The following is a 56498-nucleotide window of genomic DNA, read 5'->3' on the forward strand; positions in this document are numbered from 1 at the left end:
AAGGATTGGGAAAAATCCATCGCCAGCGCGGCAGCTTGGGTCACAATCGCACACATCCGCCGCGTCACGCGGATGCTCGCAAGACAATGAATTCACTCGAAAAGTTTTGAATCAGACTCTGAGGCTCAGATCCGCTTCAAGGTCGATCTCGCCCGGATCGAGGCGATGCCCTCCATCGTTGCCGAAATGGTCAAACCTGCCGAAAAGATCGACTCGATCAAGATCCATCAGGTCGGGGGCATGGGCGTTGGCGCAGGCGGTGCAGGCTCCGTGGCCGCACAGGCGGGTGGCGGCGACAAGCCCGTCGTCAATCAGGCGCTCGATTCCATTATGGGCATGGCGGTTCAGATGCCTGCCCTGAAGAAGCTGGGCGAAGAACTGGGCCTGTCCATGGAGGATGGGGTGGCCGGGATCACCAGCGGCGCTTTGGGGGTGTCATCCGAACCTGCCAAAGAGACGGTGGAGGCCAAGGCATCGGCGGCAGAAGAAGCGGCTAATGAGGTGGAGACGCCGCTGGCCTAGATCGCCTGGTTGCACACATTGTATGAAAGGGCCGGATTTTTCCGGCCCTTTTTCGTGGGATCTAGCGTTTCTCGCGCGAGCCTTTCATCAACCGTCCGATGGTAAAGGAGGTGCGCGGGGCGTAGACGTAGTTGGTGCGTTCGTCCGGGGTCGGGCGCGAGCGCATGCGCGACAGGCCGAACAGGATCAGCCCGAAATGGCCAACCGCGATAAAGGCAAACAGCGCCTTGGGGCCGTAGCCGCTGATCAGTGCGGAGGATACATAAGGCGCAGCGATGGCGCCGAGCGCGTAAAAGAACATCAGCGCGGCAGAGAGTTCGACCCGCTCGTCTGATGTGGCAAAGTCGTTGGCATGGGCCGATGAGACCGAGAAGACCGGGAAGGCGGTGAAGCCAAACAGCCCTGCCATCATCATGGTTGCCTCGGTGCTTTGACCCGATATGAGGATCGTCAGGCCGCAAGACATAATGGCGGCTGCCGACAGCCAGATCAGCACCCAGCGGCGGTCATATTTGTCCGCAAGCCAGCCCACCGGGTATTGCGCGAGCGCGCCGCCCAGCACGAAGGCCGCAAGGAAAAAGGCGACCTGGTTCAGTTCCAACCCAACTTCGGTGCCGTAGATCGGCCCCACCATCCGGAACGAGGCAGCGCCGATCGCGGCGACGATGACGCCGACGACGGCCAAGGGCGAACAGCGCCAGGCCAGCCCGGGCCGCAGGCGCGGCGCGGCTGGGGTTGCGGGCTGGCTGTTGCGGGTCAGGGTCAGCGGCAAGAGCGCGGCGCAGCAGAGCAGGGCCAGAAGGTTGTAGGAGACGTAAGAGGCCGGCGGCAGTACCGCGATCATCATCTGCGCCGCAAGGGAGGCGATCAGGTCGGCCAGCCGGTAGGTGCCCATGGCCCGGCCACGGCTTTCGTTGGTGACCTTGGCGTTCATCCAGGCTTCGATCACCGTGTAACAACCAGCCACCGACAGCCCGGATGCGATGCGCATCGCGGCCCAGGCCAGCGGCGCTTCGGTGAGGGTGTGTCCGATCAGGCCCATCGCCCCGAGGGCGGTGCAGACGGCAAATGCGCGGGAATGGCCCACCGTGCCCATCAGCCGTGGGGCCCACCAGCAGCCGATGAAAAAGCCCAGAAAATGCGCAGACCCCAGTAGACCGATTTCTTGCTTGTCAAAGCCGAGCGTCAGGCCCGAGATCGCATCCAGCGGTCCGACGCCGCCAGCAGAGAGCTGCAACAGAATGACAGAAAGGAACAGGGCGGCAAAGGAAAGGATCAGGCGCATGGTGTTGCCGACTGTGCCAATGCGCGTGGGGATTGCTAGCCCTTTTCGTCAGATCATGTCGTATTCAGCTAACTTTTTTGATTTGCTTCCCGGCTTTTTCCATTGGGGGCGTGCCTCGGCTCTGGCCTTGGTCCTGCCCGGGGGAGGGAGTGGACGTGTCAGGGGCAACAGTTTCCGTCAAAGGGCCGCCCGGAGCCCGTTGTGTCAGCTGCCAACTGCGCGGGGGCAGGGCGCGGGCGCGCAGCCGGTCCAACTGCCAGATACGATTGCGGTACTGATGCGCGGGGCGCATGGTCCAGCGGCTTTCGATGCCCTGGGCGCCACCCGCGCCGGGCGTCAGCAATAGCGCCAGCGGCGCGTTTCCGTCCATCGCCAGAGGCCCGCCCGCCGCAGCTGCCATATGCAGGCGCCGGACCGGGGTGATGGCCGGGGGGGCGGGCAGGTCCGCGATGACAAGCGGGGTGGCGCCGCTACGCAGGGCTTCCTCCATGGTCCAGAGAACATCTTCGGATCGGGGGGCTGTCACCCAGAGAAACCGGGACGGATCCGCAAAATCCACCATGCCGTCGGGGTTCAGTTCTGCGGCGTCCCGGGGCGGAGAGATCCACAGCACTGGCCCGGCCATCGCCCCGGCCAGCCAAAGCGCGAAACTGTACCGGGCGCTGCCACAGGCTTCATGCGCTCGCCCGCGCTGCAGGGCGATATCCCCGAGCAGGGTGACGCTGGCCTTTCGCTGTCTTTGGCCAGGGGTGGAAGCAGAGGCTAGTCCGGTAGGCAGCTGTGGAGGGATGGGATGAATCGACATGGTTGTCAGATTACAGTGTTCTTTTTTTGTTCTCAATATTGTTTGGCGGGAGTGCAGCAGAAAGGGCAAGGCATGAAGGAGGGGGAATGGGGCAAAAGGCAAGCGACACGGGAGGGCCGTGTCGCTTGCCTTTTGCCGCTCAGGGCGGGTGATATCCGGCGGTGGGTCAGCTCTCGCGGGGGGCGACGGCGCCGCCCTCTTCGGCCCATTTGGTAAATCCGCCTTCCAGATGCATGACCGGGGACAGGCCCATCTCCATTGCCGCGCGTGCGCTCAGCGCCGAACGCCAGGCACTGGCGCAGTAAAACACATAGGTTTTGTCCTGGTTGAAGATGGGCTTGTGATAGGGGCTGTCAGGGTCGATCCAGAATTCAAGCATGCCGCGCGGGCAGGAGAACGCGCCGGGGATCATGCCCGAGCGCTGCAGCTCGCGAATATCGCGCAGATCGACAAAGACGTAAGACTCGTCCTGGGCTTTCTCTTTGGCGTCCTCCACGGACATGGTGTCAACCATGGCGTTGGCTTCGGCAAGCAAGGCCTTGATGCCTTTGGTGATGTTCTGTGGCATGGAGACTCTCCCTGATTAGATCCGCCGCAGGCTGTTCTATTTTCACACCCTCGGCAAGACCCTCGGATGCGGCAGGCAGCAGGAAAGCGCAGGGAGACATGACGACGCCCCGGCATTCGGAGGTGCCGGGGCGTCCAGAGAAGGGCGCAGGCCCTCTCTTCACTCAGTGCGGGTAGGCTAGCGTTACCATTTAACCGGACACAAGGCGCCGCCGCTTTCCATCCAAGCGTCCAGGCCGCCCTCCAGATGCCGGACCTCGGGAAGGCCCATTTCCAACGCAGCCTTGGCAGCCAAAGCCGATCGCCAGCCATTGTCGCAGTAAAAGACAAACAGCTTTTCTTCGTTAAAGACCTCCTTGTGGTAGGGGCTTTCCTTGTCGATCCAGAATTCCAGCATGCCACGCGGGCAGGAAAACGCGCCGGGGATCACGCCGGTGCGGTAAAGTTCGCGAATGTCGCGCAGATCCACGAATTGGGAGCGTGCCTGGCTTAGGAGCGCCTGGGCTTCATCGAGCGTCACGTGTTTCACCACGCTGTCCGCTTCGGCGATGAGTTCCTTGTAACTTTTCTTCAGTGGAAATGTCATGGGGTGCTCCTTCAATTCGGGTTATGTTTCAGGGTCTTGTTCCGGGTCCTTACGTGATTTTCGTTCGGGTCGGGCGGTACCTGTTCGCGTTAAGAGTGTGCCTTTTTTGGAGGCAGCAGGTAAAGCGATCAACGGCATAGGGTTGCACTCCTTTGGGTCAGGGGTAGTGTCTTTTGAAACGTTTGAGACAGGGATCGCGCGATATGAAAATGAACCCTCTGGGCCGCACCGGAATGACGGTATCCGAGCTGTGCCTTGGCACCATGACCTTTGGCACCCAAACCAGTGAGGCCGACGCACATACTCAGATCGAAATGGCGCTGGCGGCGGGCGTGAACTTTGTCGACACTGCCGAAATGTACCCGGTGAACCCGGTCAGCAAGGAAACCGTCGGCCACAGTGAAGCGATCATCGGCAACTGGAATGAAAAGACCGGACGCCGCAGTGATTACATCCTGGCCACCAAACACTCGGGCGAGGGGCTTGCCGTGGTGCGCGACGGAGAGGCGATCTCGTCAAAGACCATCGCGCCGACCATCGAAGGCTCGCTGAAGCGGCTGAAGACCGATTACATTGATCTCTACCAATTCCACTGGCCCAACCGGGGCAGCTACATGTTCCGCAAGAACTGGAGTTATGATCCCTCGGGCCAGAACCGGGAGGAAACCCTCGCCAATATGCTGGATTGCCTGGAGGCGCTGCAGGCTCAGGTGGACAAGGGCAATATCCGTGCCTTTGGTCTTTCCAACGAAAGCGCCTGGGGCACAGCCCAATGGCTGCGCTTGTCCGAGGAACAGGGCTATCCGCGGGTGGCTTCGATCCAGAACGAATATTCGCTCCTGTGCCGGATGTATGATACGGATCTGGCCGAACTCAGCGTCAACGAAGACGTGGGGCTGATGGCGTTTTCTCCGCTGGGAACCGGACTTCTGACCGGGAAATACCAGGGCGGTGCGGTGCCAGACGGATCTCGCAAGACTCTGAACCCAGAGCTGGGCGGGCGCCACTCGCCGCGGGTCTACGCCGCCGTTGATGCCTATCTGGAGATCGCAAAGCGCCACGGGCTGGATCCGGCGCATATGGCGCTGGCCTGGTGCCGCACGCGGCCCTTCATGGCCTCGGCCATTTTCGGGGCGACCACCGTTGCGCAGCTGGAGCATGCCCTGCAATCAGTCGATGTGACGCTGGATACGCTGGTGCTGGAGGAGATCGACGCGGCCCACCGCGCCCACCCGATGCCTTACTGATCGTTCACTACACGAAACAGAGTGCTCCCGCGCCCGCAGGTGCATCGGCTGATGCCGATACCCCTTGGCGGCCTTGGGCCAGGCTCGGCGCTTCCGCGCCGAGCCTGGCCCAAGGGGAACGGTACATGTTTCATGTGCCGGTGACGCGCGGGAGCGCCCCGCGATCCTTCAGCCCGGTTGTGTGACTAGGTCGGCCCGTTTTCCGCACCCTCAGTGGGTGGTGGGGCGGTGATCCTGCGCGGCGTGGTCCGCGGTGGAATAGGCCGTGGATTGCGTTTCGTTCCGCTCCTGGCGCAGATCCCGGGCCGAGCTGCCATGCGCCAGCCGGAAGGCGCGGGCAAAGCTCGATTGCGAGGTGAACCCCGTGGCCATGGCCACATCCATTAGCGGCAGATCGGTATCGGTCACCAGCCGCCGCGCCTCGGCCAGGCGCAATTGCAGGTAATGGTCCTGCGGCGTGGTATTAAGGCGCAAGCGGAATTGCTGCTGCAGGCTGCGCGGGCTGGTGCCGAGGCTTTCTGCAATGCGCGCAAGTGGCATTGGATCATCCAACGCCGCCTCCATCAGCGCATTCGCCTTGGCCGTCAGCGCGTTGTGCTTGTGTCCGCCAAGGCGGCTTTGCGGGCGGGCCATGCTGGCAGCCCCGTCATAAAGGAACAGACCAGCGACGCGGGCGGCAAATCCGGCGCCATGACGGGCGCTGATGATATGCAACATCATCTCGATTGCGGGGGTTGCGCCGCCCGAGGTCATCCGTCCGTCGGACACGGTAAAACGGTCGCTGCGGCAATCCACATCCGGGAAACGGGCCGAGAAATTCTCCAGATCCTCCCAATGGGTGGTTGCGGGGTGATCGTTCAGAAGGCCCGCTTCGGCCATCAGCCAGGGACCGCCGTCGATGCCTGCAATGGTGGCGCCGGTGCCCGCGATGCGGCGCAGCCCGGCCAGCAGGCTGGGGGTGGCGTGGCGCGCCAGCTGAAACCCGGCCACCACGATCATCAGCTCGCAGCCTTCAAGCCGGGACAGAGGCGTTGTCGGCACCGTCAGCCCGCTGGTCAGCATCGGTGGCTCATCCGTGGCGCTGATATAGTCCCAGTCAAAGGCACAGTGACCGGCCAGCCGGTTGGCCGCGCGCATCGGGTCGACCGCCGCCGCAAAGGACAGTGTGTTGCATTCGTCCAGCACCAGAACCGCGCATTTCAGCGGGCGATGCTCGGGTTGCAGGATGTTTTTCGCGGATTTCATCAAGTTGGATTCGCTTTGCGTAAACTGTTCCCCGGAAGGCTGAGGCACAGTAGAGGTCAACGCAAACAGGAATCTGGGGAGGAGCCTGGGGATAACCCACGGCAAAACCCTGTACATTGAGGGGAAAACGAAAACATGCCTCTGACCATGAACCGCGACGTCTTTATCACCTGCGCCGTGACCGGCTCTGGCGGCAGCCAGGACCGCAGCCCGCACGTGCCGCGCTCGCCCAAACAGATCGCCGACAGCGCCATCGCAGCGGCCAAGGCCGGCGCGGCAGTGGTCCACTGCCACGTGCGCGATCCCGAAACCGGCACTCCGAGCCGCGACTTGGGTCTTTACCGCGAAGTCACCGACCGCATCCGCGACAGCGACACCGATGTGGTGCTGAACCTGACCGCCGGCATGGGCGGCGACATCACCTTTGGCGACGTGGAAAACCCGCTGCCGGTCAAGGACGCGGGCACCGATATGATCGGCGCCAGTGAACGCATGGCGCATGTGGCCGAATGCCTGCCTGAGATCTGCACGCTCGATTGCGGCACCATGAACTTTGCCGAGGCCGATTACGTGATGACCAACACCCCCGGCATGCTGCGTGCCATGGGGCAGATGATGACCGATCTGGGCGTGAAGCCCGAGATCGAAGCCTTTGACACCGGCCACCTGTGGTTCGCCAAGGAACTGGTGAAAGAGGGCGTGCTGGACAGCCCGGCGCTGGTGCAGCTGTGCATGGGGGTGCCCTGGGGCGCGCCGAACGACCTCAACACCTTCATGGCGATGGTCAACAACGTGCCGGACGATTGGGACTGGTCTGCGTTTTCGCTGGGGCGTGATCAGATGGCCTATGTGGCGGCCTCGGTTCTGGCAGGCGGCAATGTGCGCGTCGGGCTTGAGGATAACCTCTGGCTGGAAAAGGGCGTTCTGGCCGAGAACTGGCAGCTGGTGGAACGCGCAGGCACCATCATCGAGAACATGGGCGCCCGGGTGATCGGCCCCGAGGAGGTGCGCAAGCAACTGGGTTTGACCAAACGGGCTCCGGTGGCGAAGTGATCTGCCGGGTTCTGACATCCATGGTCTTTTGCGGCGCGGCACTGTCTGCTGCCGCCGCAGAGGATGCCCCGCTCTGGGAGGGCTACTGGTCCCCCAATACGGCCTGGTGCGCCAGGGCCGGGGATGTCGGAGAGCAGACGCCTGACTGGTATGGGCGTGAAGGGTTATTCGGCCTGGAATGGAGCTGTGACATCGCGGAGATCCGCGAGACCGGCGTGGGCAACAGCTGGGCCCTGAAGCTGCAATGCCTTGATGCGGGATACGCGTACAGCGATGCGCAGATCTTTCTGGTGACACCGGATGATCGGCTGCAGATCATTGATGAAAACGGGTTCGCGGCCGATCTGGTGCGCTGCGCAGCTCCACAAGACTAAACTGATGGGATGGCGTGCACGGCGCGCCCTGTGAAAGCGTAGGCGTGGCCCGCGCAGAGGCACAGCCAAATGCAAATGGAAATGAGAACATGAAAACAGCAGCAATCATTGGCGGCGGCGTGATCGGCGGCGGCTGGGCCGCGCGGTTCCTTCTGAACGGCTGGAACGTACGGGTCTTTGATCCCGACCCCGAGGCGGAGCGCAAGATCACGGATGTGCTGGATAACGCCCGCCGGTCCTTGCCGGGGCTTGGCAATGTGGCCCTGCCTGCCGAAGGCGCGCTGTCTTTCCACCCCACCATTGCCGAGGCGGTTGCTGGCGCCAGCTGGGTGCAGGAAAGCGTGCCCGAACGGCTGGACCTGAAGCAGAAGGTCTATGGCGAACTTCAGCAGCATGTGGCGCGGGGCGCGGTGATCGGCTCCTCCACCTCTGGCTACAAGCCGTCGCAATTGCAGGAGGGGTTTGACAATGCGGCGCAGATCGTGGTCGCGCATCCCTTTAACCCGGTCTACCTGATGCCGCTGGTCGAAGTGGTCACCACCGAGGCCAATACGCCCGAGGTCATCGACAAGGCCAAGGCGATCATTACCGAAATCGGCATGTATCCCCTGCACCTGAAAAAGGAAATCGACGCCCATGTGGCGGACCGCTTCCTGGAGGCGGTCTGGCGCGAGGCGCTGTGGCTGGTCAAGGATGGCATCGCCACCACCGAAGAGATCGATAATGCGATCCGCTACGGCTTTGGGATCCGCTGGGCACAGATGGGCCTGTTCGAGACCTATCGCGTTGCGGGCGGCGAAGCGGGCATGAAGCACTTCCTGGCGCAGTTCGGCCCCTGCCTGACCTGGCCCTGGACCAAGCTGATGGATGTGCCGGAATACAACGACGAACTGGTCGATCTGATCGCGGGCCAGTCCGATGCGCAATCGGGCAAATACTCGATCCGTGAGTTGGAGCGGATCCGCGATGACAACCTTGTCGGCATGATGCGGGCGCTGGGTAATACAAACTGGGGCGCGGGTGCGCTTCAGAACGCCCATGACAAGGCGCGCGAAGGCGCCATGGGGCTGGCCAGCACCATGCAGGACGTCGCGGACCTGTCGCAGCCGGTTCTGACCCTGAACCGCACCGTTCCGTTGGATTGGACAGACTACAATGGTCACATGACCGAAAGCCGCTATCTGGACGCCTTTGCCCAGTCCACCGACCGGATGATGGAGATCATCGGCTGCGATGCCGACTATATCGCCTCGGGCGGCAGTTTCTTTACCGCTGAAACGCATATCCGTCACATCGACGAGGTGCATGCGGGCCATCCCATTCAGGTCAGGACGCGGGTGATCATGGCCGAGGGCAAGAAGATGCACCTGTGGCACGAAATGTACGAAGGCGACCGTCTGCTGGCGACTGGGGAGCACATGCTGCTGCATGTGGATCTGAAAACCCGCCGCTCGGCGCCGCCCGCGCCGCATCTGGCAGAGAACCTTGCGAAGTTCGCCGAGGCGCATGCCGCGCTGCCAACCCCCGACGGGCTGGGCCGCGCCATCGGCGCGCCGCGCTAGGGCGGCGGCGATGCGGGTTCTGATCACCGCCGGGGCCTCGGGTATTGGCCGCGCCATGGGCGAGGCCTTTGATGCCGCGGGGGCCGAGGTCTGGGTTACAGATCTCGACCCCGCAGCGCTGGAGGCGCTGCCGGATCACTGGCACTGCCACGCGGCGAATGCCGCGTCCGAGCCGGAGATGCGGGCGGTCTTCGACAAGATCGCCGACGCTGGTGGGCTCGATGTGCTCTGCGCCAATGCAGGCATCGCGGGGCCGACCGCGCTGGTCGAGGATATCGACCTTGAGGACTGGCGCTCTTGTGTCAGCGTCAATCTCGAAGGCGCTTTCCTTGCGGCCAAACATGCCACGCCGCTGATGAAATCGGCGGGGCGGGGGGCGATCGTGCTGACCTCCTCGACGGCGGGGATCTATGGCTATCCGAACCGGGCGCCCTATTCGGCGGCGAAATGGGCGGTGATCGGCCTGATGAAAACCCTCGCGATGGAATTGGGACCTTTTGGTATCCGCGCCAATGCGATCTGCCCCGGCGCTGTTGAAGGACCGCGCATGGAGGGCGTGCTGGAACGCGAAGCGGCGCTGAAGGGCATGAGCCGGGACGCTGTGTATGAGGGATATGCTTCGGGCACCTCGATGCGGTCCTGGGTGACAGCCGCGGATGTGGCCAATATGGCGGTGTTCCTAGGCTCGGATGCCGCGCGGCTGGTGTCGGGTCAGGTGATCGCAGTGGATGGTCATACCGAGAACCCGGACCCGAAAGTCTGAAGGTGGCTCTGCCTGCTGCCGCAGGCCGAGCCTGAAGCTGCGCCGGGGCGCAGCTGTGCCTAATCGCGGATACCGGTTTTCCAGGCCCGCAGCCGTTCGGGCAGCTGACGGGCGGTCAGATCCGCCTCGCGGATCAGTTGGTCGAAATGGTTGGTGAAGGTCTCGATCCGTTCGCGGTCGCGGAATGCCATGTAGTGGCTTCCGGCATAAAACACGCAGAGCAGCGGCCCGAAAATGGTCACAGGCGATGCGAACAGGCGTTTTGCATCAAAGAGATAGATCCGTAGCCGCGGGTAGAGTTGAGTGCAAAGCCGTTCGAAATGATCCAGCTGCTCAAGCCGGATATCCAGCGGCAGACCTTCGTAATAGCCGCAGGCATTGGCAAAGCTTTCCAACTCGTACAGCGGCATCGCGATTTCATAGTCGGATTGGGCTTGCCGCATCAGGGACAGGCGGTCTTCGGAGGCGCCGATGGCCTGATCGGCAGTGCGGCCTAGGTGCGGCGCATATTCCCATTCCAGCAGGGCGCGGGTTTTCAGCAGATCGGGCAGGGCGGCCGGCACATGGCGGATCTTGTAACCCGCTGCCTCCCGATGCCATTCGAAAATCCTTTCATCCACCAGGGCGCGTGGGGCCTCGGTGACGGACATGCTGGAGGCCAGCAGCTCTGCCGCGCTTTCGGGGCGGTCCGACAGGCTCAGCAGCCAATCCGCCGATACGCCAAGCGCCGAGGCGCAGGACCCCACCACATGCGCATTCGGCAGCCGGGCGCCGTCATCGGTGAGCAGCTGCGAAATGGTGGACCGGTCCACGCCGGTCTGGCGGGCCAGGGCGCTTTGGCTCATCCCGCGTTCACCAAGTGCCCGGTTCAGGCGTTCGCGGAATTGCTGCGCCCGAACCCGTTTGTCAATTTTAGTATCCATTGGTGATAAATATCACATGTGATGAAGTTTGTTAATTACATTCAGAATGTCGAACATCCGGTGCCGGGCCTAGTCTGAGCGTAGAAGCAGAGCAGGACGCGACCGACGGCAGCGCCTGCCAACTCCAGTCAGCACAGTGTAGGAGGTACTATGGAAACGCGCAGACGTTCTGTCGTGAAAGCGGTAATCTGGAATGTGATTGGCCTGACCGTGATGACGGTTGTGGGCATGCTTGCAACCGGATCGGCGACAGTCGGCGGGGCGATGGCCCTGGTGAACACGGGGCTCGGTTTCGTCACCTACCTGATCTATGAGCGGATCTGGGCCGGGATCGCCTGGGGGCGGGCGCATGTCTGAGGTGCGCGCACAAATGTCCGAGGCAATCGGCCAGGGGACGGAGGCGCCAATACTGCCCTCTGACCTGATGCCGCGCGGAGTTGAATGGGGCACGCTGGTGCTGATCCTGATCTGCTATTCCGCCTGGTTTGCGGTGATTTTCTGGCTTGCGGCCCTCAGCATGGCGCTGGCCGTGGTACTGGCGGGCGTGTTGATCGCCTTTCACTCTTCGCTGTGTCACGAGGCCTTGCACGGGCATCCGTTCCGCAACCGTCTGCTGAATGAGGTGCTGATGGCGCTGCCGCTCAACCTGGTGATCCCCTACGGCCGCTTTCGCGACACCCATCTGGCGCATCATCAGGATGAGCGGCTGACCGACCCGTTCGACGATCCCGAAAGCAACTTCATGTGCCCCGAGGTCTGGCGCGGGCTGGCGCCGTGGAAACGTTCGGTTCTGCGTATGAACAACACCCTGCTGGGGCGGATGCTGCTGGGGCCGCTGATCGGGCAGGTCTGTTTCATGGCGGGGGACTGGCAGCTCGTACGGCAGGGCGACAGGCGGGTGATTGCGGATTGGCTCCTGCACATTGCGGGTAGCGCGCTGGTGGTCTGGCTGGTGCTGCGTGCGCCGATGCCGGTCTGGGCCTATGCCATTGCCGCCTATCTGGGATTGGCACTGCTGAAGATCCGAACCTTTCTGGAACACCGAGCCCATGAAGAGGTCCGTGGCCGCACAGTGGTGATCGAGGATCGCGGGCCGCTGGCGCTGCTGTTCCTAAACAACAACCTGCATATCGTGCACCACATGCACCCGGGCGTGCCCTGGCACGCGCTGCCGCGGCTCTATCATCGGCACCGCGCGCTCTATCAGGCGGCCAACCGTGCCTATGTGTTCCCCTCCTACCGGCAGATTTTTCGCGACTATTTCCTGCGGGCCAAGGATCCGGTGCCGCATCCGCTCTGGCAAAAGGGGAAATAAGCGCTCATAAGCTGATCATGCTGACCTGGATTCCCGTTTCAATCGCCGCCGCGAGCTTTCAGACCGTACGCTTCATGCTGCAAAAGGTTCTGAGCAGTGTCACCCTGTCCCCGGGCGGGGCGACCTTTGCCCGCTTTGCCTATTCGGCGCCGATCATTCTGGCGGCACTGGCGGCTTATCTGATGGCAACAGGGCAGAGCCCGCCGCATCTAGGCCTCATGTTCTGGGTCTTTGCCACCATCGGCGGCACGGCGCAGATCCTCGCCACGGTCTGTGTGGTGGCCCTGTTCAAGCAGCGCAATTTCGCGGTTGGTATCACCTTCAAGAAGACCGAGGTTATCCAGACAGCGATTGTCGGCCTTGTGGTGCTGGGGGACGGGATCAGCCCCTGGGGCTGGGCAGCGATCCTGATCGGGCTCTCGGCTGTTCTCGTCTTGTCGAAAACTCCGGAAGTGAAGGGCGCCTGGTGGCAGCATCTGACCAACAAGGCCTCACTGCTGGGGCTTGGCTCTGGTGTGCTTTTCGCCTTTTCCGCCGTCAGCTATCGCGGGGCATCACTGCAACTCGGTGATCTGGACCCGGTCTTTCGTGCCGGTGTGACGCTGGCATCGGTTGTCTCCTTGCAGACGGCGCTGATGCTGATCTGGCTGGCGCTCAAGGAAAAGGGTGAGATTACCCGCGTCTGGCAGGCGCGCCGGGTTGCGGTCTGGGTTGGTCTGACCAGTATGGGCGGTTCGTTCTGCTGGTTCTGGGCCTTCACCTTGCAAAACGCTGCCTACGTTAAGGCGCTGGGACAGATCGAACTGGTGCTGTCGCTGCTGGCCTCGGTCCTGTTCTTCCGGGAGAAAATCACCGTCCGCGAAATCACCGGCATGGGACTGCTGATCCTGTCGATCCTCGCGTTGGTGCTGGCGATCTGACCTTCCGCCGTCACGGAGGGGTGAGCAGGTTCAGAAGCTTTCCGGCATCGGATAGCCCTTCAGCCGCAGGAACAGGCTGGTTTCATCGTCGTTGCGGAAATAGGGTACGCTGTCCGGCGGATTGGTGTCGCGGATGCGGCCAGTCACCTCGGCTAGAACCACTTCGGTGATAAAGGGCAAATCGAAGGTACGAACCTCGCTGAGCGGGATCCACTGCAGATGCGACAGCTCGTCCGAGGCCTGTGAGAAATCATCGAGATCGCCGACAATGGCATCGGCATCGATCAGAAAGAACCGCGCATCAAACCGGCGGGGGCGGCCCGGCGGCGTCAGTGCCCGGAACACGAATTGCAATGCCCGCGCCGAAGGCAGATGGCCGCTTTGCGCAAAGGCCTGCCAATCTTCGGGAACCGGATCGCTCCAGTCCCCCGGCGTACCCAGCAAGAGCCCGGTTTCCTCCCACAGCTCGCGGATCGCGGCAATGGCCAGTGCGTGGTGCAGATCGTGCGGCGCCTGTTCGGACAGGCGGTCGCGGCAGACTGCGGGCAGAGGATCGGCCAGCGGCACGGAACTGTCTGCCAGATCCACCGCGCCGCCGGGAAAGACGAACTTGTTCGGCATGAAGGCAGCCTTGGCGCCACGCTGGCCCATCAGGACCTGCGGGTCATCGGCCATCCGATCACGTACGGCGATCACCGTCGCCGCGTTGCGGATTGCCGTTTTGTCCTGACTTGTTACGCCCTGAACCTCTGCGCTGCTCATCTGCCTCTCCCCTTTGTTTCCAAAGGGTTCAGGTTCTGTCTTCGAACCCGTGCATCCGCCGCGCCCATTGATAGGCGACGACAACCCCCTTCAGTCTGGGGAGAAGATACAGCGACGAAGCCAGACAGCCAATCGAGAAAACTGTAAACGTTACGAGAGGTGCCGGCCGCCAGGCGAAATAAACCACATGCAACAGCGGCGCCATCAGATGGCCTACCACCAGAATGGTCAGATACGCGGGGCCGTCATCGGCGCGGTGGCCGGACAGATCGAGGCCGCAGTTGCTGCAGCTGTCGTTCACCTTGAGGTAGGAATGCAGCAGTTTGCCTTTGCCGCATTCGGGGCATTTCTGACGCCAGCCTTTCAGCAGGGCAGGCATCGTCTCGCGTTCGGTATCGGTGTCGGGGGCCATCACGGCTTGGGACTCAGTCATGAAATATCCTGTGTTGCAAACGCATGTTTGCGCGCTTCTTGCCCGAGGAAAAGGGGGGCGCACAAGGTCTGCGGCTGGATGCCGCAAAAATAGCAGGCAAAAGTAAATCACATTTTGCGACGGAAAGATCGGGCTGCGGCGTTTCTTCTATGCATCGGGCAGCACAGGGCTGCTACCAATCAAAGGGAAGATGACATGAAACATACGCAGTTCATCGCCGCTATCGTTGCAGTTGCCGGCCTGGCCGGAGCTACGGCTGCTCTTGCTCAATCGGGTCCCGGCCATCACGGCCCCAAAGTGTCGTTCGAGGAACTGGATGCCGATGGCAATGGCGCGGTATCGCCCGAGGAAATGACCGCCCACCGTGCGGCCCGTTTCGCGCAGGTTGATGCGAATGGTGACGGCAAACTGTCGATCGAGGAAATGCAGGCCGAAGGCGCGCGGCGCGCAGCCCAGCGTGCGGCGCGGATGATGGAACGGTTCGACAGCGATGGCGATGGCGCGCTCAGCCAGGATGAGTTGCCTGATCACTCCAAGCGTGGTGATATGTTCTCTCGGATGGACAAGGACGGCAATGGTGCTGTGTCAAAGGAGGAGTTTGACCAGGCCCGGATGAACCGTGGTGGTATGCATCATGGCGGCAAGGGCGGCAAGAATTGCGGTCAGAAACAGGGTATGGGGCAGAACTGATCCTTCAGGCGTGCTGCAAAGAATGGATACATCAGCGGGCAGGGCTTCCTTGGAAGGCCTGCCCAAGGTGAGCGCGTCGCCGGATGACGAGGTGCTGCTGGAGCTCTTTGCCCAGGGCGATCAGCGCGCGGCAGCCCTGCTGACCGAGCGGCTTGGCCCCCGTGCATTCGGGGTGGCCATGCGGGTTCTGGGCAACCGGGCCGAAGCAGAGGATGTGACACAGGAGGCGATGATGCGCCTGTGGCGGATCGCTCCGGAGTGGCGGCGCGGAGAGGCGAAGATCTCAACCTGGCTCTACCGGGTGGTGATGAACCTCTGTATCGATCTGAAACGCCGTCAGCGCGGCGGTCATCTGGATCTGGACGCGGTGCCCGACCCGCCGGATCCGGCGCAAAGCGCGCCCGAGGCGATGCAGGACGGTGCCCGCCATGATGCGCTGCAGGAGGCGCTGATGCAATTGCCCGAGCGGCAGCGTCAGGCAGTGATCCTGCGCCATCTGGAAGAGCTGGCAAATCCGGAGATCGCTGGAATTATGGATATTAGCGTTGAGGCGGTCGAAAGTTTGACTGCCCGGGGCAAGAGGGCGCTGGCGGCACTGCTTGCCGGGCGCCGGGAAGAGTTGGGGTATCACGATGGCTGACACCGAAAAAGATATCGACCTGCTGGAGGCGCTGTTCGAAGAGGCGCGGCGGGACCAGCCGACATTGCCGGATGACCTGAGTGCGCGCATTCTTGCGGATGCAGCGGATGTTCAGGCCCGGCAGGCGGCGGCTTTGGCCGTGCCCCCCGCGCAAAACCCGGCCGCGACATTTGCCGAATCCGCAATCGGGATGTGGCGCCAGTTTCGCGCTGCGGTTGGCGGATGGCCGGCCATGGGTGGCATGGCGGCCGCCTGCGCTGTCGGGCTGTGGATCGGACTGGCGCCGCCGTCTTTCCTACCGGACCCGGCCGAGTTCACGCAGCTGTCCGTGGATACGACAGCACTGCCATACGATAGTTACGACCTGGCTGTGATGCTGGGTGAGGAGACAGAATGAGCACTGACGGACATACCCCGAACTCTACCGGAGGCGGCGCGGGTGAACCCCGGACCGGAATGCGGCTCTGGCTGAAGGTGCTTCTGGCCGTGTCTCTGGCGGCCAACCTTGCGGTGGCAGGGCTGGCAATCGGGGCGTTCATGCGCTGGCATGACGGATCGCATCCGGGCAAGCGTCCGCCCTCGGTCGGGTCGATGATCTTCCGCGACCTGGACCGGGAGACCCGGACAGAACTGCACCGTCGCGCCGAAGGGGATCATGGCAGCTATGGGGCCCGCCGCCGCGCCGAGGGCGAGGCGGTCATCGCGATCTTGCGGGGGGATCCCTTTGATGCCGGGCAGTTGGCCAGGGTCCTGGAGCAGCAGGCCGACAACCGGCGGGCCTTTCAGATCTCGGTGCAGCGGGCCTGGATCGCCCAGGTGGAGGCCATGACTGCAGATGAACGCGCCCGCTATGCCGAGCGGATGCGGGAGATGCTGCGCCGACATGCGGAATGGCACAAGGCACATAGGTCCGGAAAACCCTGATATTGCTGCGCAACGTAGGCAGTTCCGGAAACTAATAGCAGCGATGAGGAGCGCTCAGGCGACTGCTGTGTCGGGCCGTGACAGGGTGACCTGGTTGCGGCCTGAGTTCTTGGCGCCATAGAGCGCCTGATCTGCCTTGGCGATCAGAGAGGTGACATTTGTCATCTCCTTCTCAGCACCATCGCCAATGACCGCGCCGATGCTGATCGTCACCGCGATCGGTTCATCAATTTCTGGCACATCAAAGGGAGTGCTGTTGATCGCGTTGCACAGGGCAACGGCTGCCTCGCTCGCTTCCTGTTCATTGGCGCCGGGCAGGACGATCATGAATTCCTCGCCGCCAACCCGCGCCAGCAGGTCCACCGGGCGCAGGTGGCTTTGCAGCCGACGGGAGGCTTCGATCAGAACCGCGTCGCCGGCTGGGTGGCCATAGCGGTCGTTGATCTGCTTGAAGTGGTCAAGGTCGGCCAGCATCAGGGCGAATTTATCGCCGCTTTCGGCGGCGCTGCGGGCGGTGCGGTCCAGAAATGGTTTGGCATAGCGGCGGTTGAAAAGCCCGGTCATCGGATCTTCGACAGCGGCGCGCAGCCCGTTGCGGACGCTGTCGCGCAGCAGGTCGTGGCGGTGCTTGTATTGCAGCTGCGTGCCAAGACGCAGCGCCAGTTCCTCGACGTTGAACCCGTTTTGCAGCACATCATGGGCGCCGCGGTCCAGCGCTTCGGCGGCGATATGCGCATCGGCCGGATTGGGCACTGCGATGACCACCGACTGACGGGTGGTGGCACGGGCCCTCAGATCGGCCAGAAGCCGCAGGCCGACGCCCGACGACATTTCGTTCAGCTCGATAATGAAAACATCGGCGACGGGATCGCTCATCAACGGCTGGATGTCACCGATCTGATGGGTGCGGATGTCATGCGGCACGTAGTGGGACAGACGGTCCTGCCAGTTCCGCGCGGTCTGGATATCCTCGGCCACCAGCGCCACCGTTGCCTTGATGTTGTGGGGGGAGCGGCTACGGTCGGTCAGGGGCAGGACAAAGCCATGCGAGGCATCGCGCTGGAGGTTCAGTTCTTCATTGGCGCTGCGGGTGCGCAGCAGGCTGCGGATCCGGGCCTGCAGGATCACATCGTCCAGCGGTTGCGGCAGCACGTCGTCGATCCCTGCCGAAAGCGCCTCAAGCCGCCGCATGGGGTTATCCGTGCGGCTGACGGCGATCACCGGCACATCCGCCAGGCTGTCGTCGCGGGTCAGTTCCCGTTTCACATCTGCGGCGCTGCCATCGGGCAGGGAGTTGGCGGTCAGAACCAGATCGGGGCGGCAGCCACGGGCAATTTCCAGCACACCGGAGACCTGTGTCGCCAGCACGACATCATAATAAGCGGCAGCAAGCTGCACCTTCATCATGATGCGGTTGGTTGATACACCGTCTATGACCAGAATGGTTCCCTGCACGCGCAATCCTTTCGAGGCATGCGTTTCGATGACTAGAAGTTTTCACCTCTGCTGGTTAATAAACCCTTTCATATTTTCATTAAAATGGCCGCAAAGTGTCAGGAAGGTGCCGACATGCAGTTTTCCGCCGATCAAGCTGAAACCATTGCCTTGCAGGCCCTTGCCTGGCTGTCCGGAAATGACGAATTATTTCCGGTGTTTATGGGCGCAACCGGGGCCAGCGAGGATGATCTGCGCAGTCGCGCCACCGATCCGGAATTTTTGGGCTCGGTGCTCGATTTCTTAACGATGGACGATTCCTGGGTGATGGAATTCTGTGACAGTCTGGGCCTCAGCTATGAGACGCCAATGCACGCGCGGATGGCGCTTCCGGGTGGTGCGCAGGTTCACTGGACCTGATATGCAGTGCTCTGACCCTATTCTGATCAGGACCTTGTGATGCCGGTAGATGCTTTTCTGTTCGACAAGGACGGAACCCTTTTTGATTTTGCTGCCACCTGGAACAGCTGGGCGGCCGGGGTGCTGAAAAGCCTCGCGCGCGGGGATGTGGCCCTCGCAGGCGTCATGGCCGATACGCTGCGGTTCGATCTGGAGCGGGAGTGTTTCCATCCGGACAGTTTCGTGATCGCGGGCACCAACGGTGAGGTGGCGGCGGCCCTGGCGCCCCATGTGCCGCACATGAGCGAGGCCGAGCTGGAGCGGTTTCTGGCCGAAGGCGCAGCCAATGCGGCGCTAGCCGAGGCCGTGCCGCTTGCCGATTTCCTGGACGGGCTGCTGGCGCGGGGCAAGGTGCTGGGGGTGATGACCAATGATGCCGAAGTGTCGGCGCTGAGCCAGCTTGAGCGGGCAGGGGTTCTGGACCGCTTCACCTTTGTCGCCGGGTTCGACAGCGGCCATGGTGCCAAACCGGATGCCGCGCCGCTCTTGGCATTCTGCAAAGCCTGCGGCGTCGCCCCAGAACGGACCGCGATGGTTGGCGACAGCCTGCATGACCTGCAGGCGGGGGCGGCGGCGGGCATGCGCCGTCTTGGGGTGCTCACCGGAATGGCCAGCCATCAGGATCTGGCGCCTCACGCCGATGCGGTCTTGCCGGACATTGGCCATATTCCCGAATGGCTCGACCGCGCGGGCCAGCCAGCGGCGCAATAACCTGCGATCCTGACGTGATGTTGCTGTGCGGATCTGTCCGCGCAGCCAAAAATTTGGGCTGAACTGTTCACTTGTGTCCAGAAAATGCCTCCATGCACCCCGGGGAGTGAAAAAACGACAGCGGATGTCGTGAACGGAAAGGTTGCAGGCCTCGTTCTCGGGCCAGTTGAACGGCGCAAGAAAACACAGACGCTTCAACAGGACGGAGGTCATCATGGCACGAGCAACAGCGGGACGCAGGCGCGGCGGCGGCAGAGCAGGCGCGGCGGCCCGGCGCGGAGACGCGGCACTGGCGCAGATGCCTTGGTCGATCCCGGTGAACATTGACCGTCCCATTGAACCGCTTAGCCCGGAAGGTGTTGAAGCCATCCACGATGGCGCCATGCGCATCCTCGAAGAGATCGGTATCGTCTTCCTCAACCCCGAGGCGTTGGAGATTTTCAAAGAAGCAGGCTGCCGTGTAGAAGGCGATCTGGTGCGGATGGACCGCGAGTTCGTGATGGAGATGGTGGGCAAGGCGCCGGACAGCTTTGACATCACCCCGCGCAATCCAGAGCGCAGGATCCCGATTGGCGGCAATCATATCCTGTTCGGTAATGTTTCCTCCCCGCCCAACTACTGGGACATGGAGCTGAACAAGAAAGTCGCGGGCACGCAGGAGCAGTGCCGGAACCTTCTGAAGCTGACGCAGTATTTCAACTGCATCCATTTCGCCGGTGGATATCCGGTGGAGCCCGTGGATATCCATGCCTCTGTGCGCCACCTTGATGTGCTTTATGACAAGCTGACGCTGACCGACAAGGTGATGCACGCTTACTCGCTGGGCAAGGAGCGGGTTGAGGACGTGATGGAAATGGTGCGGATCGCCGGGGGGCTCAGCCATGAAGAGTTCGAGTCCCGCCCGCATATGTACACCAACATCAACTCGACCTCGCCGCTGAAGCATGACTTCCCGATGATCGACGGCTGTCTGCGGTTGGTCCGCAAGGGGCAGGCGGTGGTTGTGACGCCCTTTACCCTGGCCGGGGCGATGGCGCCTGTCACCATGTCGGGTGCAGTGGCGCAATCGCTGGCGGAATCGCTTTGTGCCATTGCGCTGTTCCAATATGTGCGGCCCGGCACCCCCTGTGCGATTGGCACCTTCACGTCAAATGTGGACATGAAATCCGGTGCTCCCGCCTTTGGCACGCCGGAATACATGCGCGCCACCCAGATGACCGGCCAGATGGCGCGCTACTATGGCTTGCCGATGCGCTCTTCCGGGGTCTGCGCGGCCAATGTGCCGGATGGGCAGGCCATGTGGGAGACGTCGAATTCCCTCTGGGCGGCGGTGCAGTCGGGCACCAATATGGTCTACCACGCCGCTGGCTGGCTGGAGGGCGGTCTGATCGCCAGCCCGGAAAAGTTCATCATGGATTGCGAGGTGCTGCAGCAGATCCAGCGCTACTTGCAGCCGCAGATCTGCGCCACCGGCCCCGAGGAGATTGCTCTGGATGCCATCCGGGAGGTCGGCAACGACGGGCACTTCTTTGGCCTGAAACACACGCAGGACCGCTATACGGATGCATTCTATCAGCCGTTCCTCAGCGACTGGCGCAACTATGAAGCCTGGGAGGCGGCAGGTGCAGTCTGGACGCCGGAGCGGGCGCATAAGATCTATAAGGACATTTTGGCCGAGTTCGAGGCGCCGCCGATGGACGAAGCGATCCGCGAGGAGCTGGGCGATTTCGTGGCCCGTCGCAAGGCCGAAGGCGGCGCACCCACAGATTTCTAACCAAAATCGGCGACAGGGAGTCATAAGGGAAACGCCAAGCGTGGGGTCAAAATGACCCGTGGCCCTCTGATTCCCTGTCATTTTGTCCAAATGGCCAGAAAGTTTGCATGCGCAGATTTTCTGATTGCTGCTGTCTGCCCGGATTGTGAGCCGCGGGTCTGACGCAGAGCAGGGCGGTCTCAGTTTTGATGACCGCGATAGCTTGTGTTTTCCTTGCAGTGTTCGTGGCTTACGCAGACTCTCTTGGCAGAGTCCCGTGTCGGAATAGTGAAAACCTGGGATGGTTTTCCGGCTGGTTTCCTGAGGTATTTGGCCGAATTTCGTGCGCTTTCAGGGCCGCGTTGGCTAAAACCACCGACGTTAATCTAAGAGAAAATTAGGGAAGTATCTCTAACCTTGCATGTAAATGAGCGTCACTAAAGGACCAGTCTACTATGCCTACGTCTCTCTACCGATTGCCGGCCCGTATCTATGCGCTGGCAGGATTGGGGGTCGCCCTTGCCGCCGCTTTGACCTTTGTGCTCCTGACCCGCGCTGTCGACAATGCCTACGAGATGCGGGAAAAAGAACTCGACAGCCTGACCGATGCCATGGTCAGCGTGCTGGCCGATCTGGAGGCGCAGGTACAAGCAGGTTCCCTGACCCCGGAAGAGGCCCAGGAACGCGGGATCGCCGCGGTTGAGACGCCGCGCTTTGGCACGGCGGGATATTTCTTTGCGCTGAACCGGCAGAATTACATGGTCGCCCATCCGGTCGCCAAGCAGCTGATCGGCAAGGATCAGACCATGTTCGAAGACGTCAATGGCGTCCTTGTGTTTCAGGAATTCCAGAAGATCGCGGATTCGACGGGCCACGGTCCGCTCATTTTCCACTTCAACAAGCCTGACTCGGACATCCCTGAGGCAAAGATGGGCTATGTGAAGCTGTTCGAGCCCTGGGGCTGGATCGTCGGTACTGGCGCCTATGTAGCCGATATCGAGGCGGATGTTGCCGCCATGCGCAATTCTGCCCTGATCGCGTTGGTGATCGGACTGGCAGCCATGGGGGTTGCAGCTTTCTTCCTGGCGCGCAGCGTGATCAAGCCGGTTGAACGGATCAAAGACCGTATGCAGTCCATGGCCGAGGGGGACACCAGTGCCGAGATTCCGGGATTGGCGAGCCACAGCGAGATAGGCGATATGGCGCGCACGCTGGACGTGTTCCGTACCTCTCTGATCCGCCAGAAAGAACTGGAAGCAGAACAGAAAGAGCGCGACCAGGCTCAGGCTCAGGTGGTACAGACTTTGACCAGCCGCCTGTCGGTTCTCGCGAATGGCGATCTGACCGTGCGTATCGACAGCGCCTTCCCCGAGGACTACGAACAGCTGCGTATCGACTTCAACCGGACGGTCGAAAACCTCAGCGATACGGTGTCGAAAGTGGTGGAATCCGCTTCCAGCATTCGCAACGGCGCGGCTGAGATCAGCCAGTCCTCGGACGATCTATCGCACCGCACCGAAAGCCAGGCCGCAACGCTCGAAGAAACCGCTGCTGCGCTGGATGAGTTGACAGCATCCGTCAAATCCGCTGCCGAAGGCGCACGTAGCGTCGAAAACATCATGGATGAGGCCAAGCAGGAAGCCGAAAACAGCGGCGTCGTGGTGCAAAGCGCGGTCTCGGCGATGACCGAGATCGAGCAATCCTCGACCCATATCGCCCAGATCATCAGTGTCATCGACGACATCGCCTTCCAGACCAATCTCCTGGCGCTCAACGCCGGCGTCGAAGCCGCCCGTGCAGGCGAAGCAGGCCGTGGTTTTGCCGTGGTTGCCTCCGAAGTGCGCGCCCTGGCGCAGCGGTCCTCGGATGCGGCGATGGAGATCAAGACCCTGATCGGCGACAGCTCGAAACAGGTGGAACGTGGCGTGGATCTTGTCGGCAAGGCCGGGGAGGCGCTGCAGAATATTGTGCAACGGGTCAACCACATCTCGAAACTGGTGACCGATATCGCCGAGGGCGCGGCCGAGCAATCGACCGGTCTGGGTGAAATCAACACCGGTGTGGTGCAGCTGGATCAGGTGACCCAGCAAAACGCCGCCATGGTGGAAGAGGCCACCGCTGCGGGTCACATGCTGAACAGCGACGCCACTAAGCTGGCCGAACTGGTCGCACACTTCAAGATCACGGGCGGCAGCAATATCACCGCAATGCCGCAGCCTTCGGCACCCATCGCACCGACGGCTCATGGCGAAGATGATTGGGATCTGGACGAGATCACTCCGACCCCTGTCGCCGCAACGGACGGAAACGCCGCCATCGACAAGTGGCAGGACTTCTAAGGGATCGCGATCCCTGTCTCTGAGCGGGAGATCCGTGCCTTTATAAACTGGTTTTCCCGCTCACGTGGCGCGCAAGGCTCAGAACAATGACTAAAGAAAACGCCCGGCAGGATCTGCCGGGCGTTCTTGTATTGCTGTGCCTTTGAGCGGGGACGGACGCCCCCGCTGTTCCGGACCTTAGCCGATGATCGCGTTCAGCGTTGCGCTGGGGCGCATCACGGCTGCTTTTTTCGCCGCCTCGGGGTGGTAGTAGCCGCCGATGTCCGCCGGGGTGCCCTGGGCAGCAGCGAATTCAGCCAGGATCTGCTCTTCCTTGGAGGCCAGAGCTTCGGCGATCGGCTTGAATTCGGCTGCCAGATCCGCATCCTCGGTCTGCGCGGCCAGGGCTTCGGCCCAGTAGCGTGCGAACCAGTAGTGGCTGTCGCGGTTGTCCGGTTCACCCACTTTGCGCGAAGGCGACTTGTTGTTGTCCAGAATGCCCTGGGTCGCTACTTCGGCTGCGCTGCCCAGGACGCCGGCTTTGGCGTTGCCTTTGGCATCGGCAAGGAAGTTCAGCGACTCGCCCAATGCGCAGAATTCACCCATCGAATCCCAGCGCAGGTGGCTTTCTTCGACCAGCTGCTGCACGTGTTTCGGAGCCGAACCACCGGCGCCGGTTTCGAACAACCCGCCGCCGTTCATCAGCTTCACGATCGACAGCATCTTGGCCGAGGTGCCCAGTTCCAGGATCGGGAACAGGTCGGTCAGGTAGTCGCGCAGCACGTTGCCGGTGATGGCGATGCTGTCCTTGCCTGCGGTGATGGTGTCCAGCGACTGGCGGGTCGCTTCGCGCGGGGCCATGATCATGAACTTGTCGGCCACGCCAGCAGCGTCCAGCGCCGGTTTGACGTATTTGATCAGCTCGGCGTCATGGGCGCGGTTTGCGTCCAGCCAGAAGATCGCTTCCGAGCCGGTCAGGCGCTGACGGTCCATCGCCAGTTGGATCCAGTTCTCGATCGGTGCCTTGTTGACGGTGCATGCGCGCCAGATGTCACCGGCCTCCACGTCGTGGCTGTGCAGGGTTTCGCCATTGGCCAGCACGATGCGGATGGTGCCGTCTGCCGGGGCTTCAAAGGTAGTGGGGTGGCTGCCGTATTCTTCGGCTTTCTGCGCCATCAGGCCGACGTTGGCGACAGAACCCGCCTTGGTCACGTCGAGCGCGCCGTTTTCTTTGAAGTAGTTGATCGTCTCATCATAGACGGTCGCATAGCAGTTGTCGGGGATCACGCAGTTGGTGTCGCCCTTGTTGCCTGCTTCGTCCCAGCCTTTGCCGCCAGCACGGATGACCGCAGGCATGGAGGCGTCGATGATCACATCCGACGGCACGTGCAGGTTGGTGATGCCCTTGTCGCTGTCGACCATGTACATGGAAGGACGGTCGAGCGCTGCGATCTCGGATTTGATCTCAGCCGCGTTGGGCAGCGTGTCGATGGCGGCCAGAACAGCGCCCAGACCCGAGTTCGGCGAACCACCGGCAGCTGCGATCGCCGCGCCGTGCTTGTCCCAGACCGGACCCAGCCAGGCTTTGACAGCGTGGCCAAAGATGATCGGGTCCGAGACCTTCATCATGGTCGCCTTCATGTGCAGCGAGAACATGGTGCCGTCGGCCTTGGTGTCCTCAATGGCATCGGCCAGGAAGGAGGACAGTGCCTTGGCGGACATGAAGGTCGCGTCGGTCACGGTGCCTTCGCCCAGCGCCCAGCCGTCTTTCAGCACGGTGACAGAGCCGTCCTTGGCGACGAATTCGATTTTCGCGTCACCGGCCTGTGCGGCGGTGATGGTCGCGGATTTTTCGTTCGCGTAGAAATCGTTGCCCGGCATCGAGGAGACTTTGGTCTTGCTGTCTGCCGACCATGTGCCCATCGAATGCGGGTTGTTCTGGGCGTAGTTCTTCACCGCCTTGGCCGAACGACGGTCCGAGTTGCCTTCACGCAGGACCGGGTTCACGGCAGAGCCTTTGAGGGTATCGTAACGCGAACGGATCGCCTTTTCGGCGTCACTCTGCGGGTCTTCGGGGTAGTTCGGGATGTCATAGCCCTGCGCCTGCAGTTCGGCGATGGCAGCGGTCAGCTGCGGCACCGAAGCAGAGATGTTCGGCAGCTTGATGACATTGGCGTCGGGGGTTTTGACCAGCTCACCGAGGGCCGCCAGATCGTCGCTCTGGCGCTGCTCTTCGCTCAGACCTTCGGGGAAGGTCGCGATGATGCGGCCGGCCAGCGAGATATCCTTGGTTCCGACAGAGACACCAGCAGCCGAGGCGAACTTGCGGATGATCGGCAGGAAGGACGCCGAGGCCAGCTCGGGCGCTTCGTCTACGATGGTATACAAAATGTCGGGGTTTGAATTTTCTGTCATATTCCACAACCTTTCAGCGATATCGGAAGCTTTGTTGACTTTGGGCGGCGGCGCTTCACCTCCCGGGTTTTGGTGATGTCCCGGGCGCGTTGCCGTACATATCGCCCCCCGTGTAAAACACGCGGCGCCGGGGCGCAATTGCCAGCTTGGATTTTCAAGGGCGCAGTTTGACGCGGGGTCGCGAATTCCCGCGGATATTGGGCTGAAACGCCCGAATGCGAGGCATTTTTCCAGTGTTCGGACGCCGGTCTGCACCAATCGTAGTGCGGAGGTTGTCGTTGGCCTGCCTTAGAATCGCGGACTTGGCCGTGCAGGCGGCAGGGCTGCAAAGCCGCGTTGACCCTGTCGGTCGGCTCTGCCACCTATGACAGTGAACACTGCCCCGGTCCGGAGACCTCAATGCCGTCCATTCGTTTCCTGCACACCTCTGATTTGCACTTAGGCAAACGGTTTGGGCGGTTCGCAGAGGAAACGCGGATGGCATTGCTGCAGGCGCGGCAGGAGATTCTGGCCCGGCTGGCAAAGCTGGCGCAGGCACATGACGCCACGCATGTGCTGATTGCCGGAGACATGTTCGACACCGAAACACCATCGGAGCGGGTGCAGCGGCAGGCCCTTGCGGCCATGGCGGCGGCGCCGGAGCTGCAATGGTGGATCATACCGGGCAACCACGACAGCGGCGCGGCAGAACCGCTATGGGCGTCGCTGCGCAGTCATTTGCCGGAAAATGTGCATCTGCTGATGACGGCCGAGCCTGTGCAGATGGCGCCCGGGGTCATGTTGCTGCCCGCGCCCTGTAGCCATCGGTTTCCGGGGCAGGACCTGACCGCCTGGATGGACGAATGTGAAACCGGGGAAAACGCGCTGCGGATCGGTCTGGCCCATGGCGGGGTGCTGGAATTTGGCAGCAGTGCGGCAGGCGGCGGCGACAGCGCCGAGACGATCTCGCCCCAGCGGGCGCAGGCGGCGCGGCTGGATTATCTGGCGCTTGGCGACTGGCATGGCCGGTTCGAGGTTAATCCGCGCACGCAGTACAGCGGCAGCCCCGAACCGGACCGGTTCAAACACGCTGGGCGTGGCCAGTGCCTGCTGGTCGAGCTTGCAGGTGCTGGGCAAGCGCCGCTGGTGCAGCCCATTGAAACCGGTCAGTACCATTGGCAGGAGGTGGCGCTGGACCTGACGCCTGAAACAGATCCAGAGGCGGCGATCACGGGCCTGTTGCCGCCGGAGCGGGCCGACTGGCGGTATCATCTCATGTTGATGCGGGCGTCGGGCTGGGTGACGCCGCCGCAGCGACTGGCGCTGGAACAGGCGGTGGCGCGCTATGCGCCGGAGTTCTGCCACCTGGAGCTGGATCTGTCTGCAGTGGGCACCGAACATCAGGCCGGGGATCTGGATCTTATCGCCCGGGGCGGCGCGCTGCGGGTTGCCGCGCAAGAGCTGATGCAGGCCGCCGAGGATCCGGCCCTTGCCGAACAGGACCGCAAGGTGGCCAGCGCAGCGCTCAACCGGCTTTTTGCTTATACGCAGGATGATGGCGACGGGGGAGAGCGCGCATGAAACTCTGCTCCATCCGGCTGGAGAACCTGCGCCGTTTTACCGATCCGGTGGAAATCACCGGTATCGGGCCGGGGCTGAACGTCCTGGCAGCCCCGAACGAACAAGGCAAATCCACTATCTTTGATGCGCTTCACGCGCTGTTTTTCAAGGACGCTAAGGCTTGGGACAAGGAAATCCGCGGGCTGGTGCCGCATGCGGGCGGCGATCCCCGGGTCGAAGTCGAAGTGGACCATGAAGGCGCTCGCTATCGCATCGCCAAACAGTTCTTCAAGACCTCTGGAAAAGGCGAGGTGCGGATCTGGCGCGAGGGGACGCTGCTGCATCAGGCCGACGCGGCAGAGGCCTGGCTGAAGGCGCTGATCAAACCGCCCAAGGAGGATGGCCCGTCGGGACTGTTGTGGGTGCGGCAGGGGTTGACCTCGTTCGAGGATGCCAAGGAAACGCTATCCGCGCGGCGGGATCTTTTGTCCTCGGTCGCGGGTGAGGTCGAGATGGTGACCGGCGGCCAGCGCATGGATGCGATCCGGCGGCAGGTGCGCGAGGCGCTGGATCAATTGGTGACCACGCGCGGCGCCCGCAAAGGCGGTGCGCTGGATCTGGCCGAACGCGCCGTTGCCGATCTGGTGCAGCGCCGGGATCAGCTGAGCGCGCAGGTGCAGGAGCTGCGACAGCTTCTGGATCAGCGGCGGGCTCTTCAGGTCGAGCAGGCGGCGCTGAATGACCCGGAAGAACGCGCAGAACTGCAGGCGCGGCTTGAGGCGGCAGAGGCTGCGATGGAGGCCGCCAACCGGCATCACGAGCAGCTGGCGCAGGCCTCCCACGCGGTGCAGCTGGCGGAAACCGTGCTGGAAAACCATCAGCGCAAGATCGCGGAGCTGACCGCGCGGCTGGAGGAGGCGAGCGCCGCAGAGGCAGCCGTGGCCGAGACATCAGAGGCCGCAGCACGAGCGCACGTCACGTTCGATGCGCAAGAAGAGAAAAAGCGGCATCTGACCGAGGCGGCCACACAGGCCCGCGCGGGCGCGAAAAAGGCGCGGGCCGCTCTGGACGCTGTGCTGCAGGCGATTTCAGTGGCGCAGGCAGAGGGGCTGCGCCGCGATCTGAGCGACCGGCTGAAACAGGCGCGGGCGCAGGCAGAACAGATCGACAGGCTGGCCAAGGCTGCCGCATGCGGACCTGATGAAGCGGTGTTGCGCAGGATCGAGGCTGCACGCGAGGCGTATAATCTGGCCCGGCGGGCGCAGGAGGCAACCGCGACAGCGGTGACCGTGCACTACCAGGCGGGTCAGGAGGGCGGCATCCACTTGGAAGGCGCCGGGGTTCCGGACGGGAAGCGGTTGCCGCTTCCGGGCGGTGGGCGGCTGGTTGTGCCGGGGGTAGCAGAGATTGACATCCATCCGGGTCAGGCTGGTGGCGCCGAGGCGCTGGAGCAGGCACAGGCCGCGCTGACGCAGCTCTTGGAGCAGGCCGGTTGCACCAGCGTCGAGGAGGCCCGCACGCAGCACAAGGCACGGCAGGAGGCGCAACAGCAGCGGCAGGAGGCGCAGACCCTGTTGAAGGTACTCGCCCCGGATGGGATCAAGGCGCTGATCGACCAGCTGGAGGCGCTTCCACAGGCACCTGAGGCAGGCGCGCAGGACGAAAGCACGACTCCCCTGCCGGACCGGGCAGAGGCCGAAGCTGCCTTCCGCGCCGCCGAGCAGAAGGCCGAGGCGGCGGAAAACGCGCTAGATGCCATTCGCAGCGCGGCAGCAGACTCCCGTCTGGCGATGGAGAACGCCTCGGCACGCGCAGATGCAGCGGTGCAGCGGCTGGACCGCGCTCTTGCTGTCATCGAAGGGCAGGAACAGGCGGCAGAGGCGCTGCAGCGCCTGTCGGAAGACCTGCCCGCCCTGCAGCAGAACCTGTCACAGACCAAGGCCACCGAAACCGCCCTGCGCCAGGCCGCACCGGACCCGGCGCAGACCCGTGCCATTCTGCAGCGGGCACAATCGGCGCAGGAGGCCGCACGCCAGCGGGCGCAGGAGGTGGCGCGGGATCTGGCGGTGCTGGAAACTCGGATCGCCACCCATGCCAGCGCCGCAGTCGAGGAGGAGCTTGCTGACATCGAGGGGCAATTGGATCGGGCACAGAAGCGTCTTGCGGCGGTTAAATTCGAAGTTGCGGTGCTGCGCCGTCTTGATGTGGCACTGGAACGTGCAAGATCCGAGGCGCAGGAGCACTATATCGGGCCGGTGATGGCGGAATTGCGGCCCCTGTTGCGGATGCTCTGGCCCGAAGCGGAACTGTCGGTGGATGCCGGTAAGGTGCTGCCCGAAGAATTGCAGCGCGGCGGTGAGACGGCAGCCTTTGACAGCCTGTCCGGGGGCACGCAGGAGCAGATCGCCCTGCTGGTGCGACTGGCTTTTGCCCGGTTGCTGGCCCGTTCAGGCCATCCTGCGCCGGTCATTCTGGACGATGCGATCGTCTATACCGATGATGCGCGGATCGAGAAGATCTTTGATGCGCTGACCATGCAGGCGGATGAACTGCAGATCCTGGTGTTTTCCTGCCGTCAGAAAGCCTTTCGCGGGCTCGGGGGAACGCAACTGACGATCCGGCCCGTAGAGCCGGGCAGCCAATAGCAACCAGGACCCGCCCAAGGTTCGCTGGGGTTATTCGCGAATTTCCTCAGGGTAAACGCCCCAGATCGTGGTCTTTGGCGTCCAGCCGCTGTAGCCGCCAGCTGAGATTTCGCACCAGTCGATGGTGCATTCTCCCAGGCGCGCAACCACGCCCAGTTCAAAGGCGGCGGTCACAGGCGCTGCCTTGTCCGGTCTGGAATGCACGGTCAGCAGATCTTGCTGCACCAGCGCCATGCGTACACCTGAAATCAGTGTGTAGTGCACCCAGCCGCCGGCGTTGTCATGGTCCCGCACGCGGCGCCAGTGGCCATATTCGGCGGTCACCTCCAGAGGCATGCCGCGCCGTTTGAACACCCAGTCGATCCGGTGGGTCAGCGAGGGGCCGCGCCGGATGTTGGCCTCGGAGGCTTTCATCGAAACGAAGCGGGGCAGGGGTAGATTCGTGACCGGGCCACGCGCGTCCTTGGCCATTGCCCCATGCGCAGCTGCCACAGTCGCGCAAATGGCCACCGCAAGAAGGCGCAATTTCAAAGCCGTCATATTCACCGCCTGCTCGTTCTGTGCCGGTTCCGGCGCCGGTCCGGGGGCTGGCCTGCCGTGTCAGCCCGGTTTCTTGTCCGGTCGCGTCCGCGTGTCCATAGGTCATAGGATCAGATGATCTGGAGGGAAAGACCCGAATGTCGCGTCACTTGGACCGAGGAGGCGGAAGGGTTCTTGTGCCTGCCTGCATCCTGCGCCACGATGCCATGGAGGTGCAGGAACTGAAAAGCCATGGGAGAGCGCAAGTGGTAAGAGAACGTCTGACTGTTGTCGTTACGCGACGGTTGCCGGAACCGGTCGAAACACGGCTGAGCGAGCTGTTCAACGTGCGGCTGCGCAGCGATGACACACCGATGACGCGCAGCGAAATGGCCGAGGCGATGCAAGAGGCCGATGTGCTGGTTCCGACGGTGACCGACACCATCGACGCGGCACTTCTGGCGCAGGCAGGGCCGCGGCTGAAACTGATTGCGAATTATGGCGCCGGTGTCGATCACATTGACGTGGCCACGGCGCGGCAGCGCGGGATTCTAGTCTCCAATACGCCTGGCGTGCTAACCGATGATACGGCGGATATGACCATGGCGCTGATCATGGCGGTGGTACGCCGGATTCCCGAAGGTCTCGCCCTGATGCAAAAGGGCGAATGGGACGGCTGGGCGCCGACCGCGATGCTGGGTGGGCGGCTGGCGGGCCGTCGCCTGGGGATTCTGGGCATGGGCCGGATCGGTCAGGCCGTTGCCCGCCGGGCCAAGGCATTCGGCATGCAGATCCATTATCACAACCGCCGCCGCCTGCGCCCCGAGATCGAGGAAGAGCTGGAAGCCACCTATTGGGAGAGCCTCGATCAGATGGTCGCGCGGATGGATGTGATCTCGGTCAATTGCCCGTCCACGCCCTCGACCTTTCACCTGATGAACGCCCGGCGGCTGAAGCTGATGAAGCCGGATGCGGTGATCGTCAATACATCGCGCGGCGAGGTAATCGACGAACACGCGCTGACCCGGATGCTGCGCGCCGGAGAAATCGCCGGGGCTGGGCTGGATGTCTATGAACATGGCACCGACATCAACCCGCGCCTGCGCGAGCTGCCCAATGTGGTGTTGCTGCCGCATATGGGGTCGGCCACCATCGAAGGGCGGATCGAGATGGGCGAGAAGGTGCTGCTGAATATCAAGACATTCGAGGATGGCCATCGCCCGCCGGATCAGGTGGTTCCGGCGATGCTGTAACACAGGATTGATCTTTGCGACGCGGGCTAATGGCCCGCGTTTGCATTTTGAGGCAAGGCATTGTTTTGGAGGAGGCGATTATGAAGAAGATCTTTTTGATGTGCCTGTGCATGTCCGCAGGCACGGTGAGCGCGCAGCAGGCTGCAGATGCGGTGGCGCCGGAACCGGCTGCAAAAGGCGGGGCCGAGGCGCTGTCGCCTCAGGTGGCTTCTGCGCTCAAGTTCAAAGACGCCGGTCTGCCCGTCGAGGCGGACAACTGGATGGTGGCTGCAGCCAATCCTCACGCGGTGGAGGCCGGGGCGGCCGTGCTGCGCGCCGGGGGCACTGCGGCGGATGCCATGGTTGCGGTACAGGTGGTTCTGGGACTGGTCGAACCGCAATCCTCGGGGCTGGGCGGTGGTGCCTTTCTGGTCTGGTACGATGCGGAAACCGGCGAGATGACGACGCTGGATGGGCGTGAGACCGCGCCGCTGGCGGCCACACCGCGGCTGTTTCAGGATGACAGCGGCGCGCCGCTGAAATTCTTCGACGCTGTTGTCGGTGGCCGCTCTGTCGGCACCCCCGGCACGCCCGCGTTGCTGGAAGCAGCCCATCGCCGCTGGGGCAGGGCCAACTGGCCGTCGCTTTTCGAAGCGGGGATTTCGCTGGCCGAGGATGGGTTCGCGGTGTCGCAGCGTCTGGCTGGGCTGATCGAACGGGACGCCGAGCGCCTGTCGCGGTTTTCCGCAACCGCCGAGTATTTCCTGCCCGGGGGCATGCCGCTGAAGGCGGGAGACAGGCTGGTCAACCCGGCCTATGCCGAGGTGCTGCGGACCCTCGCAACAGAAGGCGCGGATGGGTTCTACACCGGGCCGGTTGCAGCGGATATCGTGCGCACGGTGACCGGTGCTCCGGGCAATCCCGGCGTTCTCTCCGCTGTCGATCTGGCGCTTTACCAGGTCAAGGAACGCCCGGCGGTCTGCGCCGAATACCGCGCGTTTGAGGTCTGCGGCATGGGGCCGCCGTCCTCCGGGGCGCTGACCGTGGGGCAGATCCTTGGCATGCTGGGGCAATACGATCTGGCGGCGCTGGGCGCCGAAAGCCCCGAGGCCTGGCGGTTAATCGGCGATGCCTCGCGGCTCGCCTTTGCCGATCGGGGCCGCTACATGGCGGATAGTGATTTCGTGCCGATGCCCACCAAAGGTCTGGTCGATCCCGCCTATCTGGCAGAGCGTGCGAAACTGCTGGCAGGCGACGATGCCTTGCCCGAGGTGGCGCCGGGCGCGCCGGAATTCGACCACGCGGGGCTGACGCCGCAGTGGGCCGATGATGCGTCGATCGAGTTCCCTTCGACCTCGCATATCTCGATCGTGGACCGCTATGGCAACGTGCTGTCGATGACCACCACCATCGAAAACGGCTTTGGCTCGCGGCTGATGACCAACGGCTTCTTGCTCAACAATGAGCTCACAGATTTCTCCTTCCGCACGCACCGGGATGGGGTGCCGATTGCCAACCGGTTGGAGCCGGGCAAACGGCCGCGCTCCTCAATGGCGCCCACCATCGTGACCAAGGACGGCGCGCCGGTGCTGGCCATCGGATCGCCCGGCGGCAGCCGGATCATCGGCTATGTCGCTTCCTCGATCATTGCCTGGGCTGATTGGGGCATGGATGTTCAAAAATCCGTGTCCCTGCCGCATGCCGTGAACCGGTTCGGCACCTATGATCTGGAAGAGGGCTCGGCAGCGGTTGGATTGGAAGCACCGCTCACGGACATGGGGTATAAGGTCAATGTCCGGGGGCTGAATTCAGGTCTGCACGCGATTGAGATCGGTGAACGGTTGAAAGGCGCTGCCGATCCCCGCCGCGAAGGCATTGCCCTGGGGGAGTAAATAATGCGGACCGGGGCGCGAATGGTCCATCACCGCGCCCCTTCAGCCCCACTTGCGTCTGCAGGTGTTGAGACTATATTGCCGCTCGTGTTGACGTGACAACACGAGCCTGGAGGAGAAAGGACGACCCATGGTGCAAGCCACTTCACTGCCGCGGAACGAGCCGGGGATCAAAGCCGCCATAGGCGTTCTGAAACAGACATTCGGTGACCGGCTTCAGACCGGGCAGGCCATCCGTGAACAGCATGGACACACCACCACCTGGATCGAAACCCAGGCGCCGGATGCGGTTGTCTTTCCGACCTCGACCGAAGAGGTCGCCGCCATCGTAAAGACCTGCGCCGAATATGGCGTGCCGGTCATTCCCTTTGGCACCGGAACCTCGCTAGAGGGCCATGTGAACGCTCCTGCAGGCGGCATTTCCGTGGATATGGCCCGTATGGACAAGATTCTGGCTGTTCACGCCGAGGATTTGGATGTGGTGGTGCAGCCAGGGGTGACGCGCGAGCAGCTCAACACCTTTCTGCGCGATCAGGGTCTGTTCTTTCCCATCGACCCCGGCGCCAATGCTTCGCTTGGCGGGATGGCTGCGACGCGGGCCTCGGGCACCAACGCGGTGCGCTATGGCACCATGAAAGACAACGTGCTCGCGCTTGAGGTCGTCATGGCTGACGGCGAGGTGATCCGTACCGCCCAGCGGGCCAAGAAATCCTCTGCCGGATACGATATGACCCGGCTGATGGTTGGCTCCGAAGGCACCCTTGGCCTGATCACCGAAATCACCCTGCGCCTGCAGGGCATCCCAGAGGCGATCCGCTCTGCCCGCTGCGCCTTCCGCTCGGTGGATGATGCCTGTCGCGCGGTGATGATGACCATCCAATACGGCATTCCCGTCGCCCGGATCGAAATGCTGGACGCGATGAGCGTCAGGGCCGCAAATACCTATTCCAAGCTGGACCTGCCCGAAGTGCCGCTGCTGCTGCTGGAATTCCACGGCTCCGAAGCGGGCGTAGTGGAGCAGGCCGAGATGTTCAGCTCCATCGCCGAAGAGTTCGGCGGTTTCGATTTCGAGGCGACCTCCACCGCGGAAGAGCGCAACAAGCTCTGGCAGGCGCGCCACGATATGTACTGGGCCTGCCTCGGCCTGCGCCCCGGTGCCAAGGGGATTTCAACCGATGTCTGCGTGCCGATCTCGCGGCTGGCCGAATGCGTCTCTACCGCCCGCGAAAAGGCAGAGGAAATGGGACTGATGGCGCCCATGGTCGGCCATGTAGGCGACGGCAACTTTCACGCGCTGCTGCTGATCGACATGGACAGCGCCGAGGAACGCGCCAAGGCGGATGAATACGTCGGCTGGCTCAACGATCTGGCGATTTCCATGGATGGCACCTGCACAGGTGAACATGGCATCGGGCAGGGTAAACGCCCCTATCTGACCAAGGAACTTGGCGCCGCGACCCGCTATATGGCGGCGGTCAAGGCAGCACTGGATCCGGATAATATCCTGAACCCGGGTAAGATCATTTCCGATTGATCAAAGGGGTTAAAATCATGAGCCTTTAAGGGCGGTGCGGGACAATCCTGCGCCGCCCTTTTGCGTTCGGCGCGGGGCAGGGATTCTGTCGCGTAGCGAAGATTCCGCACAGCAGGGCGCGAAAGGTCGGTTTTGTCGACTTTTGCGTCGGATGGATTTCGCGGTGATTTCAGGAATTCCGGCATACCATTGCCAAACCCTAGTCATTTCTTCCGGAGAAGCGGGATATGAAAACCCAAGTCAAAGCACTGGTTGTCGGCGGTGGCGCCGTCGGGACCTCGATCGCCTATCATCTGGCCAAGGCGGGCTGGGACGATGTGATGCTGATCGAACGGGACGAGCTGACCTCGGGCTCTACCTGGCACGCGGCCGGCCTGTTGCCGCTGTTCAACATGTCCTATGCGACCACCCACATCCACAAGTACTCGGTCGATTTTTACAAGACGCTGGAAGAAGAAACCGGGCTAAACGCCGGGTTTGCTGTGGTGGGCAACCTGCGTATGGCGCAGACGCAGGAGCGTATGGATGAATACATGCTCTATGCCTCGACCGCCGAGACCTGCGACGTCGATTACGAATGGCTGACCCCCGACCAGATCAAGGAACGCTGGCCGCTGATCGAGACCGGCGACCTGAAGGGCGCGATCTACCACACTGAGGACGGTTACATTAACCCTGCCGATGTGACCCAGGCGATGGCCAAGGGCGCCCGGCAGCGCGGTGTCGAGATCGTACGCAAACTGCAGGCCGATGCCTTCCACTGGAATGGCACCCACTGGGAAGTCACCTGCACCAAGATGGTCGAAAAGGGTGGCAACCTCGTCGAGAGCGACGAGCAGGTGGTGATCACCGCCGAGCACGTGGTGACCGCCTCCGGCAACCACGCGCAGCGCACCGCCAAGATGCTGGGTATCAAGATGCCCGCGATCCCGGTCGAGCACACCTTCATCGTCATGGACAAGGACCCTGAGTTGGTCAAATGGCGCGAAGCGGGCAACCCGGAGCACCCCGTCGTGCGTGATGCCGATAATGAATCCTATGCCCGTGAAGAGCGCGGTGGCTGGATCCTCGGCATCTATGAGCATGGCGCGCCCGCGCGGTTCGAGCATGGCGTGCCGGACAGCTTCCGCGCTGATCTGTTCCCGTTGGATCTGGACCGGATCGCCGATCAATACATGGCGATGGCAGAGCGCGTGCCCTCCTGTGCCGAAAGCGGCCTCAAGGACGATTTCAACGGCCCGATCTGCTATACGCCCGACGGCAACCCGCTGGTCGGGCCGGCGCCCGGGCTGCGCAACATGTGGCTGGCCGAAGGCTTCTCCTTCGGCATCACCGCTGCGGGCGGCACCGGCTATTACCTGGCGCAAATGATGGTCGATGGCGAGGCCGAGATCGACATGGCGTCGCTCGACCCCAAGCGGTACTCCTCCAACTGGATGACGACCGAGTTCGCCGCGCGCAAGAACGAGGAAGCTTACGAACACGTCTATATCCTGCACCACCCGGACGAAGAGCGCCCGGCCTGCCGCCCCCTGCGGACTTCGCCGGCCTATGACCGTCAGGCCGCCCGCGGTGCGCAATTCGGCTGGGTCAACGGCTGGGAACGCCCGAACTATTTCGGCCCGCTGGATGCGCCGGAGAACTTTGATCACGACGCACGTTCGTTCCGCCGTGGTGGCTGGTGGCAATACGCGGTCGAAGAGGCCAAGGCGATCCGTGAAGGCGTCGGCCTGATCGACGCGACCGCCTTTACCAAACACGTGGTCAAGGGCCCCGGTGCCACTCAGTTCCTCGACTGGTTCACCTGCAACAAGCTGCCCAAGGTAGGCCGTATCAACCTGACCTATGCGCTGACCTCGGCCGGGACCACCCGCACCGAATACACCATCGTGCGCAACGGCGAGAACAACTACTACCTCGTCTCTGCGGGCGCCTGGACCGAATATGATGCGGATTACCTGCGCAAAGCGGCCGAGGACAAGATGGAGGAGTTCGGCTATATCGAGATCCAGGACGTGACCACCCAGTGGGGCGTCTTCGCCATCGCCGGGCCGAAGTCCCGCGATGTGCTGAAAGAGGTGATCAAGGACGCCGACCCGGAGACCGCGCTCAGCAACAAACGCTTCCCCTGGCTGTCGGCCAAGCAGATCGAATTGGGCATGTGCCCGGTGAATGCGATCCGCGTGGCTTATACGGGTGAGTTGGGCTGGGAGCTGCATCACCCGATCGAGATGCAGAACTACCTGTTCGACCTCTTGGAGAAGGCAGGCGAGAAGCACGGTATGAAGCTGGTCGGCGCCCGCGCCCAGAACTGGCTGCGTCAGGAGAAGAGCTACCGCGCCTTTGGGCACGAGCTGGGCCGCGACGCGACCCCGCTTGAGGCAGACCTGCCGCGCTTTGTCGATCTGGAGAAGGATTTCTACGGCAAGGATGAAATGGTGGCCAAGGGCATCCGCTCCAAATGCTGCACCATTCTGATCGACGGTCCGACCGACACCGATCCCTGGGGTCGCGAGGCGCTTTATGCCGAGGATGGCACCCGCGTCGGGCGCCTGACCACCGGCGGCTATTCGGTGGCCTTCGAGAAGAGCATCGGCATGGGCTATGTGAAACCGGAATACGCGGTGGAAGGCACCAAGCTGAAGGTCAAGATGCTGGACCAGCTGTGGGATGCGGTCGTGACCTGCGACAGCCCCTATGATCCGAAGAACGAAAAGATCCGTGTGAACGGATAAAACAGCAAAGCCCCGGCCGCCGTGCTGGGGCTTTTTTGTTGGATTGACGGACCGGTCGCGCTTTGCTGCCGGTTGTCCTGCTTCTTTTTCCGACTACCCTTTGCGAGGTGCCGTGCATGGCTGTGGCGTCTGCGGGTTGTTGATCGAATTTGCGATTTCAGGGAGAAGAGGATGAGACAGGTTTTTGGCAGTGCAGCTTTGTGCCTGATGTTTGCTGCGTCTGCATCTGCGCAGTCCGCCCCCGGAGATCCGGACGCGATCAGGATCACCGGACCCGCCGAACACACCTATATCGACCAAGACACGGCAGATGCCGATGCGTTGCGACGGGTGCTGGACGGTATCCGTTTGCCGATGGGGTTCAGGATCGAACTCTATGCGCTGGTTCCCGGTGCCCGCCACATGGCGCTTTCCCCTGGTGGCACAGTCCTGTTCGTCGGCACACGGCGGGACAAGGTCTGGGCGGTTCTGGACCGTGACCGCGACGGCGCTGTTGATGAGGTCAAGGATTTCGCGCCCTCCCTGAGCCTTGATATCCCCAATGGCGTGGAGGTTTCTCCGGACGGTGATCTGTTCATCGCCGAGCGCAATCGGGTTTTGCGCATTGCAGGCGCCGAGGCCTTCGATCAGAACGCTGACATGGTCGCGGTGCCAATCGTGCCGCGGGGCAGCCTGATCCCCGAGGCCGAGGAAAGCTCTTATCACACGGCGCGGGTCATCAAGCTGGGGCCAGACAACAAGCTGTATATCTCGCTGGGTCAGCCTTACAACGTGGCGCCGCCGGAAAAGCTGGCGCTTTACAATGAAACCGGGATTGGCGGGATCATCCGCATGAACCGTGATGGCAGTGGGCGCGAAGTTTTCACCTATGGCGCGCGCAATTCCGTTGGGCATGACTTTCACCCGGAAACCGGAGAGCTGTGGTGGACCGACAATCAGGTCGACGGCATGGGCGACGACATTCCACCCGGCGAAATCAACCGCCAGACCGAGAAGGGTCAGCATTTCGGCTTTCCCTGGTACGGTGGCGGTTCAACCCGGACGCGCGAGTATGCGGGGCAGGAGGTTCCGGTCGAGGTGGTCATGCCTGCGGTCGAAACCATCGCCCATGCGGCTGATCTGGGCATGAGTTTCTACACCGGGGACATGCTCCCCGAAAAATACCGCAACGCGATCTTTTCGGCCCAACATGGGTCCTGGAACCGCTCCGAGCGGGTCGGCGCACGGGTGATGGTGACCTTCATCGACGCGCAGGGGAACGCGGCTATCGAACCCTTTGCCGAAGGCTGGCTGAACCAAGACGGTGAATATGATGGTCGCCCGGTGGATGTTATCCAGCACCCGGATGGCTCCATTCTGGTGTCGGATGATTTTGCCGGTGCCGTCTACCGGATTTCCTATTCCCCGTAGGCCTGCTGCCTTGTCCGACCCGATGAGAAGGCTCGCCGCTTGTTTGGATGCCAGAGGGATGCCACAGTCACCTCATCAGGTGCAGGAGGGATAAGATGCTGGGTTTCCTTACGCTTATACTGGTGTGTCAGCTGGCTGGGGAGTTCATCACCGGCGCCTTGGCGCTGCCCATACCGGGGCCGGTGCTGGGCATGGTGTTTCTGTTTATCATTCTGATGCTGCTGGGCCGGGTGCCCGCGCAGCTGGATCAGACGGCAAACGGCCTGTTGCGGTCGATGTCGCTGCTGTTCGTGCCGGCCGGGACCGGGGTGATCCTGCATTTCCAGCTGTTGGGACAGGCGCTGTTGCCGCTGGGGCTGGCGCTGGTGGTCTCGACTTTGGCGACCATCGCGGTGACGGGGCTTTTGATGCAGTGGCTGGGGGCAGGGTCCGCCGATGGATAACCTGCAGGACACCTGGGTCTATCTCAGCGCATCGCCGCTGTTTCATCTCACCCTGACGCTGGTTGCCTTTCAGCTGGCCAGTTTCCTGTTTGAGAAAACCGGCAGGAACCCATTGCTGAACCCGGTGCTGGGGGCGGTGCTGATCGTTGTGGCTGTGCTGATGCTGACCGGGACGGAATATGGCACCTATTTCGAGGGCGCCCAGTTCGTGCATTTCCTGCTGGGGCCTGCCACGGTGGCCCTTGCGGTGCCGCTCTATCGGCAATGGTACCGGGTGCGCCGTTCGGCTCTGGCTATCGTGGTGAGCCTTGTGGCCGGATCGCTGACCGCCATCCTGTCCGCCGTGGCGGTGGCCTGGCTTGCAGGCAGTTCCGAGGCGGTTCTTGCATCGGTGGCCCCGAAATCGGTGACGGCGCCCGTGGCAATGGGCATTGCCGAAAAACTGGGCGGCCTGCCGTCGCTGACCGCGGTTCTGGTAATCGTGACCGGCATCCTTGGCGCCATGCTGGGTCCAAAGGTGCTGGACGTGACCGGCGTGGTCGACTGGCGCGCGCGGGGGCTGGCGATTGGCACCGCCAGCCACGGGATCGGCACCGCTCGGGCGCTGCAGGTGAACGAGACCGCTGGCGCCTTTTCCGGCCTTGCCATGGGCCTCAACGCGCTCGCAACCGCGCTGCTGTTGCCGATCATCTGGAGCGGCATCCTGTGGATCATGGGCGGCTGAGCCGGATCAGCTGTCGCTGGTCTCGTTCAACTCCATGTGGCCTTCGCCGCGCGCCAGTACCCGGCGCAGGATCGGTTCGAAGAATTCCAGCGGTTTCGTCGGGTAATCCGGGTCAAAGGCGCATTGATCATAGTCGTGACAGAACTTGCGGCAGTCCTCCCAATAGGGGCTGTCGCGGTATTTGTCCCGTGCGTGACGGTCGCCGCCAAGGTGGTGATTGTAGTAATACCCCTGAAAGACGCAGTGGTGTTTCAGGATCCACCAGGTGCGTTCGCTGACATAGGGTTTCATCATCGCGGCGGCCAGTTCGCCGTGGTTATAGGGCGACAGGATATCGCCCACGTCATGCACCAGCGCCGCAACGACGATTTCGTCATCGGCGCCATCGGCGTGGGCGCGGGTGGCGGCCTGAAGACAATGCTGGAAGCGGTTCACCGGGTAGGGCGTCCAGTCCTCGTCAAGCGAGCGGATCGCGTCCAGAATGCGGTCGGGCAGGGCGGCGTTATAGGCCTCCTCATACTCCATGACCGCATCCCAGTCTGCCTTCCCAGCCTCTTCAAAGCTGGTCCAGGTGGGGGTGTGACGTTGATCTTTCATGGCAGGCTCCCGGTTGATCTTTTCCGCAAGCCTAGCCGCTGTTTTTCGAATGGAACAGGCCATTCTGTATGTGGTGATCCATGCCTCAGGCGGCGGTCAGCTCGTCAAAGCAGGTCATCGCCTTGGCCGCGTACATCATCGCGGGTCCGCCGCCCATCTGGATCGACATCGCCAGTACGTCGGCCACTTCTTCGCGGGTGGCGCCAGCCTTGATCAGGGTTTCCACGTGCAGGCCGATACAGTCCTCACAGCGCAGGGCGACCGCGATGCCAAGCGCCACGAATTCCTTTTGCTTGAACTCCAGCGTGCCACCCTGCTTCACCGCCTTGCCAAGGGCGCCAAAGGCCTGCGCGGTCTCGGGGATCGCCCGGTTCAGATTGCGCAGCCCGTTGCGGGTTCCGTCCAGTTTTTCGTGCCAGCCCATGATCTGTCCTTCATCATCATATTCATTTTTCTGAAGGAGTAGGGCGGGCGATGAGCTGCGGCTTTGATCTGGGTCAGAAATCCGGTTTTTGCGCCACCAGGGCCAGATTGTTTGCTGGCATTTCGATCACCTCGGCAAGATCAAGGCCCGCCTCCTGCAGCCAGTCGATGGTATCGAAATCGTCCTTGTAGCCGATGAGCGGATCATGGTCCGTCAGAGAGGCGTGAAACCTCGCATCCCCTTCGCTTGTCAGCTCTCCGGCGCGCATGAAGGGTCCATAGATCGCGACCCTTCCGGCTGGGGCCAGCGCGCGCGCAGCCTCGCGGATCAGGGTCCTGGCGTCATCCTCGGTGATGAGGTGCAGAAGGTTCGACAGGATGATAAAATCAACTGGTCCGACCGTTGCGGCCCATCCCGGTGCCGTCGCATCCAGTTCCGCAGCGGGGCGCAGGTTATCAAGACCCGCCTCCGCGACGTAAGCATCAATGCTGGCGCGGCGTGCGGCGTCCACCTCGGTCGGTTGCCAGATCAGCCCGGGCAGGCGCCGGGCATAGGCCACCACATGCTGGCCGGTGCCGCTGGCGATCTCCAGCGCGCTGCCGGTTTCAGGGGCGATATCGGCCAAAAGATCGCACAGGGGATCGATATTGCGCTCAGCGGAAGGGGCGAAGAGCTTACCATCCTGCGCAGCGGCGACAGAGGCGGTGCCGGGAACAGAGCGAACGGGCATCAGCGCAGCCTTTCCGGTGACAGGGAGGTAATGATGTCGCGATCCAGTTCGGGCGTCTTGCCGCCGATCAGGTCGCGCAGCAGGCGCGATGCGGCCGGTGCGGTCTGAAAACCATAGCCGCCCTGCGCCGCGCACCAGATGAAATCGGGGCGGTCAGGGTCGGCGCCCAACACCAGTGCGCCATCGCTCACGAAACTGCGTAGACCGGCCCAGTTGCTTTCGACCCGTGTGACGGGTTCGGTTACCTTTTCCTCATAGCGCGCCAGCCCTTCGGCCAGCACCATATCGTCGGCAAAGGCATCGTGCGGCTCAACCGGGTCGGCATCCGCAGGGGAGACCAGCAGCTTGCCTGCGTCGGGTTTGGCGTACCAACACTCCCCGACACCCATCATCATCGGCCATGTGGTGACATCGTGACCGCCCGGCGCGGGCAGCCGCGCCATGGAGCGGCGTTTTGGTGTGATCCCGATGGGCGCAACCCCGGCGAGGGCGGCGACACGGTCCACCCAGGCCCCTGCGGCATTGACCAGCTGCTTGCCCTCGTATGTCTGACCGCCTGCCGTCACCTGCCAGCCCGATCCGCTATGCTGGATCGCGGTGACCTCGGCCCGCGTGATCACCTGACCGCCTGCGCCGCGCACCACGCGTGCAAAATCCTGGATCATCCGGTCGGTATCCAGATCCTGCGCTTCCTCGTGCAGGGCGGCCATGGTGACGGAGGCCGGGTTCAGGATCGGCACCCGGGCATAGGCATCGTCGATATGGATCTTGTGCAGGTCCAGTTCTGCGACATCGGCTGCAAAACCGTCTTCTTCGCCGGGGCCTGCCACCAGCATGAAACCGCGCGGTGTCAGGTAACCGCCGTTAGCGTTGTGATGGTAGTCGGAACTGGCCTTGTTGAGCGCGACAACGGCTGGGTTGCCATAGCTTTCCTCGAACATGGCAGCCGAGCGCCCCGAGGCGTGATAGCCAAGCGCCTCTTCCGCCTCCAGTACCGTGACGCTGCCCAGATCCGACAGCCGCGCCGCGGCGCTGATCCCTGCGATGCCGCCGCCGATGACGATAAAATCACTCATGCGGAAATACCTTCGTCCTGTTCTTCAAGCCGGTCTGTCGCCGGCGCCGGGCGCGGGCTGAGCGCTGCAATCCGCGCATAAAGATCGGCACTCATGTCAAAATCCATCGCCGCGAGCGACGGCGCAAGCTGTTCTGCGGTGCGCCCCGAGATGATCGGCATCGGGCCGCTGGAATGGGCCGCCACCCAGGCCACGGCGAGGGTGGCCGGATCAGTGTCAAGCTCCTGCGCAAGCGCGGCAAGATCGGCAGCGGCGCGGTGCATCCAGTCCTGCCCATAGCGGCTGTTGTAGCGGGGATCTTCCTGCAGGCGGCCCTGACCGCTGCCCGCGGCGTATTTGCCGGTCAGCAGCCCGCCGCCCAGCGGAGAGTAGGGCGCGATGGCGATGTCCTGATCGGCGCACATGGGCAGGATCTCGACCTCGGCCTGACGTTTGACCAGCGAATACATCGGCTGCAGGATATCAATCGACAGATCGTATTTGGCGCCGATCATCTGCGCCTTGACCACCTGCCAGGCGGCGAAATTCGACAGGCCCACGTAACGGATCAGCCCCTGTTGTTTCAGGGATGCAAAACATTCCAGCGTTTCGTTGAGGTCGGTCTCGGGATCGAACCGGTGCAGGTAAAGGACATCGACCATATCCAGATCCAGCCGCGCCCGGCAGGTGTCGAACTGCGCCCGCATGTTGGCCGCGCCTGCGCCGCCGGTATAGCCAACCTTGGTCGCGATCAGCAGCTTGTCGCGCTCCCCCTTAATCAGACGGCCAAGGATCTTCTCGCTTTCGCCCTCGTTATAGACCCAGGCGGTGTCGAAATGGGTGATCCCGGCCGCGCGGCAGGCGTCATACATTTCGGCCGATTGCGCTGCGTCAGCGCGGCCTCCGAACTGCATGGTGCCAAAGGCAAAGCGGCTGACGGGGGCGTGGTCGGGGGTGGTCAGGATGCGTGTCATGGCGGCAACCTGCCACGTCGCGGGAACAGGGAAAAGAGCGAAGATGACGCAACAACAGGCTTCTGCCAAAAACGCCGCCGCGCGCAATTGTGACTGGAGCGCGCAGCGTTTGCAGGGCACAACAGAGCCATGTTTGATGCCCGTATCCGCCCGTTGATCGACCCTGCGTTGAACGCGCAGGGCAGGGTCATTGCGCGCTGGGGGATCAGTGCCAATCAGGTGACGCTATTAGGGCTGGCGCTGGGGCTTCTGTCTGCTGCGCTGATTGCTCTCGGGATGTTTGGCTGGGCGCTGCTGCCGTTGTTGCTGTCACGCCTTGCCGATGGGCTGGATGGGGCGGTGGCGCGGGCCAGCGCGCCGACGGGGTTTGGCGGTTATCTCGATATCACCTGCGATTTCCTGTTCTATGGCGCGGTGCCCTTGGCATTCGTGCTGGCGAACCCTGGGGCCAATGGCGCGGCAGGTGCCTTTCTGCTCATGTCTTTCTACGTGAACGGTGCCAGCTTCCTTGGTTATTCCGTCCTGGCCGAGCGGCACCAGATGTCCAGCACCGCGCGCGGCGTCAAAACGCTCTATTTCACCGGAGGGTTGCTGGAAGGGGCGGAGACAATCGGGTTCTTCGTGGCGCTCTGCCTGTTTCCGGGGGCCTTTGCCCTGATGGCCTGGGTGTTCGGCGCCTTGTGCTTCGTGACGGCTGCGTCACGTGTGCTGTTGGCCTATCGGGTGTTCTCGAAGAAGCGCTAGGCCCCCAGTGATTACTGTCGAGGCTGCGCTGTCTATGCGCCAGCTTATCGGCGTCTGATCCGATCCCGTCGCGCGATAATGTGAGTGACCGCACAGACCGGAAGCCAGATCTGAGCAAGCAGACCTGCGCCCAGTACGTTCCAGAACAGCGCCTCGGCGCCGCCCGAAAAACCGAACCTGGTTCCGGAGAGCAGGAACGCCACGCAAAAGGCGATCAGGCAGGACAGGAAAAATGCGCGCCATGGCTGGGTCGGCAGACGCCGGATCGTGAGAATAGACGCTGCGCAAGCAACCACGGCAAGGGCGATGGAGTAGGGGAGCCAGTCGCTCGCCAAGAGATAGCCGTAATCGAAAAACTCCATCCTTTTCTAGGCCTCCCGGTCTCGCGCCCCGCCGATGCTGGTGCGGCGAGAATATCAGAAGAGTTGGTCGTGGTCTGTAATAGGTTGCTTTGCTGCAGAAGTTGGGGTCGCCCAAGATTTGCGGAGTGGCTGTGCAGAGGAGAACTGCAGCCACCAAAAGAAAAGGCCCGCCAATCTGGCGGGCCTTTCCGTAACTCGTCTGGGCAAGCCGCTTACTGCGGGATGTCGCCTTCGATGCCTTCAACAAAGAAGTTCATGCCGGCCAGGGTGCCGTCATCGGCGGTTTCACCCTCTGCCAGCCATGCCGAACCGTCCTGCTTGTTCAGCGGGCCGGTGAACGGGTGGTAGGAACCGTCCGCGATCGAGGCTTTCAGCGCCAGCGCGGCTTCTTTTACGTCGGCGGGAACCGCGTCGGAGATTTCACCGATGCCCACCATGCCCGGGCCGATGCCGTCCCAGGTGTCAACCGAGGTCCAGGTGCCGTCCATCACGGCCTTGGTACGGGCGATGTAATAGGGCGCCCAGTTGTCGATGATCGAGGAGACGCGCGGTTTCGGCGCATACTCGGCCATGTCGGAAGCCTGACCAAAGGTGATCACGTTGCCTGCGGCCTGTGCAGCGGCCTGCGGCGCGGTGGAGTCGGTGTGCTGCAGGATCACGTCGGCGCCCTGTTCGATCAGAACCTTGGCGGCGTCGGCTTCTTTGGCCGGGTCGAACCAGGTGAAGGCCCAGACGATCTTGAAGGTGACGTCGGGGTTCACTTTCTTGGCGTGGATATAGGCAGAGTTGATGCCGCGGATCACTTCGGGGATCGGGTAGGACCCGATGTAGCCGACGATGTTGCTCTCGGTCATGTTGCCCGCGATGGTGCCCTGAACGGCGCGGCCCTCATAGAAGCGTGCAGAATAGGTCGAGACGTTGTCGGCTCGCTTGTAGCCGGTGGCGTGCTCGAACTTCACGTTCGGGAACTTCTTGGCGACGTTGATGGTCGGATCCATGTAGCCAAAGGAGGTGGTGAAGATCAGGTCGGCGCCCTGCAGCGCCATCTGGGTAATCACGCGCTCGGCGTCGGGGCCTTCTGCGACGTTTTCAACATAGACGGTTTCGACCTTGTCGCCGAATTCCTCTTCTACGGCCAGGCGGCCCTGATTGTGCTCATAGGTCCAGCCACCGTCGCCGACGGGACCGACATAGACAAAGCCTACCTTGGTCTTGTCTTCGGCCATCGCGCCGGTCGCAAGGCCAAGCGCCATGGCGGCGCTGGTCAGAAGTGTCGTCAGTTTCATCAAAGGGATCCCCCGTGTTGTTTATAATGTGCCCGGATGCCCGGGCAGGGTGTTTGGCCTGCCGTCAGATCCTAACGGGAGGCATGGAAATTGCGGCCAAGGGCAGCGGGTGCGCTGCTCTTATCCGCTGATAGAATGACAAGCACCACAATGGTGATCAGATAGGGCGACATTGCCAGATACTCGACCGGGATGGCAACGCCTGCTGCCTGAAGATTAAGCTGCACCACGGTAACACCGCCGAAAAGATAGGCGCCCAGCAGCACCCGCCAGGGTTTCCAGCTGGCAAAGACCACCAGCGCAAGGGCGATCCAGCCGATGCCGGCGGTCATGCCTTCGGTCCACTGGGGGACCCGGATCAGGCTGATATAGGCACCGCCCATGCCAGCGCAGGCGCCGCCGAACAGGATCGCCAGCACCCGGATGCGCAGCACCTTGTAGCCAAGCGCGTGGGCCGCATCGTGGTTCTCCCCCACCGCGCGCAGGATCAGACCCACACGGGTGTATTTCAGTACCACCCAGACCACCGCTGTCAGGACAATGCCGAAATAGAGGATGATGTCATGGCCAAACAGGATCGGTCCAACGACGGGCAGATCGCTCAGGACCGGGATATGGATGTCCTGCATCTGCGGCGGTTTGATGCCGACATAGCTTTGTCCCATCAGCGCCGAGATTCCGAGCCCGAAGAGCGTCAGCGACAGGCCCGATGCGACCTGGTTGGCCTTGGCAAACTGGGTCAGGATGGCGAAGAGGGTGGACAGCGTCGCCCCCGCCACTGCGGCGATGACAAAGCCGAAGAGCGGCGAGCCGCTTTCGACTGCGGTGGCAAAGCCGGCGATGGCGCCGGTGATCATCATGCCTTCGACGCCAAGGTTCAGAACGCCTGCCTTTTCCACCACCAGTTCGCCCACGGCGGCCAGCAGCAGCGGCGTAGCCGCCACCATGAGGGAGGCGATCAGCAGGACCGGGTTGATTGCGGATAGATCCATCTTACGCCACCTCCGGTTTGCCGATTGCGATACGGAAATTGGTGAGCAGGTCGAATGCCAGAAGGAAGAACAACAGCATCCCCTGGAAGACCTGGATCGCCGCCGAGGGCAGCCCCATGTTCGACTGCGCGATATCGCCGCCAATATACGTCAGCGCCATCAGTCCCCCTGCGAGCAGGATCCCGACGGGATGCAGACGACCAAGAAAGGCCACGATAATGGCAGTGAAGCCATAGCCCACGTTGAAATCGATCGAGACCTGGCCCGACGGACCGGAGACCTCGAACAGGCCGGCAAGGCCCGCCAGCATGCCGGATGCGCCAAGGCAGAACAGGATCAGGCGCGCAGGCTTCACGCCCGCAAAACGCGCCGCGCGCGGGGCTTCGCCGGTCAGGCGGATCTGATAGCCCAGCATGTGCCGGTTCAGCAGTACATAGGCAAAGATCACCGCGATCAGCGCGGCAACCACACCCCAGTGCATGCCGGAGCCTGCGATCAGATCGGCGTTATGGGCGCTTTCGTATTGCTGCAGGTTGCGGCTACCCGGAAAACCAAAGCCTTCGGGGTTCTTGAGCAACCCCAGCGACATGGAGGCAAGGAACTGCTCGGCCACATAGACCAGCATCAGGGAGACAAGGATTTCATTGGTGCCGAAGCGAACCTTCAAAAAGGCCGGGATCATCGCCCAGATCCAACCGCCAAAGGCCCCTGCGAGGACCATGAGCGGGAAGATGTACCAGGCCTCCAGTGGGTAAAAGGCCAGCCCCATCCCGGCGCCGAACAGCGCGCCCATGATGTATTGTCCCTCGGCGCCGATGTTCCAGATCCCGGCGCGAAAACCCAAGGACAGGCCGATGGCGATCAAGACCAGCGGCGCGCCTTTGATCAGCAACTGCGGGCGGTAGTAGAAGGCGAACTCGCCAAACAGCGGTTCCCAGAAGATGGTGCGGATCGCCTCGACCGGGTCCTTGCCCAGGATGGCGAACAACAGCCCGCCCGCGATCATCGTTGCCAGCACCGCCACCAGCGGCGTGGCCATCGACCAGGCGCGCGACGGCTGTGGCCGTTTCTCAAGCCGGATCATGCGTCGGCTCCTTCATTAATAGTCAAATACTGGCAGAGATCAGACATGCGCCACCTCCATGCCGTGGGCGCCGCCCATCATCAGGCCGATTTCATCCACCGTCAGCCCGGCCGCCGGGCGCGGCGCGCTCAGGCGGCCTTCGTTCAGAGCGGCGAAACTGTCGGAAATCTCCATCAGTTCGTCCAGATCCTGACTGATGCAGATGACGGCGGTGCCACCTGCGGCCAGATCCAGCAGCGATTGCCGGATCGCGGCGGCGGCAGAAGCATCAACGCCCCACGTCGGTTGGTTCACCACCAGCACCTCGGGGCGTTGCAGCACCTCGCGGCCGATGACGAATTTCTGCAGGTTGCCCCCGGACAGAGAGCGCGCCGCGTTTTCCGGTCCCGGCGTGCGCACGTCGAATTCGGAAATCACGCGTTTGGCAAACGCCTTGGCGGCGGGCCAATTGAGGAAACCGCGGCTGACCAGACCTTCGCGCACGGCGGCGGTCAGCATGGCATTTTCCGTGAGGCTCATGTCCGGCGCTGCCGCATGGCCAAGGCGTTCTTCGGGGGCCGACAGCAGCCCAAGGCGCCGCCGTGCAACCGGACCCAGCTTGCCGATGGGCTGGCCGTGCAGTTTCACCGCATCCGGAACCGACAGGGTCTCACCCGACAGAACGGCCAGCAGCTCATCCTGGCCGTTGCCGGCCACGCCGCCGATGCCCAGGATCTCTCCCTTGCGCACGCTCAGGTGTACGTTCTTCAGCGCGGTGCCAAAGGCCGACGGTGCGGGAACCGACAAGCCGCTGATGTCCATCGCCACGTCGCCGAGGTCACGGCCGACGCGTTCCGGGGTCTTGAGTGCGGTGCCCACCATCATCTCGGCCATATCGCGGGCCGATGTTTCGGATGGGGTGCATTCGCCGACGTTCTTGCCCAGCCGCAGGATGGTGGCGTGATCGCACAGGGTGCGGATCTCTTCCAGCTTGTGACTGATATAAAGGATCGAGGTGCCTTCGCTGCGCAGTTTTTGCAGGGTCTCGAACAGGATCTCGACCTCCTGCGGGGTCAGTACCGAGGTCGGCTCGTCCATGATCAGCAGTTTCGGATCCTGTAGCAGGCAGCGGATGATCTCGACCCGCTGGCGTTCCCCGGCAGAGAGATCGCCCACGGTGCGGAATGGATCGAGCGGCAATCCGTAGGTTTCAGAGACCTCGCGGATGCGGCTGGCCAGATCACGCAGCGGCGGCGGGTTTTCCATGCCAAGGGCGATGTTTTCCGCCACATTCAGCGCATCGAACAGGGAAAAATGCTGGAATACCATGGCGATGCCATCGGCGCGGGCGGCGCGAGGCTCGGCCGGGACAAAGGGCGCTCCGCGCAGCAGCATCTGGCCGCTGTCGGGTTTCACCAGCCCGTAGATCATTTTCACAAGGGTGGATTTGCCGGCGCCGTTTTCACCCAGAAGGGCGTGCACCTCGCCTTCGCCGATGTCGAAAGACACCTGATCGTTGGCAACGACGCCCGGGTAGGCCTTGGTCAGGCCCTGGAGGCTCAGAAGGGGTACAGTCACGCGTGCCGGTCCTTTCTTAGTTCCTGTTCTGCGCTGCCTCTTGCTTCCAGCGCCAGCAGTTGCGCCGTCACACCGACCGCGATTGCCTGCGGGTGCTTGCCCAGGGCCGGATCCCCGATCGGACAGGTGATCCGGTCGATCCGCGCGGGGGCGTGGCCTAGGGCAGTAAGCCGGGAACGGAAGCGCGCCCATTTGGTCGCGGAGCCGATCAGCCCGGCAAAGGCAAAGTCATGTTTCAGCAGGGCGTGGCATAGCGCCAGATCCAGCTCATGGGAATAGGTCAGAACCAGATGTCGGGCAGTTGACGGCGCGTGAGCCACCAAAAGCGACGGATTTTCAGCCCATACGGGGGTTATGGTGTCCGAAATATGCTTGGGAAACCGGTTTCGGGCGGTGTCGACCCAAGTGATGTCGTGATCGGGCAGGGGCGCCAGCACATCGACCAGCGCGCGCCCGACATGGCCCGCGCCCCAGATCCACAGAGGGTGCTCTGGCTGGTGCCGGGCTTCGATCATCCAGCCGTCGATCAGCTGCGGCTCCGGGCGCTGGCCCTGATTGCGTTGCCGGGTCAGCAGACGCCGCACCGTGAGCGGCATCAGGCTGTCCTGTCCCGCAGGGCGCGCGATCACCTCGGTGTCGAGGCGTTCTAGGTCATTCGCCTCATAGACCTCGCTCAGCAGCGTTACCGATCCGCCGCAGCACTGACCAAGATCAGGCCCAAGCGCGTGGGTGCTTAGGCGGGAAGGTGTGTCTTGCCCGGCGGCCCTTTGCGCTGCTTCATACTCAAGCGCTCCGCCGCCGATGGTGCCGGATTGGGCAAAACCGTCCTCTGTGCGCCAGACCAGCATGGCGGCGCCCACTTCGCGCGGGCAGGAGCCGCGGATGGCCGCGATCACCACGCGGGTCACACGTCCATGCGCAGCTATTGCGGCCTTGAGGCCTTCGATATCAAACCCCATCGCTGGTCCTCCGCGCCGCGCGCCAGATTTCTTCGGCGGTGGCCGGTGCATCAAGCGCAGGATAGGTCGCGCCAAAGGCCGAGACCGCATCCGACAGCGCCAGCCAAGCCGAGATCCCCAGCATGAAGGGCGGCTCGCCCACTGCCTTGGACCGGTAGATGGTGTCCTCGCGGTTCTTTCCGTCATAAAGCGCCACGTTGAAGACGTCCGGACGGTCAGAGCAGGCCGGGATCTTGTAGGTTGAGGGCGCATGGGTACGCAACGCGCCCTTGTCGTCCCAGACCAACTCTTCGGTGGTGAGCCATCCGGCGCCCTGCACATAACCGCCTTCGACCTGGCCGATGTCCAATGCCGGATTCAGCGAGGCGCCCGCATCATGCAGGATGTCGGTGCGCAGGATGCGGTTTTCGCCAGTGAGCCGGTCAACGACCACCTCGGTCAGGGCGGCGCCATAGGCAAAGTAGAAGAAGGGGCGTCCCTGTCCCTTGATCCGGTCCCACTCCAGTTTTGGGGTCTTGTAGAAGCCGGTCGACGACAGGCTGATCCGCCCCTCGTAGCAAAGTTTCGCCGCCGCATCGAAGCTGAGCTCTATCGCGTCGCCAATCCGAACCACGCCGTCTGCAAAGACCACATCCGCAGGCGCGGCCTGATGTAGGGATGCCAGGTGTTCGGCCATGCGGGCGCGGATGGTGTCACAGGCGGCCTTGACCGCCATCCCATTGAGGTCAGACCCGGAAGAGGCCGCCGTGGCAGAGGTATTCGGCACCTTGGCGGTATCGGTGGCGGTGATCTTCACCTTCTCCAGTGGGATACCAAACCGGCTGGCCGCCACCTGCGCGACCTTCTGGAACAATCCCTGTCCCATCTCGGTACCGCCGTGGTTCAGGTGGACCGAGCCGTCCTGATAGACATGAACCAGTGCCCCAGCCTGATTGAGGTGGGTCAGGGTGAAGGAAATACCGAACTTTACCGGAGAGAAGGCGAGCCCCCGTTTGAGCTGTGTCTGCCCCTGGTTCCAGTCGGCGATTTCTGCCTTGCGGGCGGCATAATCCGCGCTTTCCAGCAATTGCGCGGTCATCTCGTGCAATTCGAAATCGCTGACCTCCATGCCATAGGGGGTCGTGTTATCGCCCGTGGTGGTGCCGGGGGCGGCGTAGTAGTTGCGCTGGCGCAATTCCACCGGGTCCAGCTTCAGGTTATGGGCGATATGGTCCATGACCCGTTCGATTCCGACCATGCCCTGAGGGCCGCCGAACCCGCGATAGGCGGTGGCGCTTTGCCGGTTGGTCTTGAGGCGATGACTTTCGATGCGGATCGCCGGGATCGCATAGGCGTTGTCGGCGTGCAGCATGGCGCGGTCAGCCACCGGCAGCGACAGATCCTGCGCCCAGCCGCAATCCACCAGATGGGTGAACTCCACCCCCAACAGGCGGCCGTCCGTGTCAAACCCCGCCCGGTAGGAAATGCGGAAGGCGTGGCGTTTGCCGGTGATGACCATGTCATCATCGCGGTCATAGCGCATCTTGCAGGGGCGCCCGGTGTGGCGCGCGGCAATGGCGCAGGCGACCGCCAGCGCGTTGCCCTGGCTTTCCTTGCCGCCAAATCCGCCACCCATGCGCCGGGTTTCCACCCGCACCGCATGCATCGGCAGGCCGATCGCCTCGGCCACCTTGTGCTGGATCTCGGTCGGGTGCTGGGTTGAGGAATTGACCAGCATGCCGCCATCCTCTTGTGGCTGGGCCAGCGCGGCCTGTCCTTCGAGATAGAAATGTTCCTGCCCGCCAAGGTCAAAGCTGCCTTCGACCATGCGCGGAGCGGCGGAGATGGCTGCGGCGGCATCGCCCTTTTGATAGATGCGCGGGCCTTCCTCGAACCGGCTGTCGGCGGCCAATGCGGCCTCCAGTGCCAGCAGGGGTGTTTCCTCGGCGTAGTCGATCACGGCCTTGCGGGCGGCGATGCGCGCGGCCCGGTGGCTGGTTGCCACCACCAGAAACACCGGCTGGCCGACATAGTTGATCGCGCCGGATGTCAGTAGTGGCTCATCATGGTTCGACGGGGAGACATCATTGTCAAAGGGCAGATCACCGGCGCTCAGCACCGCGACCACGCCGGAGCTTTGGCGGGCGGGCTCCAGATCCATCTTGGTGATGCGCCCCTTGGCGATGGCCGACAAGCCGAAGGCCAGATGTAGGGTGCCGCGCGGCGTCGGGGTGTCGTCCACATAGCGGGCGGCGCCGGTCACATGCAGGCGGGCGGCGTCGTGGGGCAGGGGTTTTGCAACGCTCATTGGCCCACCTCCAGCACGCTGACGGTTTCGCCCGCGAGATCCGCGAAACAGCGTTGCAGCATGTTGCGGGCGCAGTCGAGGCGGTATTCATCCGAGGCGCGCATGTCCCGCATCGGGGTGAAGTCCTTGTCGAATTCCGCTTGGGCAAGGGCAATGGTTGCCGGTGTCCAGGGTTGCCCGACAAGAGCGGCCTCAACATTGGACGCGCGCTTGGGAATGCCTGCCATGCCGCCAAAGGCGATGCGCGCCGCGCGCACGATGCCATCTTCGACCGTGACATTGAAAGCGCCGAGCACGGCCGAGATGTCCTGGTCAAAGCGTTTGGAGAGCTTATAGACGCGCAGGGTATCGGGCTGACGCGGGAAAGAAACCGCCTCGACGAATTCGCCCGGCTGACGGTCCTGTTTGCCGTATTCAAGGAAGAAGTCTTCAAGCGGCAGATCGCGCCGGGTGTCGCCCTTGCGAAGATGCAGCGTGGCGCCAAGCGCGATGAGCGCGGGCGGGTTGTCCCCGATGGGGGAGCCATTGGCGATATTGCCGCCGACCGTGGCAGCCGCGCGCACCTGCTGCGAGGCATAGCGGCGGATCATCTCGGCATAGGACGGGTGCAGCGGGGCGATGGCGGCCCGCATCCGGTTCATGTCGACCATGGCGCCGACGCGGACTGTCTCGTCGCTGATCTCGATCTGTTTCAGGTCGGTGCAGCGGTCTAGGAAAATCATATGTTCCAGATCGCGCAGGCCCTTGGTCACCCAGAGACCGACATCCGTCGCTCCGGCCACCAGCGTTGCCTCGGGGTTAGCGGCGAAGAGCGCGGCGAGATCGTCGGATGAAGTCGGCATGTCATCAAGGGGTGTGGCCGCAGGTGGGGCCTCGGACGCGATCCAGTCGGGCACCGGTTGATCGGCTGCCGCCTTGGCCGCGCGGACGATGGGCGCATAGCCGGTGCAACGGCACAGGTTTCCGGCCAATTGGTCGTCGAAATCGTGGGCGCCGTTCTTGTGTGCGGTGACCATCGACATGACGAAGCCGGGGGTGCAGAACCCGCACTGGCTGCCGTGATGTTTGATCATTGCGTCCTGGACCGGGTGCAGGCTGCCGTCCGGCCCGGCAGCGCCTTCGACGGTGCGCACCGATTTGCCGTTCAGCTGTGGCAGGAACAGAATGCAGGCATTCAGCGGCTTTGCGCCCTGTTCATCGGTCACCATCACCGTGCAGGCGCCGCAGTCGCCCTCGTTGCAGCCTTCCTTGGTGCCGGTCAGGCCGCGCTCTTCGCGCAGCCAATCGAGCAGCGTCGCCGACGAATTCGCATCGCTCAGCGTTACCTCCTCACCGTTCAGATGAAAGGTGATTGTCATCTTGTGAAACCCGTCGCCTTACCCTGTTTTCCCGTACTGCCAACCCTTCGATGCGACGTAGAAGAGCCAGCGGGATATATGCATGCTTGTTAAGCATAGCCTAGAAAGCCCAAGCGGATTCTGGCAAGAAAAAGCGACACTACGGGCGGCAAAAGCTTTTGGCCGTGAAATCGTCCGGTCGAATGATTTCCATTTGTTATTAGTACGGTAGCGGGAATGTTAGTGCGCTGGCTTGCCGCGCCTGTTGAAAACACTTTCAAAAAGAGGCGAAGAATACAGCCCATTATTCAGGCGAAAAGACAGAATCTGCGGTGACAGGCGGCAGCGCGTAAACTGCCGCGCGCGGCACGAATGCGCTTTTCTCCTGCGCGTGGGATCGGATAGCTTGCAGCCATGACCAACGCTCCCCGATTCATTCACCTGCGCACCCACACCGAATACTCGTTGCTGGAGGGGGCGCTGCGGCTGAAGAAGCTGCCGGATCTGTGCAAGGCAAATGATATGCCTGCCATCGCGGTGACGGATACCAACGCGATGTTTTCCGCGTTGGAATTCTCGGTCACCCTGTCCGGCGCCGGGATCCAGCCCATCATCGGCTGTCAGGTGGATCTGACGTTCGAGAAGACCGAACCGGGAGAGCGCCCCAAGGCGCCGGCCCCCATCGTTTTGCTGGCCCAGAACGAGGAGGGGTACGAGCATCTGATGAAGCTGTCCTCCTGTCTTTACGTGGACAAGGGTGGGCAGCTGCCGCAGGTCACGCTGGAGGATCTGGAGGTCAATTCGGCGGGTCTGATCTGTCTGTCCGGCGGGCCGGACGGGCCGGTGGGACAGCTTTTGCAGCAGGGACAGCGCCCGGCGGCCGAAGCGCTGATGCAGCGGTTGAAGGCGATCTACCCGGATCGGCTGTATGTAGAATTGCAGCGCCATCCGGGCGAGGACGGGCAGCCCGATGCGGAAAAGCTGACCGAACGCGGCCATGTGGAAATGGCCTATGCGATGGAACTGCCGCTGGTCGCCACCAATGACGTCTATTTCCCCAAGACCGAGATGTATGAGGCGCATGATGCCATGATCTGCATCGCGGAAGGCGCCTATGTGGACCAGTCCGAGCCGCGCCGCCGCCTGACCGCACAGCATTATTTCAAAAGCCAGCAGGAGATGGTGACGCTGTTTGCCGATCTGCCCGAGGCGGTCGAGAACACGGTGGAAATCGCCAAACGCTGCGCTTTCATGGCCTATCGGCGCGACCCGATCCTACCGAAATTTGCCGATGACGAGGTGCAGGAACTCAGGCGACAAGCGAACGAGGGCCTGCAGAACCGGCTTGCGGTGATCCCGCATGCGGTCAGCGTGGAAGAATACCAGAAACGGCTGGATTTCGAGTTGGACATCATCGAGGGCATGGGCTTTCCCGGCTACTTCCTGATCGTTGCGGACTTCATCAAATGGTCCAAGGACAACAATATCCCTGTCGGGCCTGGCCGTGGCTCGGGTGCGGGCTCGTTGGTGGCCTATGCGCTGACCATCACCGACCTTGACCCGCTGCGCTATAGCCTGCTGTTCGAGCGCTTTTTGAACCCGGAACGGGTTTCTATGCCCGACTTCGACATCGACTTTTGTATGGACCGGCGTGAAGAGACGATCCGCTACGTGCAGCAGAAATATGGTCGCGACAAAGTAGGCCAGATCATCACCTTCGGTGCGCTCCTG

Annotated in this window: 51 protein-coding genes and 2 pseudogenes (1 of these 53 running past the window's edge); 29 read left to right on the top strand and 24 right to left on the bottom strand. The window is 62.7% G+C overall.

The window, feature by feature from the left end; translation table 11 throughout:
• Together AAFO90_RS09130 and AAFO90_RS09135 are read left to right on the top strand one after the other, a co-directional pair.
• A pseudogene (locus AAFO90_RS09130) lies at nt 1–90 on the top strand (IS5/IS1182 family transposase); the annotation flags it as partial.
• Between the two features lie 39 nt (nt 91–129).
• Nucleotides 130–522 (top strand): annotated as a pseudogene (locus tag AAFO90_RS09135) (flotillin domain-containing protein); the annotation flags it as partial.
• A 61-nt stretch (nt 523–583) separates the two neighbouring features.
• On the opposite strand, the gene AAFO90_RS09140 reads toward AAFO90_RS09135, so the two are convergent.
• From AAFO90_RS09140 to AAFO90_RS09155, 4 genes are all read right to left on the bottom strand, one after another.
• Nucleotides 584–1807, bottom strand: coding sequence for an MFS transporter (locus tag AAFO90_RS09140; protein WP_065273556.1), 1224 nt, complete (start codon nt 1805–1807; stop codon nt 584–586).
• Between the two features lie 64 nt (nt 1808–1871).
• Nucleotides 1872–2612, bottom strand: coding sequence for a hypothetical protein (locus AAFO90_RS09145; RefSeq protein WP_347509214.1), 741 nt, complete (start codon nt 2610–2612; stop codon nt 1872–1874).
• Nucleotides 2613–2778: 166 nt separating this feature from the next.
• Nucleotides 2779–3180 (bottom strand): rhodanese-like domain-containing protein, encoded by a 402-nt coding sequence (locus AAFO90_RS09150; RefSeq protein ID WP_347509215.1) that lies wholly within the window; start codon nt 3178–3180, stop codon nt 2779–2781.
• A 183-nt stretch (nt 3181–3363) separates the two neighbouring features.
• Nucleotides 3364–3765, bottom strand: a complete 402-nt coding sequence (locus tag AAFO90_RS09155; RefSeq protein WP_347509216.1) for a rhodanese-like domain-containing protein — start codon at nt 3763–3765, stop codon at nt 3364–3366.
• A gap of 203 nt (nt 3766–3968) precedes the next feature.
• Between AAFO90_RS09155 and AAFO90_RS09160 the strand changes: the two genes are divergently transcribed.
• Nucleotides 3969–5012 (top strand): aldo/keto reductase, encoded by a 1044-nt coding sequence (locus AAFO90_RS09160; protein WP_347509217.1) that lies wholly within the window; start codon nt 3969–3971, stop codon nt 5010–5012.
• A gap of 210 nt (nt 5013–5222) precedes the next feature.
• Here the strand turns inward: AAFO90_RS09160 and AAFO90_RS09165 are convergent, their stop codons facing one another.
• Nucleotides 5223–6257, bottom strand: coding sequence for a GlxA family transcriptional regulator (locus AAFO90_RS09165; RefSeq protein ID WP_347509218.1), 1035 nt, complete (start codon nt 6255–6257; stop codon nt 5223–5225).
• Between the two features lie 135 nt (nt 6258–6392).
• Here AAFO90_RS09165 and AAFO90_RS09170 point away from each other — a divergent pair, with 135 nt between their 5' ends.
• From AAFO90_RS09170 to AAFO90_RS09185, 4 genes are all read left to right on the top strand, one after another.
• Nucleotides 6393–7310, top strand: coding sequence for a 3-keto-5-aminohexanoate cleavage protein (locus AAFO90_RS09170; RefSeq protein WP_347509219.1), 918 nt, complete (start codon nt 6393–6395; stop codon nt 7308–7310).
• Nucleotides 7307–7684, top strand: coding sequence for a hypothetical protein (locus AAFO90_RS09175; protein WP_347509220.1), 378 nt, complete (start codon nt 7307–7309; stop codon nt 7682–7684). The genes AAFO90_RS09170 and AAFO90_RS09175 overlap by 4 nt, the downstream gene beginning before the upstream one ends.
• A gap of 89 nt (nt 7685–7773) precedes the next feature.
• Entirely contained in the window at nt 7774–9246 is a 1473-nt protein-coding gene (locus AAFO90_RS09180) for a carnitine 3-dehydrogenase (RefSeq protein ID WP_347509221.1), read from the top strand.
• Between the two features lie 10 nt (nt 9247–9256).
• Nucleotides 9257–10009, top strand: a complete 753-nt coding sequence (locus tag AAFO90_RS09185; RefSeq protein WP_274834751.1) for an SDR family oxidoreductase — start codon at nt 9257–9259, stop codon at nt 10007–10009.
• Between the two features lie 59 nt (nt 10010–10068).
• On the opposite strand, the gene AAFO90_RS09190 is transcribed toward AAFO90_RS09185, so the two are convergent.
• On the bottom strand, nt 10069–10932 hold the full coding sequence (locus AAFO90_RS09190; RefSeq protein ID WP_065271123.1) for a helix-turn-helix transcriptional regulator: 864 nt from the start codon (nt 10930–10932) through the stop codon (nt 10069–10071).
• A gap of 150 nt (nt 10933–11082) precedes the next feature.
• Here AAFO90_RS09190 and AAFO90_RS09195 point away from each other — a divergent pair, with 150 nt between their 5' ends.
• The 3 genes from AAFO90_RS09195 (at nt 11083) to AAFO90_RS09205 (ending at nt 13167) form a co-directional block, all read left to right on the top strand.
• Complete coding sequence (locus AAFO90_RS09195) at nt 11083–11289, top strand: DUF2061 domain-containing protein (protein WP_065271122.1); 207 nt, start codon at nt 11083–11085, stop codon at nt 11287–11289.
• A 67-nt stretch (nt 11290–11356) separates the two neighbouring features.
• A complete protein-coding gene (locus tag AAFO90_RS09200) occupies nt 11357–12247 on the top strand; it encodes a fatty acid desaturase (RefSeq protein ID WP_347509257.1) in 891 nt (296 codons plus the stop codon).
• A 17-nt stretch (nt 12248–12264) separates the two neighbouring features.
• On the top strand, nt 12265–13167 hold the full coding sequence (locus AAFO90_RS09205; protein WP_347509222.1) for an EamA family transporter: 903 nt from the start codon (nt 12265–12267) through the stop codon (nt 13165–13167).
• A 30-nt stretch (nt 13168–13197) separates the two neighbouring features.
• On the opposite strand, the gene AAFO90_RS09210 is transcribed toward AAFO90_RS09205, so the two are convergent.
• Together AAFO90_RS09210 and AAFO90_RS09215 are read right to left on the bottom strand one after the other, a co-directional pair.
• On the bottom strand, nt 13198–13929 hold the full coding sequence (locus AAFO90_RS09210; RefSeq protein ID WP_347509223.1) for an NUDIX hydrolase: 732 nt from the start codon (nt 13927–13929) through the stop codon (nt 13198–13200).
• 28 nt (nt 13930–13957) lie between these two features.
• Entirely contained in the window at nt 13958–14362 is a 405-nt protein-coding gene (locus tag AAFO90_RS09215) for a DUF983 domain-containing protein (protein ID WP_065271119.1), read from the bottom strand.
• Nucleotides 14363–14557: 195 nt separating this feature from the next.
• On the opposite strand from AAFO90_RS09215, the gene AAFO90_RS09220 reads away from it, so the two are divergent.
• From AAFO90_RS09220 to AAFO90_RS09235, 4 genes are read left to right on the top strand one after another with little or no spacing between them, the layout of a single operon-like run.
• The gene (locus tag AAFO90_RS09220; RefSeq protein ID WP_347509224.1) at nt 14558–15052 is read left to right on the top strand and encodes a calcium-binding protein; all 495 of its coding nucleotides are present in this window, start codon (nt 14558–14560) and stop codon (nt 15050–15052) included.
• A 22-nt stretch (nt 15053–15074) separates the two neighbouring features.
• Nucleotides 15075–15692 (top strand): RNA polymerase sigma factor, encoded by a 618-nt coding sequence (locus tag AAFO90_RS09225; RefSeq protein WP_347509225.1) that lies wholly within the window; start codon nt 15075–15077, stop codon nt 15690–15692.
• Complete coding sequence (locus AAFO90_RS09230) at nt 15685–16089, top strand: hypothetical protein (RefSeq protein WP_347509226.1); 405 nt, start codon at nt 15685–15687, stop codon at nt 16087–16089. The genes AAFO90_RS09225 and AAFO90_RS09230 overlap by 8 nt, the downstream gene beginning before the upstream one ends.
• The gene (locus tag AAFO90_RS09235) at nt 16086–16616 is read left to right on the top strand and encodes a periplasmic heavy metal sensor (protein WP_347509227.1); all 531 of its coding nucleotides are present in this window, start codon (nt 16086–16088) and stop codon (nt 16614–16616) included. Before AAFO90_RS09230 ends, AAFO90_RS09235 begins: the two co-directional genes overlap by 4 nt.
• 54 nt (nt 16617–16670) lie before the next feature.
• On the opposite strand, the gene AAFO90_RS09240 is transcribed toward AAFO90_RS09235, so the two are convergent.
• A complete protein-coding gene (locus AAFO90_RS09240; RefSeq protein WP_347509228.1) occupies nt 16671–18071 on the bottom strand; it encodes a diguanylate cyclase in 1401 nt (466 codons plus the stop codon).
• Nucleotides 18072–18185: 114 nt separating this feature from the next.
• Between AAFO90_RS09240 and AAFO90_RS09245 the strand changes: the two genes are divergently transcribed.
• The 4 genes from AAFO90_RS09245 to AAFO90_RS09260 all read left to right on the top strand — a co-directional run bounded on the left by AAFO90_RS09245 (nt 18186) and on the right by AAFO90_RS09260 (nt 23312).
• The gene (locus tag AAFO90_RS09245) at nt 18186–18470 is read left to right on the top strand and encodes a DUF3572 domain-containing protein (RefSeq protein ID WP_274834746.1); all 285 of its coding nucleotides are present in this window, start codon (nt 18186–18188) and stop codon (nt 18468–18470) included.
• 39 nt (nt 18471–18509) lie between these two features.
• A complete protein-coding gene (locus AAFO90_RS09250; protein ID WP_347509229.1) occupies nt 18510–19220 on the top strand; it encodes an HAD family hydrolase in 711 nt (236 codons plus the stop codon).
• A gap of 214 nt (nt 19221–19434) precedes the next feature.
• A complete protein-coding gene (locus tag AAFO90_RS09255) occupies nt 19435–20994 on the top strand; it encodes a trimethylamine methyltransferase family protein (RefSeq protein WP_347509230.1) in 1560 nt (519 codons plus the stop codon).
• A 434-nt stretch (nt 20995–21428) separates the two neighbouring features.
• On the top strand, nt 21429–23312 hold the full coding sequence (locus AAFO90_RS09260) for a methyl-accepting chemotaxis protein (protein ID WP_347509231.1): 1884 nt from the start codon (nt 21429–21431) through the stop codon (nt 23310–23312).
• Nucleotides 23313–23489: 177 nt separating this feature from the next.
• Here the strand turns inward: AAFO90_RS09260 and AAFO90_RS09265 are convergent, their stop codons facing one another.
• Nucleotides 23490–25706, bottom strand: coding sequence for an NADP-dependent isocitrate dehydrogenase (locus tag AAFO90_RS09265; protein WP_347509232.1), 2217 nt, complete (start codon nt 25704–25706; stop codon nt 23490–23492).
• Between the two features lie 399 nt (nt 25707–26105).
• On the opposite strand from AAFO90_RS09265, the gene AAFO90_RS09270 reads away from it, so the two are divergent.
• Both AAFO90_RS09270 and AAFO90_RS09275 read left to right on the top strand, forming a co-directional pair.
• Complete coding sequence (locus tag AAFO90_RS09270) at nt 26106–27266, top strand: DNA repair exonuclease (protein ID WP_347509233.1); 1161 nt, start codon at nt 26106–26108, stop codon at nt 27264–27266.
• The gene (locus AAFO90_RS09275; RefSeq protein WP_347509234.1) at nt 27263–29890 is read left to right on the top strand and encodes an AAA family ATPase; all 2628 of its coding nucleotides are present in this window, start codon (nt 27263–27265) and stop codon (nt 29888–29890) included. The genes AAFO90_RS09270 and AAFO90_RS09275 overlap by 4 nt, the downstream gene beginning before the upstream one ends.
• Nucleotides 29891–29920: 30 nt before the next feature.
• Here the strand turns inward: AAFO90_RS09275 and AAFO90_RS09280 are convergent, their stop codons facing one another.
• Nucleotides 29921–30361: an SH3 domain-containing protein gene (locus AAFO90_RS09280; protein WP_274837496.1), complete on the bottom strand. Its 441-nt coding sequence runs from the start codon at nt 30359–30361 to the stop codon at nt 29921–29923.
• Between the two features lie 314 nt (nt 30362–30675).
• Between AAFO90_RS09280 and AAFO90_RS09285 the strand changes: the two genes are divergently transcribed.
• The 7 genes from AAFO90_RS09285 to AAFO90_RS09315 all read left to right on the top strand — a co-directional run bounded on the left by AAFO90_RS09285 (nt 30676) and on the right by AAFO90_RS09315 (nt 40379).
• Nucleotides 30676–31662, top strand: coding sequence for a D-glycerate dehydrogenase (locus tag AAFO90_RS09285; RefSeq protein ID WP_065273552.1), 987 nt, complete (start codon nt 30676–30678; stop codon nt 31660–31662).
• Nucleotides 31663–31742: 80 nt separating this feature from the next.
• Nucleotides 31743–33533, top strand: coding sequence for a gamma-glutamyltransferase (gene ggt / locus AAFO90_RS09290; protein WP_347509235.1), 1791 nt, complete (start codon nt 31743–31745; stop codon nt 33531–33533).
• Nucleotides 33534–33663: 130 nt separating this feature from the next.
• A complete protein-coding gene (locus AAFO90_RS09295) occupies nt 33664–35067 on the top strand; it encodes an FAD-linked oxidase C-terminal domain-containing protein (protein ID WP_347509236.1) in 1404 nt (467 codons plus the stop codon).
• Between the two features lie 227 nt (nt 35068–35294).
• Nucleotides 35295–37802: an FAD-dependent oxidoreductase gene (locus AAFO90_RS09300; protein WP_347509237.1), complete on the top strand. Its 2508-nt coding sequence runs from the start codon at nt 35295–35297 to the stop codon at nt 37800–37802.
• A gap of 171 nt (nt 37803–37973) precedes the next feature.
• Nucleotides 37974–39212, top strand: a complete 1239-nt coding sequence (locus AAFO90_RS09305) for a PQQ-dependent sugar dehydrogenase (protein WP_347509238.1) — start codon at nt 37974–37976, stop codon at nt 39210–39212.
• A gap of 95 nt (nt 39213–39307) precedes the next feature.
• Nucleotides 39308–39655 (top strand): CidA/LrgA family protein, encoded by a 348-nt coding sequence (locus AAFO90_RS09310; RefSeq protein WP_274830849.1) that lies wholly within the window; start codon nt 39308–39310, stop codon nt 39653–39655.
• Complete coding sequence (locus AAFO90_RS09315; RefSeq protein WP_347509239.1) at nt 39648–40379, top strand: LrgB family protein; 732 nt, start codon at nt 39648–39650, stop codon at nt 40377–40379. Before AAFO90_RS09310 ends, AAFO90_RS09315 begins: the two co-directional genes overlap by 8 nt.
• A 6-nt stretch (nt 40380–40385) precedes the next feature.
• On the opposite strand, the gene AAFO90_RS09320 is transcribed toward AAFO90_RS09315, so the two are convergent.
• From AAFO90_RS09320 to AAFO90_RS09340, 5 genes are all read right to left on the bottom strand, one after another.
• A complete protein-coding gene (locus AAFO90_RS09320) occupies nt 40386–40976 on the bottom strand; it encodes an HD domain-containing protein (protein WP_065271101.1) in 591 nt (196 codons plus the stop codon).
• Nucleotides 40977–41061: 85 nt separating this feature from the next.
• The gene (locus AAFO90_RS09325; protein ID WP_065271100.1) at nt 41062–41400 is read right to left on the bottom strand and encodes a carboxymuconolactone decarboxylase family protein; all 339 of its coding nucleotides are present in this window, start codon (nt 41398–41400) and stop codon (nt 41062–41064) included.
• Between the two features lie 73 nt (nt 41401–41473).
• Nucleotides 41474–42130, bottom strand: coding sequence for a DUF938 domain-containing protein (locus AAFO90_RS09330; protein WP_347509240.1), 657 nt, complete (start codon nt 42128–42130; stop codon nt 41474–41476).
• Nucleotides 42130–43206 carry an FAD-binding oxidoreductase gene (locus AAFO90_RS09335; protein ID WP_347509241.1) on the bottom strand — a complete coding sequence of 359 codons (1077 nt, stop codon included), beginning with the start codon at nt 43204–43206 and terminating at the stop codon, nt 42130–42132. Before AAFO90_RS09335 ends, AAFO90_RS09330 begins: the two co-directional genes overlap by 1 nt.
• Nucleotides 43203–44159 carry an aldo/keto reductase gene (locus AAFO90_RS09340; protein WP_347509242.1) on the bottom strand — a complete coding sequence of 319 codons (957 nt, stop codon included), beginning with the start codon at nt 44157–44159 and terminating at the stop codon, nt 43203–43205. Before AAFO90_RS09340 ends, AAFO90_RS09335 begins: the two co-directional genes overlap by 4 nt.
• A 129-nt stretch (nt 44160–44288) precedes the next feature.
• Between AAFO90_RS09340 and AAFO90_RS09345 the strand changes: the two genes are divergently transcribed.
• Nucleotides 44289–44903 (top strand): CDP-alcohol phosphatidyltransferase family protein, encoded by a 615-nt coding sequence (locus AAFO90_RS09345; RefSeq protein WP_065271096.1) that lies wholly within the window; start codon nt 44289–44291, stop codon nt 44901–44903.
• A gap of 44 nt (nt 44904–44947) precedes the next feature.
• On the opposite strand, the gene AAFO90_RS09350 is transcribed toward AAFO90_RS09345, so the two are convergent.
• From AAFO90_RS09350 to xdhA, 8 genes are all read right to left on the bottom strand, one after another.
• On the bottom strand, nt 44948–45265 hold the full coding sequence (locus AAFO90_RS09350; RefSeq protein ID WP_274830843.1) for a hypothetical protein: 318 nt from the start codon (nt 45263–45265) through the stop codon (nt 44948–44950).
• A 212-nt stretch (nt 45266–45477) separates the two neighbouring features.
• Complete coding sequence (locus tag AAFO90_RS09355) at nt 45478–46551, bottom strand: BMP family ABC transporter substrate-binding protein (RefSeq protein WP_065271094.1); 1074 nt, start codon at nt 46549–46551, stop codon at nt 45478–45480.
• A gap of 71 nt (nt 46552–46622) precedes the next feature.
• Entirely contained in the window at nt 46623–47543 is a 921-nt protein-coding gene (locus tag AAFO90_RS09360; protein ID WP_274832287.1) for an ABC transporter permease, read from the bottom strand.
• A gap of 1 nt (nt 47544) precedes the next feature.
• Nucleotides 47545–48627: an ABC transporter permease gene (locus tag AAFO90_RS09365; protein ID WP_347509243.1), complete on the bottom strand. Its 1083-nt coding sequence runs from the start codon at nt 48625–48627 to the stop codon at nt 47545–47547.
• Nucleotides 48628–48666: 39 nt separating this feature from the next.
• Complete coding sequence (locus tag AAFO90_RS09370; protein ID WP_347509244.1) at nt 48667–50184, bottom strand: ABC transporter ATP-binding protein; 1518 nt, start codon at nt 50182–50184, stop codon at nt 48667–48669.
• A complete protein-coding gene (gene xdhC, locus AAFO90_RS09375; RefSeq protein ID WP_347509245.1) occupies nt 50181–51143 on the bottom strand; it encodes a xanthine dehydrogenase accessory protein XdhC in 963 nt (320 codons plus the stop codon). Before xdhC ends, AAFO90_RS09370 begins: the two co-directional genes overlap by 4 nt.
• The gene (gene xdhB, locus AAFO90_RS09380; protein WP_347509246.1) at nt 51133–53430 is read right to left on the bottom strand and encodes a xanthine dehydrogenase molybdopterin binding subunit; all 2298 of its coding nucleotides are present in this window, start codon (nt 53428–53430) and stop codon (nt 51133–51135) included. The genes xdhC and xdhB overlap by 11 nt, the downstream gene beginning before the upstream one ends.
• Nucleotides 53427–54788, bottom strand: a complete 1362-nt coding sequence (gene xdhA, locus AAFO90_RS09385; RefSeq protein ID WP_347509247.1) for a xanthine dehydrogenase small subunit — start codon at nt 54786–54788, stop codon at nt 53427–53429. The genes xdhB and xdhA overlap by 4 nt, the downstream gene beginning before the upstream one ends.
• Before the next feature lie 393 nt (nt 54789–55181).
• Here xdhA and dnaE point away from each other — a divergent pair, with 393 nt between their 5' ends.
• Nucleotides 55182–56498: the 5' end (the start) of a DNA polymerase III subunit alpha gene (gene dnaE / locus AAFO90_RS09390; RefSeq protein ID WP_347509248.1), read on the top strand. 2196 nt of this gene lie beyond the right edge of the window; only the first 1317 of its 3513 coding nucleotides appear in the window; its start codon is at nt 55182–55184; the stop codon falls past the right edge of the window.

The sequence above is a fragment of the Phaeobacter sp. CAU 1743 genome (assembly GCF_039839315.1).
GTDB classification, from domain to species: domain Bacteria; phylum Pseudomonadota; class Alphaproteobacteria; order Rhodobacterales; family Rhodobacteraceae; genus Phycobacter; species Phycobacter gallaeciensis_A.

What these genes read in the sequence shown, in the direction of transcription:
- AAFO90_RS09140 (WP_065273556.1), bottom strand. Translation starts at nt 1,807, where the DNA reads ATGCGCCTGATCCTTTCCTTTGCCGCCCTGTTCCTTTCTGTCATTCTG.
- AAFO90_RS09145 (WP_347509214.1), bottom strand. Translation starts at nt 2,612, where the DNA reads ATGTCGATTCATCCCATCCCTCCACAGCTGCCTACCGGACTAGCCTCT.
- AAFO90_RS09150 (WP_347509215.1), bottom strand. Translation starts at nt 3,180, where the DNA reads ATGCCACAGAACATCACCAAAGGCATCAAGGCCTTGCTTGCCGAAGCC.
- AAFO90_RS09155 (WP_347509216.1), bottom strand. Translation starts at nt 3,765, where the DNA reads ATGACATTTCCACTGAAGAAAAGTTACAAGGAACTCATCGCCGAAGCG.
- AAFO90_RS09160 (WP_347509217.1), top strand. Translation starts at nt 3,969, where the DNA reads ATGAAAATGAACCCTCTGGGCCGCACCGGAATGACGGTATCCGAGCTG.
- AAFO90_RS09165 (WP_347509218.1), bottom strand. Translation starts at nt 6,257, where the DNA reads ATGAAATCCGCGAAAAACATCCTGCAACCCGAGCATCGCCCGCTGAAA.
- AAFO90_RS09170 (WP_347509219.1), top strand. Translation starts at nt 6,393, where the DNA reads ATGCCTCTGACCATGAACCGCGACGTCTTTATCACCTGCGCCGTGACC.
- AAFO90_RS09180 (WP_347509221.1), top strand. Translation starts at nt 7,774, where the DNA reads ATGAAAACAGCAGCAATCATTGGCGGCGGCGTGATCGGCGGCGGCTGG.
- AAFO90_RS09185 (WP_274834751.1), top strand. Translation starts at nt 9,257, where the DNA reads ATGCGGGTTCTGATCACCGCCGGGGCCTCGGGTATTGGCCGCGCCATG.
- AAFO90_RS09190 (WP_065271123.1), bottom strand. Translation starts at nt 10,932, where the DNA reads ATGGATACTAAAATTGACAAACGGGTTCGGGCGCAGCAATTCCGCGAA.
- AAFO90_RS09195 (WP_065271122.1), top strand. Translation starts at nt 11,083, where the DNA reads ATGGAAACGCGCAGACGTTCTGTCGTGAAAGCGGTAATCTGGAATGTG.
- AAFO90_RS09200 (WP_347509257.1), top strand. Translation starts at nt 11,357, where the DNA reads ATGCCGCGCGGAGTTGAATGGGGCACGCTGGTGCTGATCCTGATCTGC.
- AAFO90_RS09205 (WP_347509222.1), top strand. Translation starts at nt 12,265, where the DNA reads ATGCTGACCTGGATTCCCGTTTCAATCGCCGCCGCGAGCTTTCAGACC.
- AAFO90_RS09210 (WP_347509223.1), bottom strand. Translation starts at nt 13,929, where the DNA reads ATGAGCAGCGCAGAGGTTCAGGGCGTAACAAGTCAGGACAAAACGGCA.
- AAFO90_RS09215 (WP_065271119.1), bottom strand. Translation starts at nt 14,362, where the DNA reads ATGACTGAGTCCCAAGCCGTGATGGCCCCCGACACCGATACCGAACGC.
- AAFO90_RS09220 (WP_347509224.1), top strand. Translation starts at nt 14,558, where the DNA reads ATGAAACATACGCAGTTCATCGCCGCTATCGTTGCAGTTGCCGGCCTG.
- AAFO90_RS09225 (WP_347509225.1), top strand. Translation starts at nt 15,075, where the DNA reads ATGGATACATCAGCGGGCAGGGCTTCCTTGGAAGGCCTGCCCAAGGTG.
- AAFO90_RS09230 (WP_347509226.1), top strand. Translation starts at nt 15,685, where the DNA reads ATGGCTGACACCGAAAAAGATATCGACCTGCTGGAGGCGCTGTTCGAA.
- AAFO90_RS09235 (WP_347509227.1), top strand. Translation starts at nt 16,086, where the DNA reads ATGAGCACTGACGGACATACCCCGAACTCTACCGGAGGCGGCGCGGGT.
- AAFO90_RS09245 (WP_274834746.1), top strand. Translation starts at nt 18,186, where the DNA reads ATGCAGTTTTCCGCCGATCAAGCTGAAACCATTGCCTTGCAGGCCCTT.
- AAFO90_RS09250 (WP_347509229.1), top strand. Translation starts at nt 18,510, where the DNA reads ATGCCGGTAGATGCTTTTCTGTTCGACAAGGACGGAACCCTTTTTGAT.
- AAFO90_RS09255 (WP_347509230.1), top strand. Translation starts at nt 19,435, where the DNA reads ATGGCACGAGCAACAGCGGGACGCAGGCGCGGCGGCGGCAGAGCAGGC.
- AAFO90_RS09260 (WP_347509231.1), top strand. Translation starts at nt 21,429, where the DNA reads ATGCCTACGTCTCTCTACCGATTGCCGGCCCGTATCTATGCGCTGGCA.
- AAFO90_RS09265 (WP_347509232.1), bottom strand. Translation starts at nt 25,706, where the DNA reads ATGACAGAAAATTCAAACCCCGACATTTTGTATACCATCGTAGACGAA.
- AAFO90_RS09270 (WP_347509233.1), top strand. Translation starts at nt 26,106, where the DNA reads ATGCCGTCCATTCGTTTCCTGCACACCTCTGATTTGCACTTAGGCAAA.
- AAFO90_RS09275 (WP_347509234.1), top strand. Translation starts at nt 27,263, where the DNA reads ATGAAACTCTGCTCCATCCGGCTGGAGAACCTGCGCCGTTTTACCGAT.
- AAFO90_RS09280 (WP_274837496.1), bottom strand. Translation starts at nt 30,361, where the DNA reads ATGGCCAAGGACGCGCGTGGCCCGGTCACGAATCTACCCCTGCCCCGC.
- ggt (WP_347509235.1), top strand. Translation starts at nt 31,743, where the DNA reads ATGAAGAAGATCTTTTTGATGTGCCTGTGCATGTCCGCAGGCACGGTG.
- AAFO90_RS09295 (WP_347509236.1), top strand. Translation starts at nt 33,664, where the DNA reads ATGGTGCAAGCCACTTCACTGCCGCGGAACGAGCCGGGGATCAAAGCC.
- AAFO90_RS09300 (WP_347509237.1), top strand. Translation starts at nt 35,295, where the DNA reads ATGAAAACCCAAGTCAAAGCACTGGTTGTCGGCGGTGGCGCCGTCGGG.
- AAFO90_RS09305 (WP_347509238.1), top strand. Translation starts at nt 37,974, where the DNA reads ATGAGACAGGTTTTTGGCAGTGCAGCTTTGTGCCTGATGTTTGCTGCG.
- AAFO90_RS09310 (WP_274830849.1), top strand. Translation starts at nt 39,308, where the DNA reads ATGCTGGGTTTCCTTACGCTTATACTGGTGTGTCAGCTGGCTGGGGAG.
- AAFO90_RS09315 (WP_347509239.1), top strand. Translation starts at nt 39,648, where the DNA reads ATGGATAACCTGCAGGACACCTGGGTCTATCTCAGCGCATCGCCGCTG.
- AAFO90_RS09320 (WP_065271101.1), bottom strand. Translation starts at nt 40,976, where the DNA reads ATGAAAGATCAACGTCACACCCCCACCTGGACCAGCTTTGAAGAGGCT.
- AAFO90_RS09325 (WP_065271100.1), bottom strand. Translation starts at nt 41,400, where the DNA reads ATGGGCTGGCACGAAAAACTGGACGGAACCCGCAACGGGCTGCGCAAT.
- AAFO90_RS09330 (WP_347509240.1), bottom strand. Translation starts at nt 42,130, where the DNA reads ATGCCCGTTCGCTCTGTTCCCGGCACCGCCTCTGTCGCCGCTGCGCAG.
- AAFO90_RS09335 (WP_347509241.1), bottom strand. Translation starts at nt 43,206, where the DNA reads ATGAGTGATTTTATCGTCATCGGCGGCGGCATCGCAGGGATCAGCGCC.
- AAFO90_RS09340 (WP_347509242.1), bottom strand. Translation starts at nt 44,159, where the DNA reads ATGACACGCATCCTGACCACCCCCGACCACGCCCCCGTCAGCCGCTTT.
- AAFO90_RS09345 (WP_065271096.1), top strand. Translation starts at nt 44,289, where the DNA reads ATGTTTGATGCCCGTATCCGCCCGTTGATCGACCCTGCGTTGAACGCG.
- AAFO90_RS09350 (WP_274830843.1), bottom strand. Translation starts at nt 45,265, where the DNA reads ATGGAGTTTTTCGATTACGGCTATCTCTTGGCGAGCGACTGGCTCCCC.
- AAFO90_RS09355 (WP_065271094.1), bottom strand. Translation starts at nt 46,551, where the DNA reads ATGAAACTGACGACACTTCTGACCAGCGCCGCCATGGCGCTTGGCCTT.
- AAFO90_RS09360 (WP_274832287.1), bottom strand. Translation starts at nt 47,543, where the DNA reads ATGGATCTATCCGCAATCAACCCGGTCCTGCTGATCGCCTCCCTCATG.
- AAFO90_RS09365 (WP_347509243.1), bottom strand. Translation starts at nt 48,627, where the DNA reads ATGATCCGGCTTGAGAAACGGCCACAGCCGTCGCGCGCCTGGTCGATG.
- xdhC (WP_347509245.1), bottom strand. Translation starts at nt 51,143, where the DNA reads ATGGGGTTTGATATCGAAGGCCTCAAGGCCGCAATAGCTGCGCATGGA.
- xdhB (WP_347509246.1), bottom strand. Translation starts at nt 53,430, where the DNA reads ATGAGCGTTGCAAAACCCCTGCCCCACGACGCCGCCCGCCTGCATGTG.
- xdhA (WP_347509247.1), bottom strand. Translation starts at nt 54,788, where the DNA reads ATGACAATCACCTTTCATCTGAACGGTGAGGAGGTAACGCTGAGCGAT.